General features: G+C 63.1%; 48 protein-coding genes and 2 pseudogenes (1 of these 50 running past the window's edge). 25 read left to right on the top strand and 25 right to left on the bottom strand.

Translation table 11 applies throughout. From position 1 onward, the window contains the following. On the bottom strand, window positions 1-2,383 hold the 5' portion of the coding sequence (locus tag AC3WLT_RS27560) for an FAD-dependent oxidoreductase (protein WP_492594829.1). It extends 545 nt beyond the left edge of the window; 2,383 of the gene's 2,928 nt are visible here — the first part of the coding sequence; it begins with the start codon at window positions 2,381-2,383; its stop codon lies off the left edge, out of view. Window positions 2,384-2,529: 146 nt separating this feature from the next. On the opposite strand from AC3WLT_RS27560, the gene AC3WLT_RS27555 reads away from it, so the two are divergent. The 6 genes from AC3WLT_RS27555 to AC3WLT_RS27530 all read left to right on the top strand — a co-directional run bounded on the left by AC3WLT_RS27555 (window position 2,530) and on the right by AC3WLT_RS27530 (window position 8,658). Continuing rightward, a complete protein-coding gene (locus AC3WLT_RS27555) occupies window positions 2,530-3,423 on the top strand; it encodes a dihydrodipicolinate synthase family protein (RefSeq protein WP_492594828.1) in 894 nt (297 codons plus the stop codon). Window positions 3,424-3,448: 25 nt separating this feature from the next. After that, entirely contained in the window at window positions 3,449-4,291 is an 843-nt protein-coding gene (locus AC3WLT_RS27550) for an ABC transporter substrate-binding protein (protein ID WP_492594827.1), read from the top strand. A gap of 42 nt (window positions 4,292-4,333) precedes the next feature. Further along, the gene (locus tag AC3WLT_RS27545; RefSeq protein WP_492594826.1) at window positions 4,334-5,083 is read left to right on the top strand and encodes an amino acid ABC transporter permease; all 750 of its coding nucleotides are present in this window, start codon (window positions 4,334-4,336) and stop codon (window positions 5,081-5,083) included. 26 nt (window positions 5,084-5,109) lie between these two features. Beyond that, on the top strand, window positions 5,110-6,552 hold the full coding sequence (gene hydA / locus AC3WLT_RS27540; protein WP_492594843.1) for a dihydropyrimidinase: 1,443 nt from the start codon (window positions 5,110-5,112) through the stop codon (window positions 6,550-6,552). Between the two features lie 36 nt (window positions 6,553-6,588). Further along, window positions 6,589-7,338 carry a GntR family transcriptional regulator gene (locus AC3WLT_RS27535; RefSeq protein ID WP_492594825.1) on the top strand — a complete coding sequence of 250 codons (750 nt, stop codon included), beginning with the start codon at window positions 6,589-6,591 and terminating at the stop codon, window positions 7,336-7,338. A gap of 189 nt (window positions 7,339-7,527) precedes the next feature. Continuing rightward, window positions 7,528-8,658: a porin gene (locus tag AC3WLT_RS27530; RefSeq protein WP_492594842.1), complete on the top strand. Its 1,131-nt coding sequence runs from the start codon at window positions 7,528-7,530 to the stop codon at window positions 8,656-8,658. Window positions 8,659-8,856: 198 nt separating this feature from the next. Here the strand turns inward: AC3WLT_RS27530 and AC3WLT_RS27525 are convergent, their stop codons facing one another. Beyond that, a complete protein-coding gene (locus AC3WLT_RS27525; RefSeq protein WP_492594824.1) occupies window positions 8,857-9,111 on the bottom strand; it encodes a hypothetical protein in 255 nt (84 codons plus the stop codon). 39 nt (window positions 9,112-9,150) lie between these two features. Then, a complete protein-coding gene (locus tag AC3WLT_RS27520) occupies window positions 9,151-9,654 on the bottom strand; it encodes a lecithin retinol acyltransferase family protein (RefSeq protein WP_492594823.1) in 504 nt (167 codons plus the stop codon). A 439-nt stretch (window positions 9,655-10,093) separates the two neighbouring features. Between AC3WLT_RS27520 and AC3WLT_RS27515 the strand changes: the two genes are divergently transcribed. Further along, window positions 10,094-10,381, top strand: coding sequence for a hypothetical protein (locus AC3WLT_RS27515; RefSeq protein ID WP_115100824.1), 288 nt, complete (start codon window positions 10,094-10,096; stop codon window positions 10,379-10,381). Window positions 10,382-10,386: 5 nt separating this feature from the next. Continuing rightward, window positions 10,387-11,157 (top strand): PP2C family protein-serine/threonine phosphatase, encoded by a 771-nt coding sequence (locus tag AC3WLT_RS27510; protein ID WP_492594822.1) that lies wholly within the window; start codon window positions 10,387-10,389, stop codon window positions 11,155-11,157. Between the two features lie 16 nt (window positions 11,158-11,173). On the opposite strand, the gene AC3WLT_RS27505 is transcribed toward AC3WLT_RS27510, so the two are convergent. The 9 genes from AC3WLT_RS27505 to AC3WLT_RS27465 form a co-directional block, all read right to left on the bottom strand. Next, window positions 11,174-12,520, bottom strand: a complete 1,347-nt coding sequence (locus tag AC3WLT_RS27505; RefSeq protein WP_492594821.1) for a sigma-54 interaction domain-containing protein — start codon at window positions 12,518-12,520, stop codon at window positions 11,174-11,176. Continuing rightward, window positions 12,517-15,573 (bottom strand): peptidase domain-containing ABC transporter, encoded by a 3,057-nt coding sequence (locus tag AC3WLT_RS27500; protein WP_492594820.1) that lies wholly within the window; start codon window positions 15,571-15,573, stop codon window positions 12,517-12,519. The genes AC3WLT_RS27505 and AC3WLT_RS27500 overlap by 4 nt, the downstream gene beginning before the upstream one ends. Before the next feature lie 162 nt (window positions 15,574-15,735). Beyond that, on the bottom strand, window positions 15,736-16,488 hold the full coding sequence (locus AC3WLT_RS27495) for a peptidylprolyl isomerase (protein WP_492594819.1): 753 nt from the start codon (window positions 16,486-16,488) through the stop codon (window positions 15,736-15,738). 37 nt (window positions 16,489-16,525) lie between these two features. Further along, entirely contained in the window at window positions 16,526-17,899 is a 1,374-nt protein-coding gene (locus AC3WLT_RS27490) for a beta-barrel domain-containing protein (RefSeq protein WP_492594818.1), read from the bottom strand. Then, on the bottom strand, window positions 17,877-20,456 hold the full coding sequence (locus tag AC3WLT_RS27485) for an FHA domain-containing protein (protein ID WP_492594817.1): 2,580 nt from the start codon (window positions 20,454-20,456) through the stop codon (window positions 17,877-17,879). The genes AC3WLT_RS27490 and AC3WLT_RS27485 overlap by 23 nt, the downstream gene beginning before the upstream one ends. A gap of 294 nt (window positions 20,457-20,750) precedes the next feature. Then, entirely contained in the window at window positions 20,751-22,163 is a 1,413-nt protein-coding gene (locus AC3WLT_RS27480; RefSeq protein WP_492594841.1) for an efflux transporter outer membrane subunit, read from the bottom strand. A 319-nt stretch (window positions 22,164-22,482) separates the two neighbouring features. Next, the gene (locus AC3WLT_RS27475; RefSeq protein WP_492594816.1) at window positions 22,483-22,767 is read right to left on the bottom strand and encodes a hypothetical protein; all 285 of its coding nucleotides are present in this window, start codon (window positions 22,765-22,767) and stop codon (window positions 22,483-22,485) included. 298 nt (window positions 22,768-23,065) lie between these two features. Next, on the bottom strand, window positions 23,066-23,500 hold the full coding sequence (locus AC3WLT_RS27470; protein WP_492594815.1) for a DUF4399 domain-containing protein: 435 nt from the start codon (window positions 23,498-23,500) through the stop codon (window positions 23,066-23,068). 53 nt (window positions 23,501-23,553) lie between these two features. Further along, entirely contained in the window at window positions 23,554-24,051 is a 498-nt protein-coding gene (locus AC3WLT_RS27465; RefSeq protein WP_492594814.1) for a DUF4399 domain-containing protein, read from the bottom strand. Between the two features lie 370 nt (window positions 24,052-24,421). Here AC3WLT_RS27465 and AC3WLT_RS27460 point away from each other — a divergent pair. Then, window positions 24,422-25,156 (top strand): annotated as a pseudogene (locus AC3WLT_RS27460) (caspase family protein); the annotation flags it as partial. Window positions 25,157-25,189: 33 nt separating this feature from the next. Further along, on the top strand, window positions 25,190-26,392 hold the full coding sequence (locus AC3WLT_RS27455; protein WP_492594840.1) for a formylglycine-generating enzyme family protein: 1,203 nt from the start codon (window positions 25,190-25,192) through the stop codon (window positions 26,390-26,392). Between the two features lie 31 nt (window positions 26,393-26,423). On the opposite strand, the gene AC3WLT_RS27450 is transcribed toward AC3WLT_RS27455, so the two are convergent. After that, the gene (locus AC3WLT_RS27450) at window positions 26,424-28,598 is read right to left on the bottom strand and encodes a serine/threonine protein kinase (protein WP_492594813.1); all 2,175 of its coding nucleotides are present in this window, start codon (window positions 28,596-28,598) and stop codon (window positions 26,424-26,426) included. A gap of 330 nt (window positions 28,599-28,928) precedes the next feature. Here AC3WLT_RS27450 and AC3WLT_RS27445 point away from each other — a divergent pair, with 330 nt between their 5' ends. From AC3WLT_RS27445 to AC3WLT_RS27410, 8 genes and pseudogenes are all read left to right on the top strand, one after another. Beyond that, complete coding sequence (locus tag AC3WLT_RS27445; RefSeq protein ID WP_492594812.1) at window positions 28,929-29,147, top strand: hypothetical protein; 219 nt, start codon at window positions 28,929-28,931, stop codon at window positions 29,145-29,147. A gap of 443 nt (window positions 29,148-29,590) precedes the next feature. Next, window positions 29,591-29,875 (top strand): DUF3303 domain-containing protein, encoded by a 285-nt coding sequence (locus AC3WLT_RS27440; RefSeq protein ID WP_492594811.1) that lies wholly within the window; start codon window positions 29,591-29,593, stop codon window positions 29,873-29,875. A 38-nt stretch (window positions 29,876-29,913) separates the two neighbouring features. Continuing rightward, window positions 29,914-31,518: an MFS transporter gene (locus AC3WLT_RS27435; protein WP_492594810.1), complete on the top strand. Its 1,605-nt coding sequence runs from the start codon at window positions 29,914-29,916 to the stop codon at window positions 31,516-31,518. A 192-nt stretch (window positions 31,519-31,710) separates the two neighbouring features. After that, window positions 31,711-31,926 carry a hypothetical protein gene (locus tag AC3WLT_RS27430; RefSeq protein WP_492594809.1) on the top strand — a complete coding sequence of 72 codons (216 nt, stop codon included), beginning with the start codon at window positions 31,711-31,713 and terminating at the stop codon, window positions 31,924-31,926. A gap of 312 nt (window positions 31,927-32,238) precedes the next feature. Further along, window positions 32,239-32,613, top strand: a complete 375-nt coding sequence (locus AC3WLT_RS27425; protein WP_492594808.1) for a hypothetical protein — start codon at window positions 32,239-32,241, stop codon at window positions 32,611-32,613. Between the two features lie 46 nt (window positions 32,614-32,659). Continuing rightward, window positions 32,660-32,818 (top strand): annotated as a pseudogene (locus tag AC3WLT_RS27420) (Lrp/AsnC ligand binding domain-containing protein); the annotation flags it as partial. An 89-nt stretch (window positions 32,819-32,907) separates the two neighbouring features. Then, complete coding sequence (locus AC3WLT_RS27415) at window positions 32,908-33,567, top strand: nitroreductase family protein (RefSeq protein WP_492594807.1); 660 nt, start codon at window positions 32,908-32,910, stop codon at window positions 33,565-33,567. 119 nt (window positions 33,568-33,686) lie between these two features. Then, on the top strand, window positions 33,687-34,166 hold the full coding sequence (locus AC3WLT_RS27410) for a hypothetical protein (RefSeq protein WP_492594806.1): 480 nt from the start codon (window positions 33,687-33,689) through the stop codon (window positions 34,164-34,166). Between the two features lie 181 nt (window positions 34,167-34,347). Here the strand turns inward: AC3WLT_RS27410 and AC3WLT_RS27405 are convergent, their stop codons facing one another. From AC3WLT_RS27405 to AC3WLT_RS27385, 5 genes are all read right to left on the bottom strand, one after another. Further along, the gene (locus tag AC3WLT_RS27405) at window positions 34,348-35,046 is read right to left on the bottom strand and encodes a 4'-phosphopantetheinyl transferase family protein (protein WP_492594839.1); all 699 of its coding nucleotides are present in this window, start codon (window positions 35,044-35,046) and stop codon (window positions 34,348-34,350) included. A gap of 80 nt (window positions 35,047-35,126) precedes the next feature. Continuing rightward, window positions 35,127-36,452 carry an MFS transporter gene (locus AC3WLT_RS27400; protein WP_492594805.1) on the bottom strand — a complete coding sequence of 442 codons (1,326 nt, stop codon included), beginning with the start codon at window positions 36,450-36,452 and terminating at the stop codon, window positions 35,127-35,129. Between the two features lie 187 nt (window positions 36,453-36,639). Then, the gene (locus tag AC3WLT_RS27395; protein WP_492594804.1) at window positions 36,640-36,876 is read right to left on the bottom strand and encodes a DUF2783 domain-containing protein; all 237 of its coding nucleotides are present in this window, start codon (window positions 36,874-36,876) and stop codon (window positions 36,640-36,642) included. An 85-nt stretch (window positions 36,877-36,961) separates the two neighbouring features. Next, window positions 36,962-38,698, bottom strand: coding sequence for an FAD-dependent oxidoreductase (locus tag AC3WLT_RS27390; protein WP_492594803.1), 1,737 nt, complete (start codon window positions 38,696-38,698; stop codon window positions 36,962-36,964). Window positions 38,699-38,741: 43 nt separating this feature from the next. After that, window positions 38,742-39,701 carry an MBL fold metallo-hydrolase gene (locus AC3WLT_RS27385; RefSeq protein ID WP_492594802.1) on the bottom strand — a complete coding sequence of 320 codons (960 nt, stop codon included), beginning with the start codon at window positions 39,699-39,701 and terminating at the stop codon, window positions 38,742-38,744. A 284-nt stretch (window positions 39,702-39,985) separates the two neighbouring features. Between AC3WLT_RS27385 and AC3WLT_RS27380 the strand changes: the two genes are divergently transcribed. Together AC3WLT_RS27380 and AC3WLT_RS27375 are read left to right on the top strand one after the other, a co-directional pair. Beyond that, window positions 39,986-40,855 carry an IclR family transcriptional regulator gene (locus AC3WLT_RS27380; RefSeq protein ID WP_492594801.1) on the top strand — a complete coding sequence of 290 codons (870 nt, stop codon included), beginning with the start codon at window positions 39,986-39,988 and terminating at the stop codon, window positions 40,853-40,855. After that, complete coding sequence (locus AC3WLT_RS27375; RefSeq protein WP_492594800.1) at window positions 40,852-41,742, top strand: IclR family transcriptional regulator; 891 nt, start codon at window positions 40,852-40,854, stop codon at window positions 41,740-41,742. The genes AC3WLT_RS27380 and AC3WLT_RS27375 overlap by 4 nt, the downstream gene beginning before the upstream one ends. 62 nt (window positions 41,743-41,804) lie before the next feature. Here the strand turns inward: AC3WLT_RS27375 and AC3WLT_RS27370 are convergent, their stop codons facing one another. The 3 genes from AC3WLT_RS27370 to AC3WLT_RS27360 all read right to left on the bottom strand — a co-directional run bounded on the left by AC3WLT_RS27370 (window position 41,805) and on the right by AC3WLT_RS27360 (window position 44,682). Then, window positions 41,805-42,668 (bottom strand): MurR/RpiR family transcriptional regulator, encoded by an 864-nt coding sequence (locus AC3WLT_RS27370; protein WP_492594799.1) that lies wholly within the window; start codon window positions 42,666-42,668, stop codon window positions 41,805-41,807. A 74-nt stretch (window positions 42,669-42,742) separates the two neighbouring features. Further along, on the bottom strand, window positions 42,743-43,825 hold the full coding sequence (locus AC3WLT_RS27365) for an ABC transporter ATP-binding protein (RefSeq protein ID WP_492594798.1): 1,083 nt from the start codon (window positions 43,823-43,825) through the stop codon (window positions 42,743-42,745). An 83-nt stretch (window positions 43,826-43,908) separates the two neighbouring features. Continuing rightward, the gene (locus AC3WLT_RS27360) at window positions 43,909-44,682 is read right to left on the bottom strand and encodes an SDR family oxidoreductase (protein WP_492594797.1); all 774 of its coding nucleotides are present in this window, start codon (window positions 44,680-44,682) and stop codon (window positions 43,909-43,911) included. 438 nt (window positions 44,683-45,120) lie between these two features. Between AC3WLT_RS27360 and AC3WLT_RS27355 the strand changes: the two genes are divergently transcribed. From AC3WLT_RS27355 to AC3WLT_RS27345, 3 genes are all read left to right on the top strand, one after another. Beyond that, on the top strand, window positions 45,121-46,353 hold the full coding sequence (locus AC3WLT_RS27355; protein WP_492594796.1) for an ABC transporter substrate-binding protein: 1,233 nt from the start codon (window positions 45,121-45,123) through the stop codon (window positions 46,351-46,353). Window positions 46,354-46,494: 141 nt separating this feature from the next. Beyond that, the gene (locus AC3WLT_RS27350) at window positions 46,495-47,403 is read left to right on the top strand and encodes a carbohydrate ABC transporter permease (RefSeq protein WP_492594795.1); all 909 of its coding nucleotides are present in this window, start codon (window positions 46,495-46,497) and stop codon (window positions 47,401-47,403) included. Then, the gene (locus AC3WLT_RS27345; RefSeq protein ID WP_492594794.1) at window positions 47,400-48,251 is read left to right on the top strand and encodes a carbohydrate ABC transporter permease; all 852 of its coding nucleotides are present in this window, start codon (window positions 47,400-47,402) and stop codon (window positions 48,249-48,251) included. The genes AC3WLT_RS27350 and AC3WLT_RS27345 overlap by 4 nt, the downstream gene beginning before the upstream one ends. A gap of 63 nt (window positions 48,252-48,314) precedes the next feature. Here the strand turns inward: AC3WLT_RS27345 and AC3WLT_RS27340 are convergent, their stop codons facing one another. Beyond that, window positions 48,315-49,853: a sialidase family protein gene (locus tag AC3WLT_RS27340; protein WP_492594793.1), complete on the bottom strand. Its 1,539-nt coding sequence runs from the start codon at window positions 49,851-49,853 to the stop codon at window positions 48,315-48,317. Between the two features lie 246 nt (window positions 49,854-50,099). Beyond that, the gene (locus tag AC3WLT_RS27335) at window positions 50,100-52,424 is read right to left on the bottom strand and encodes a sialidase family protein (RefSeq protein WP_492594792.1); all 2,325 of its coding nucleotides are present in this window, start codon (window positions 52,422-52,424) and stop codon (window positions 50,100-50,102) included. 349 nt (window positions 52,425-52,773) lie between these two features. On the opposite strand from AC3WLT_RS27335, the gene AC3WLT_RS27330 reads away from it, so the two are divergent. After that, complete coding sequence (locus AC3WLT_RS27330; RefSeq protein ID WP_492594791.1) at window positions 52,774-53,145, top strand: YciI family protein; 372 nt, start codon at window positions 52,774-52,776, stop codon at window positions 53,143-53,145. Beyond that, a complete protein-coding gene (locus AC3WLT_RS27325) occupies window positions 53,142-54,410 on the top strand; it encodes an RNA polymerase sigma factor (RefSeq protein ID WP_492594790.1) in 1,269 nt (422 codons plus the stop codon). Before AC3WLT_RS27330 ends, AC3WLT_RS27325 begins: the two co-directional genes overlap by 4 nt. An 845-nt stretch (window positions 54,411-55,255) precedes the next feature. Here the strand turns inward: AC3WLT_RS27325 and AC3WLT_RS27320 are convergent. Next, complete coding sequence (locus AC3WLT_RS27320) at window positions 55,256-57,049, bottom strand: AfsR/SARP family transcriptional regulator (protein WP_492594789.1); 1,794 nt, start codon at window positions 57,047-57,049, stop codon at window positions 55,256-55,258. A 43-nt stretch (window positions 57,050-57,092) separates the two neighbouring features. Next, window positions 57,093-57,368 (bottom strand): DUF4242 domain-containing protein, encoded by a 276-nt coding sequence (locus AC3WLT_RS27315; protein ID WP_492594788.1) that lies wholly within the window; start codon window positions 57,366-57,368, stop codon window positions 57,093-57,095. Window positions 57,369-57,671 lie beyond the last annotated feature (303 nt).

Raw genomic sequence — 57,671 nt, 5'->3', positions numbered from 1 at the left:
TCGTGTCGACAGAAAAGCCGCCGCGATCGCGCATGATCGCCGTGACGTTGGTCGCACGCTGGAAGCGCGCTCCCTGCGCGCTGGCAAGGCGCATGACGGCATACGTTGCGCGCAGCGGATTGATCTTGCCTTCCATCGGGCAGTATTCCGCGCCGAGCAGCGCGGGCGAAAGATGCGGCGACAACGCGAGCAGGCCGCGTGCATCGAGCAGTTCCGCTTCGATGCCGAACTGTTTTTCGAGCGCGATCTTCTGCTCGAGGAAGCGCATGCCAGCGTCGCTGTCGGCCACCATCAGACCGCCCGTCACGCGGATTTCGAGGTTGTCGCCGCTTTCGCGTTCGAGTTGCTGCCAGAGCCGCACCGACGCGGGGCCGAGCGCAAGCGTGTTGGCCGCGGGCGTGCCGCCCGCGCGGGCCTTCTTGCCGAAATCGAACGACAGCAGTTGCACGTGCAGGCTGCCCGCGTTCGCGCCGGACGCCTGCAGGTTCAGATCGTCGCGGTCTACCACCAGCACGTCGCAGCCGGTACGGCTCAGAAAATGACTCAGGCACGCACCCATCACGCCGCCGCCGATCACTAGAACGTCGGTAGTCTGATCGCCCAGTGCGGGTTCTTTTACAGGCCGCGCAACGTTCGGCGTGGACGCCTTGCGATGGCCGCCCCATTCGGGCTTCTCGAACGCGAGCGCGGCGAGCGGCGTGGGACGTACTGGCACACGCGGTGCGAGAAAATGCATGACCTCACGGGCACGGCCGGTCGATTCCTCGACGAGCTTCGCGCAACTCGCCGCGCAATTGCGGCCCTGGCAGCGGCCCATGCCGAGGCGGGTGTTGCGCTTGATCGACGCCAGCGTGTCGTGGCCGGCGGCGAGCTGGTCGACGATTACGCCCTGCGTCACGTCCTCGCATCGGCAGACGATCGTGTCGCGCGGCAGATCCGCGATGCGCGGCGCCGGTGCGGCGAAAATTTTCCACAGCGCAGTCTGGAACCGGTCCGCGCGCGCCAACGCACGGCGTGCCGCAGCACGCGATTGCCCGGCGTCCGCCTTTGACTGAAGACATAGCGCATCCGCCGCCGCGTGGCCCGCGAGCGTCCCGCGCGCGAGCGCGACCCGGGCGCCGCCGATGCGCGCGCCGTCGCCTGCCGCAAACACGCCTGCGATGCTCGTCTGCCCGTTCGCGTCGATGTCGGTGGCGAGATGACCGACGCCTCTGTCGACGAACGAATGCACGCAGCCGAGCGCCCGTGCGATATCGGTCGTCGGCGCGAAGCCGTAACCGACGCACAGGGTGTCGCAAGAGAGGGTGACGGTTTTGTCGTCGCAACTGTAGGCAATCTCTTCGAGCCGCTGCTTGCCATGCGCCTCGAGCCCGCGCGCGTTCCAGACGACCGGGACGTTCGCGGCGCGCAGCGTGGCGAGGTAAGCGGCGCCATCGCGAATCAGGCTGGGCGCTTCGCGGGTCGCGACAAGCAGTTCGCGCCACAGGCGCAAGCCGGGTCGCGTTGCACTTTCGAGAACCGCCACGACGTTCGCGCCGCCGGCCACCAACTCGGCGGCAAGTTGCAGGTTCAGCGGCCCGTTGCCCGCAATGACGATCCGCTCGCCCGGCGCCACGCGATACGCCCGCGCTAGCGTTTGTGCGCCGCCGGTGGTCATCACGCCGGGCAAGGTCCAACCCGGAAAGGGCGCGGTGTATTCGTACGCGCCAGGAGCGAGCACGATCTGCCGCGGGCGGAACACGACGCTTGCGCCATTCACGATCACGCCGATTTCGTGCGGGCCGAATGCGCCCCAGACGAACGCCTCCGACGTGAGCGTGACGCCCATCGCGCGAGCACGCCGGATCAGCGCTGCGCCTTCGCGGAACTGTCGATCCAGTTTGCTGGCCTGCTGGCTCGGCGCCATCTGCTTGAAGAACTGGCCGCCCGCCATGGGGCGCTCGTCGATCACCTCGACCGATGCACCACGCGAGCGGGCCGCGCACGCCGCCGTCAGTCCCGCGGGACCGGCGCCTACCACCAGCACGTCGACGGCGACCTCGCGCGGCTGTGCGCCTTCAGGCGTCGGCGCGAGCGGCACATGATCGCCGGCGTTTGCGCGCGCCGTGCCCTGAGCGGTGACCTGCATGCCGTCCGCCGCCTTCGTCATGCAGGCGCGTTGTCCCTGTTTGCCGTCCACGCACACGAGGCATTCGAAGCAGTTGCCCATGCCGCAATACAGCCCGCGCCGCTCCCCGTCGCGTGTCTCTCGATACACCCCACGGCCGGCGTCGGCAAGCGCCGCGGCGATGGACTCGCCCTCTAGCGCGCGGATGCGCTCGCCGTCGTATTCGAACGAGATGAGCTTGCCGGATGGAGCGACGTGCGATTCTTTTAGACGCATCGGAAACCTTGTTGCATTGGGCTTTGCAAGCTTCCAGACGGGTGCCGGGATTTGAAAAGACTTGACGTATGAAATTTGTATACAAATGCTATACAAACAATATGCAGATTCAAAGCTCTCAAAAAAAACCGGATTCCAGCTCTACGATGAAAACTTTTCACGGCACCTACACCGTCCTGATTACGCCCTTTACCGCCGACGGCAAGCACGTCGACGTCCCAGCCTTGCGCAAACTCGTGAACTGGCAGATCGAAGAGGGGATTCATGGGCTCATCCCGCTCGGAAGTACGGGTGAGTTCCTGTCTCTAAAGGACTCGGAGCGGATCGAAGTGGCGCAGACCGTGATCGAGGCGGCGGCGGGCCGTGTGCCCGTGCTGCTCGGCACGGGGATGGAATGGACCGACGACGCCATCGCCCGCTCGCGGGAAGCGCAGGAACTCGGCGCTGACGGCGTGATGGTGATTCCGCCGTTCTACAGCACGCCGACCGAAGACGAACTCTTCGAGCATTACCGCCGGATCGGCGAATCGATCGAACTGCCGATCATGATCTACAACAATCCGGCCACGGCGAACGTCGACCTGAAGCCGGAACTCGTCGCGCGCCTGTCGCACATCGACAACGTCAGCTACATCAAGGAGTCGACGCTTGAAGTCACGCGAGTGCGCGACATCGTCGAATTGTGCGGCGACCGCATGACCGTGTTCGCGGGGATCCTCGGTTATGAATCCATGTGTGTCGGCGCGCAGGGCTGGGTGGCGGTGTGCTCGAACCTGCTGCCCCGGCTGTCTGCACGGCTTTACGAATGCACCGCTGTCGAGCGAGATCTCGACGCGGGGCTTGCGATCTATCGCGAGATGCTGCCGATCGTGCGCTGGGTCGGCGGGCATCGCTATGTGTCGGCAAGCAAGGCCGGCCTCGCGATGATGGGCTTGCCAGCCGGCGAGCCGCGCGCGCCGCGTCTGCCGCTGCCGGCCGCCGATCGTGAACTGCTACGCGCCGATCTCGCGGCGCTCGGCGCGCTAAACACGCTGTCCTGATTCCCTTTTTTTCCTGGAGAATTTCATGTCCTACCGTTCGTTCGCCCGCCCGCTCCTGTTTTCAGGCGCACTCGCGATTGCAGTGGCAATGGCCGCGCAGCCGGCTGCTGCCGCGTGCACGTCATCGATTCCCGCCGGCGCGCTGATCAAGCAAGGCGCACTGATCATGTCGACCAACCCGACGTTGCCGCCGCTGCAATACACCGACGCCTCCGGACAACTGAAGGGCATGCGCATCGAACTGGGCGAGGAGATTGCGAAGCGTCTGTGCCTCACGCCCGAATACGTGAAGATCGATTTCGACGCGATGGTGCCGGGTCTGCAAGGCGGCCGCTGGGACGTCATCAATACCGGTATTTTCGTGACCGATGAGCGTACCCGCATCATGCAGATGATCCCGTACGAGAACCAGGCGATCAGCATTTCCGCCCTGGCTTCAAATCCGCTGAAGATCACGAAGACCGATGACCTCGCAGAGCACACGGTGGCCGTCGAGATCGGCGGTTTCGAGGAGGCACAGGCCCGCGCGATGATCAAGGACATGACGGCGCGTGGCATGAAGCCTTTCACGTTGCGCACCTTCGACACCTTCTCGATCGCCTATCAGGCGCTGGCTGCCGGGCAGGTGGACGCGGTCGTCTCGATCGACGCGGTGGCCGGCGAGTACCAGAAGCGCGGTGGTTTTGCACGCGTGATATCCGGCATCCACCCGACGCCGGTCGCGCTAGCGGCGAAGAGCCCGGCTCTCGCGAGCGCGATCGCCGGCGTGCTCGACCAGATGCAGAAGGACGGCAGCTACCAGAAGCTGTTCGCGAAGTACGGCATCAAGCCGCTCGACGCGCCGATCGCAGTCGCACAGCCGAAGTGACCGCGTCACCAGCACGTTGATTACATCATCAGGAGTCCAGCAATGAACAAAGGATGGAACTGGGACGGCTTCGCCTCGTATCTGATCAGTCCGTACTTGATCGGCGGCGCGTTCCAGACCATCTGGCTGACACTCGCGGCGATCGCGGGCGGCCTTGCTCTCGGCTCGCTCATCGCGTTTGCGCGGCTGTCCGGAAAGCGTTGGCTGTCAGCACCGGCTGCGTTTTACGTATGGATTTTTCGTGGGACGCCGCTGCTGGTACAACTGATCATCCTGTACACGGGGCTGCCGCAGGTCGGGCTGCGCTTCTCCGTGATCGAGGCCGCGCTCATCGGCCTGATCCTCAACGAGGCGGCATACCTTGCCGAGATCATCCGCGGGGGCATTGCCGCGGTGCCGCGCGGGCAGACCAACGCCGCGAAGGCGCTTGGCCTGAACGGCGTGCAGACCATGCGCCAGATCGTCTTCCCGCAAGCGATGCGGCTCATCGTGCCGTCCCTCGGCAATAGCGTGAACAGCCTGTTGAAGACGACCTCGATCACGTCGGTGATCTCGATGGAGGAACTGCTCAGACGCACGCAGGAACTCATCCAGGAACGCTTCATGGTGCTCGAGCTGTTTGTCGTGGCCGCGCTTTACTACTTGCTGATGACGACGGTCTGGAGCTTCTTCCAGCGCAGGATCGAAGCCTATTACGGACGAGGCTATGCCGCGCACGATGCAGGCCGCAGCGGTTGGCGCGCATGGCTCACGGCGCGCCGCACGCCGCGCGTAGCAGCCCGCTCGCATTGATTACGGAGAAAACACGCGTGACCGACATGTACCAGTCCAGCTTCGACACGGTGATTCGCAACACCCGCATCGCCACCGCGGCCGATCTCTACACCGCCGATATCGGCATCAGCGGCGGCGTGGTCGTCGCAATCGGCCGTGATCTGCCCGGCGGCCGCGAGACGATCGACGCGAAGGGCCGTTTCGTCACGCCGGGCGGCGTGGATGCGCACGTTCATCTCGACCAGCCCACGTCCGACGGCTCGAAAATGGCGGACGATTTCCTGACCGGCACGCGCTCCGCGGCGTGCGGCGGCACTACCACGGTCATTCCGTTCGCGTTGCAGTTCAAGGGGCACAGCGTGCGCGCGGCAGTGCAGGATTATCATGCTCGAGCGGCCGGCAAGGCGTCGATCGACTATGCGTTCCACCTGATCGTGTCGGACCCGACAGAGGCTGTGCTGAAGGACGAACTGCCGTCACTGATCGCGGACGGTTATACGTCGGTCAAGGTCTATATGACCTACGACGACATGAAGCTCGACGACCGCCAGATCATAGACGTGCTCGCCTGCGCGCGCGTTCATGGCGCCATGACGATGGTCCATGCGGAGAACAGCGACTGCATCGGCTGGTTGACCGAACGGCTGCTCGCGGCCGGGCTCACCGCGCCGAAGTATCACGGCGATTCGCGGCCGATGCTGGTCGAGCGGGAAGCTACTCATCGGGCGATCGCGTTGTCCGAGGTGACGGAGGTGCCGATTCTGATCGTCCATGTCTCCGGACGGGAGGCAATCGAGCAGATTCACTGGGCGCGCGGCCGGGGTCTGCCGATCTTCGCGGAAACCTGCCCGCAGTATCTTTTCCTCAGCGAAGAAGACCTCGCGCTCGAAGGCTTCGCTGGCGCGAAGTGCATCTGCAGCCCGCCGCCGCGCGACAAGGCGAACCAGCAGGCCGTGTGGACCGGATTGCAGAACGGCATGTTCACGATCGTGTCGTCGGACCACGCGCCCTTTAACTACGACGATCCGCACGGCAAGATGCTGCATGGCACCGCTAGCGGCTTCCACCTGGTGCCCAACGGCATTCCGGGCCTCGAAACCCGGCTGCCGCTGCTGTTCTCGGAAGGCGTGCTGGCCGGCCGGATCGGCATCAACCGTTTCGTGCAACTCACGTCGACGAACGCGGCGAAGCTGTACGGGCTGTACCCGCGCAAGGGCACAATCGCGGTCGGCAGTGACGCCGACCTGGTGATCTGGGATACGGGTATCGAACGTACGATCCGCAACGACGAGCTTCACCATGCGGCCGACTACACGCCCTATGAGGGGCGCGAAGTGCGTGCATGGCCCGCGACGACGCTGAGTCGAGGCGTGACCGTCTGGGCGGACGGGCAGTTCCGCGGGCAGGCCGGTCATGGACAGTTCCTGCGATGCGAGCGCCCCGAGGTTGTAACATCGCAGGTCAAAATCGGGACTGCCGCCATCTGAAAGCGGATCCGGCGGAAAAGAGAACTACGCGCAATCATGACAAAAGCAGACACCAAAGCAGCGGGAACCGGCGTGAAGAAGGCATCGCGGAAATCGACAGGCGAGGTGCCGCAGCCGGACGCATCGTCCGTGCAGACAGAAGAAGCGGTCTCCGAAACGCGCATTGCCAGCCTCGGCGAGCGCGCCTACCGGCGTTTGCGCGAGATGATTCTGGATCGTGAGCTCGAGGCGGGCGCGCTGCTTAATGAACTGCGTGTCGCCGACCAACTGGATATGTCGCGTACACCCGTTCGCGAGGCGCTGATCCGGCTCACCGGCGAAGGCCTGCTGGTGCGCGCCGACGCGCGCAGCTTCGCGGTGCGCACGGTGTCTGCCCGCGAGTTTTTCGAAAGCATGCGGGTTCGTGAAGTACTCGAGGCACAAGCGATCGACCTCGGCATCCAGCGGCTCACGCCCGTGGCGATCGAGGCGCTGGAAGAGAAGGTTCACGCGCTCGAGGTCGGCAAGCATACCGAAGTCGAGCATCGTGAACTGGATGATCTGCTGCACAGGACGATTGCGGAGGCGTCGGGCAATGCCGTTCTGGTCCAGATGATCGCGATGATGCGGCTGAACGCGCGGCTCTTTCGCGTGACGAGCCATCTTCACCGCCAGCAGGAGAATCACGTCGAACACCTGGCGATCCTCGCCGCGCTCAAGTCGCGTGACAAGGTGGAAGCGCGCAACGCGATGGTCAGCCACATTCGTGGACTTCAGGATGACGTTATCCAGGCGATAACGGGGTAACCACCGCTGGACCTTACCTTCGAAGGTCTGCAATCCAATATGGATAATTAGTATGTCTATGCAAAAAATAGGAAAGGGGACACTTTTGGCTAAAACCTCCGTCAATTCGAAGTCGTCAATTCACTGAAGAGATCACTAATGAAAAACCTTGCTATTACCCTTGCGGGCACCGTCAACTCAAGGACGCCGATGAAGAAGACCACTCCGGCAATTCTTTCGCTGGCCATGCTTGGCGCAACTGGCGTAGCTCACGCACAAAACAGCGTCACGCTTTACGGTATCGTCGATACGGGCCTGACGTACGTTTCCAACGACGGCGGCAGCAAGTCCTTCAGCATGTCGTCGGGTAACGAATCCGGCAGCCGTTGGGGCCTGAAAGGCTCGGAAGACCTCGGTGGTGGCCTGAAAACAATCTTCCAGTTGGAGAACGGTTTTAATTCGACCAACGGCAAGCTTGGTCAGGGTAGCCGCCTGTTCGGTCGTCAGGCGTTCGTTGGTCTGAGCAGTGACAAGTGGGGTACGCTCACGGCCGGGCGTCAATACGATCCGCTGGTTGACCTGGTTCAGCCGGTGCAGGGCGATGGCTTTCTCGGTGGCGTGTTCATCTCGCCGGGTGACATCGACAACGCCGACAACAGCGCGCGCGTCAATAACTCGATCAAATACGCGTCGCCTTCCTGGTCCGGCTTCCAGTTCGAAACCATGTACTCGCTGGGCGGGGTGGCTGGCGCGCTGGGCTCGGGTCAGAGCTATGCCGCTGCAGCTGCGTACAGCAACGGTCCGGTCAACCTGGCAGCGGGTTACTACCACCTGAGCAACGGCAACCACGCAACCCGCGGAACATCGACGTGGGACTCGCTGTTCAACACAGCGGTCAACGCCGCGTATTCCACTGCGGCGTCGATCAACAATGCCCGTATCGGGGGCAACTACGTATTCGGCTCGGTGACCTTGGGCGGCTACTACAGCTACGCCGAATACACTGCAGACGGCAGCTCGACGTTCAAGCACGCGGAAAAGTACAACACGGGTTCGGTGTACGCCGTGTGGCAGGTCTCGGCACCGCTGCAGACCCAGATTGGCTACGTGTATCTGAAGTCGAGCGGCAACTCGTCGGCAAAGTATAACCAGCTCGCAGTCGCAGCGGACTACTCGCTTAGCAAGCGTACGGATGCCTACGCGTGGGCAGGGTACACGACTGCATCAGGAACGCAAGACTCGTCGGGCACGGCTGCTGTAGCTGTCATCGGTTCAGCAACGGGCAATTCGGGGTCCAGCAAGCAGGCTACCGTGACCGTGGGTATCCGTCACAGGTTCTAATCGACGTTAGATAAAAAAGCCCGCATCTGCGGGCTTCAGATTGCTGACCAACCCCATGTTTTTCGGAGCGTGGGGTTTTGTTTTTCAGGCCTGGCGGGTCGCGGCGTGAAGTGCGAGTTTTGGGTCGATCAAGGCCTGGTGTGCGCAGATGAGCCGCTGCAGACAGCCGTAAGGGCGTCGCGGGAGACAAACGCGGGACTAGCAAACCGCCGCGCGGCGATGGCCGTTCATCGCGGGCCGCTCGGCTTGCGGCGGAAACACGTTCCATGAGCCGTCGTCGTGACGGAAGAAAAAGATCGACAGCAGTCCGCCTGGGCGGAGTGCTTCCACGCAGACATAGCACTGATGCTGCAGCTTGCTATGACAAAACTGCGTGACGCGCGCGGGCATCGACGGTGTGGGTGCGAGCCATTTGTCGACGGCCCAGTGCAAGGTCTTTTCTGCGGCAACCATGATGTTCTCCTCGAATCCCGTTCCACTCTTTCCACTCGCTCACGCGGCGTACGCAGCGACCTGACCACCCTTCGCACCACTTTCGACAAAAGCCTTCACCAGACACAGCAGCGCATGCATGCCGGTGCGCGGATGGGTCAGACAGCAATGCACCTGTTCGCTGCGGCTTTCGCCGAGCAGGCACCACGCGCAGAAGTGCTCGCAGTTATTGGTCAGGAGCCTGTAGCGGTTTTCGCCGAGCCGGGAGCGGGCGCGGCGCACGGCCTCGTCGCCCTGGTAGCGCGCGCAGGGTGTCGTGCGAACCGACAGCGGATGGCCGGCGGCAAAGCGCGCCAGTTCGACTTCTTCCACCGGACCGCGATGAGCCGAGTTCGCAAACCCGGCGTAATGCACCACCCGGCCGTTGCCGACATAAATGCCGTGGTGTTCGTAACCGTTGCGTTGCGTCACGAGATGCGCGCCGATCGGCAGGTCGATGGTCGGCGTATCGTTGCGGCCTTCGCTGCGCCGTTCGACGTTCGTCTGAAGAAGGTGGGTGTTCATGGCTGGCCTCGGTTCAATATCCAACACTGTTGCGAGGTCTTTTGCATCATCCGGGCCATGGGCCGGAAAGCCTTTGTTTACGGGGAAATCGGCATTTTCGAGGGTTCGGGAATCAAGCAGGTGTGCGCCGGCAGCCGACAGATTTCGCGTCGATGTGTTGGCGCTCGGCGATCATTTGCGGTCGTCGATAAACGTGCGGCAGGCCTTGCCAATGTGTTGGGTACAGCACCGGTCTGAGGCCGCGGCTGTTGGCTGCAACCCGACCTCTGCGCGTCGGCCTGAACGTACGGCGCGGGCCTGATCGAACGGAATCGCCACCCAATCAACGCGTTACGACAAACCGCGCGCGCCGGCCGCAAATTGGCATGCCACTTGCACCATCACGCTCAGCTTCTCTTTTAACCGCGCGCCGCTCTCGGGCGGCCAACCGGAGATCGACATGGCCTCAATCACCGTGAATGACCTGGCGCTGAACCTCGCACTCGACCGTAAAGCAATGGCGGCAATTCGCGGCGGCGGCGGTGCGCCGTGGGTGTACGGCTGGATTCAGCCCTATGTGCGGGAAACCCCTAGCATCGGGCCGGTCGTCAACCTGTACGAGGTCTCGAACAACTTCTATGCTAACCAGATGATCAACCAGTTCCAGTCGGTCGATGTCCGCAACACCGGCGCGAACTCGAACATCAGTGTCTCTCCCGACGCACGCAGCAGAAACGATACGGTGTAGACGTTGTGACCTGTGCGAGCCAATTTCGATGGACGTCGTCCGCGCGTTCCGACGCGGGGCGCGTGCGTGAAATCAACGAAGATGCCTGCCTCGACCAGCCCGAACTCGGGCGCTGGGCCGTCGCCGACGGCATGGGCGGGCACGCGGTCGGCGATCTGGCGAGCCGCCTGGTGATCGATACGTTGAGCCGGCTCGCGCGGCCCTCGGGCATGAAAGCCTCTATTGCCGACGCGCGCACCCGGCTGCAGACGGCCAACCGCCAGCTCAGGGACGAAGCGGCGCGCCGCCAGGTGCAGCGGATCGGCAGCACGGTGATCGTGCTGCTCGCGTGCGACCGCTTCTGCGGTTATCTGTGGGCTGGCGACAGCCGGCTCTATCTGTATCGCGAAGGTCGATTACGGCAACTGACGCGCGACCATAGCCAGGTCGAAGAGCTCAAATCACTGGGTGTGATCACCGGCGAACAGGCGCGCCATCATCCGGCGCAGCACACCATTACGCGCGCGGTCGGGGCCACGGACCAGCTCGAACTCGACGACGATGCAATCGAAGTCGCGGACGGCGACGTCTTCCTGCTATGCAGCGACGGCCTGAGCAACGAGATCACCGATCAGGAAATGCTCGCTGTGCTGACCACGGTGGAATGCGAGCGCGCGTCCGATGAACTGGTCGATCTGGCGCTCGCGCGCGGCGGGCGCGACAACATCACCGCCGTGGTGGTGCGGGCCGAAGATCTCTACGCATCCGACAAAACGCTGCTCAACCCGGCGCCCTGAGGGCGTGAACGCGGCGTCAACTGTCGCCGTCTTCTTCATCGTTTTCATCGGTGCCGTTGTTGCCGGGCGGCGGCAAGTTCCGGTTGCGAAAGTCCTTCGAATGCAGGCCGTGCTTCTTCAGGAGCATTTGCAGATGCGAACGGTTCATGTCGATGCGTCTGGCCAGTTCGGCAACCGTGCCGCTTACCTCGCGAAGGCCGCGCTCCAGGAACGCTTTTTCCGCATCGTCGCTGGCGGCTCGCTTGGCGTCGCTCAGCGACATCAGATTCGCCACGCTGATGGGTTCACCGCCTGACGACGCCGAGCCCGCCGCCGCGGCCGAACCGGGCGCAGCCGGCCGCATATCCACCGGCAGATGATCGACGTCCGCCATGTCGCCGGCGAGGCACGACACGCGATACATCACGTTGCGCAGTTCGCGGATATTGCCCGGATAGGCATAGTTCAGCAGAAAGTCGCGCAAGCGCGGCGTCAGTCTGACGGGCCGGCGCTTCAGCGTGCCGGCAGCCTCGTCGCCGAACCACGCAATCAGCAGCGGAATCTCGTCGCGCCGCTCGCGCAACGGCGGCAACGTGACATGAATCACGCTGAGCCGGTAGAACAGGTCTTCGCGAAACTTGCCCTCCTCGCTCAGTTGCCGCAAGTTGCGATTGGTCGCCGCGACGATCCGCGTATCGACGGCAATCGTTTCGTCAGAGCCCACGCGTTGAATCTCGTGCGCTTCCAGCACGCGCAGCAGCTTCACCTGGCCGGCCAGCGGCAACTCGCCGATTTCGTCGAGAAAGATCGTGCCGGTATGCGCGCTTTCGAATTTGCCTTTACGGTCGTTGGAAGCCCCCGTGAACGCGCCCTTCCGATGCCCGAACAATTCCGACTCCAGCAGATTTTCGGGAATCGCGCCGCAGTTCACGGAAATAAACGGCTTGTCCGCGCGCGAGCCGTTCGCGTGAATCACCTTCGCCATCAGTTCCTTGCCGGTGCCGCTTTCGCCGTCGATCAGCACGGGCAGATCGGTGGGCGCCGCTTTTTCGGCGATTTCGAGCGATTCGAGCAAGCGCGGATTGTCGCCGAACGTGCCCTCGAAAATGAAGCTGCGCTCGATCAATGCCTTTCTGCGCGCGCCGCGCGATTGATCCACGCGCGCGGGTTCGGCCACCGCCGCCTGCACGAAGCGCTCCTTGTGCGAGAGTTGCATCACCTCGTCGCGCAACGAGGTGGCTTGCCTGAGCAGCTTGTCGATGTCGGCGCGCTCGAGGCGCGAGGACCAGCGCAGCGTCGAGCGCAAAATCTCGATCCGCTCGATCAGGCCCGCATACGAGATCGCCGGGCTGGGCTCTTCAATCTGGTCGAGTATCTTCATCACGCGCTCAACTGTTTCTGGACCAGCTGGTAGTACATGCCGCCCCGCTGGATCAGTTCATCGTGCCGGCCCTGCTCGACAATCGCGCCTTCATACAGCACGAGAATCTTGTCCGCGCGCATGATGGTGCTGAGCCGGTGCGCGATGATCACCGCGGTGCGGCCCTTCAGAATGTCGTGCATGTTGCCGAGGATATTGCTTTCCGACTGCGAGTCCAGCGCCGAAGTCGCTTCGTCGAATACCAGCAGACGCGGATCGTGATACAACGCCCGCGCGATGCACAGCCGCTGAATCTGCCCGCCGGATAAGCCAATGCCGCGTTCGCCGACAATCTGCTCATAGCCGAGCGGCATCTTGCTGATGAACGCGTGTGCGTCGGCCATCTTCGCAACTTCCTCGATACGGCGCCGTTCGGGCGCGTCGTCGCCGCTCGCGATGTTCTCCGCGATCGTGCCGGAAAACAGCAGATTGCTCTGCATCACGTAGCCGATCTGCGCCCGGTAGTAGGCTTTATCGACTACGCCGAGATCGTAGCCGTCGATCGTCATCTTGCCTTCGGTCGGCGCATAGAAACCGACCAGCAATTTGGCGAGCGTGGTCTTGCCCGAGCCGCTGCGGCCCACAATCGCCACCAGTTCACCGGGCTTGATGTCGAAGCTGATATTTTCGAGCACGTATGCGGAGTCGTTGTCGCCATAGCGGAAATAGACGCCGTTGAGACTGATTTCGCCTTGCAGTTCGGGCAGCATCACGCGCGACGGCAAATCCTCCGGCTTCTGTTCCGGCTCGATGTCGAGCACGTCGCCGAGCCGCTCCATCGCGACGCCCGCGTCGTTCAACATGCTCCACAGGCCCACCAGTCCCATCAGCGGACCCAGCACGCTGCCCATGAACGCATTGAACGCAATCAGCTGACCAATCGTCATTTCGCGCGCCAGCACCAGATTCGCGCCGACCCAGAGAATCGCAATCGTCGTCGCGGCGTTCAGCAACTGGCTGCCGAGCCCGACGAGAATATTGAATGCGTGCGCGCGATACTGCACTTCGAGCGCCTTCGCGTACTTCTTCTCCCAACGCAGCCGCACTGGCCGTTCGATGCCCATGCCCTTGACGGTTTCCACACCAGCGAGCGCCTCCATCAGAAACGCTTTCGCATCGGTCGACGCGGTGAACACTTCGCGCGCGTAGTTCTTGATCTTCGGCGTGGCCAGCGCGGTCAGCGCCATGATCGGAATCACGAACGCGATCAGCACCAGCGTCATCTTCACGTTGTAGACGAACATGATCGTGAAGTAGATGAACACCATCAGCAGATTCAGCGCGGTGGTCACGGTCGATTCGGTGAGGAACGCGCGGATCGTCTGGTTCTCCTGGAAGCGCGCGAAGATGTCGCCGGTCTTGCGCTTGGCGAAGAACGAGAACGGCAGCGTCATGGTGTGCCTGAAGAACTGCGACATCATCGCGAAGTCCATGTTGCGCACCATGAAATTCGCCAGATACGCGCGAATCGACGACATCAACTGCGAAAACACGTTGGAGATAATCAGCCCGCCGATCAGCAGATTCAGCAGGCTCACATTCTGATGCACGATCACGCCGTCGAGAATGTTCTGGATGATCAGCGGCGGAATCACGCCGAGCGCCTGAATCACAAAAGTGGCGAGAAACAGGTGTCCGAGAATTTTCTTGTACGGCCTCAGATAGCCGACAAAGCGTATCCACGGCGAACGCGCAGCCGACATCTGCAACAGATTCGGGTCGCCGGTAAACAGCAGACAGGTGCCGCTCCAGCCGCGCTCGAAATCTTCAACGGTCATTTTCCTGAAGCCGAGCGCTGGATCGGCGACCCACACATAGTCCTTCGAGAGTCCGTACACCACCACGTAGTGGTAGCCCTCCCAGTGGACGATGAACGGCAGATCGAAGCCGCGCAACGAGTCGAACGTGCATTGCACGCCGCGCGCGGTGAAGCCGAGCGATTCGCCGGCGCGCGCGAGGCTGTCGAGGGTGGCGCCCTGAGTCGTGACGTTGGCCAGTTCGCGCAGTTTGCCGAGCGTCATCGGAATGCCGTAGTGACGGCACACCATCGCGAGACACGCGGCGCCGCAATCCATTTCCTCGGCCTGCTCGACCAGCGCGAAACGCTTGATGACTTTTTCGCCGAACTCGGGTTTGCTCTGCAAATCGAGCATCAGCGGCAATTTGCGCCGCTGTTCGAGCCGCTTTTGCCGCTGCAATTCGCGGTCGCCGTAGCGAATCCGTTCATCGAGCACTTCGCGCAACTTCGGATTGCGTTCGAGAATGAAGTGGACGGTGCGCTCGGGAATCACCAGCAGCCGCGTATCGGTTGTAGCCAGCACCGAGGCCATCTGTTCCTGCCGCATCAAACACGCTTTCTCACCGAAGATTTCGCCTTCGCCCAGGGTGGCGAGCGTGTAATCGTGCCCCTCCTCATGCCGCACGATGCGCACCTGCCCTTGCCGCACCACATAGAGCCGCCGGTCGTCGCGTCCGTCCTGCTTGAGAATCGCCTTGCCGGCGGCCACCCGTTTTACGCCGACGCTGCGCACGTATTCTTCGAGTTCCGCCTTGTTCAGCTTGCCGCGCAGATCGAACAGCTGCGCGACGAAACCGCCCGCCGAATTGATCGCCACATAGCTCGCGATAAACGCCAGCGCCGCCTGATTGCCGGCGATCACCGGCTCGATCGCGGCGCGCGGAATGAACAGCAACTCGGTCTTCGCCGACGCCCGCACCGACGCTTCGTGCACATACGCGCGCAACATCGCGATGTCGGCGAAAATCTCGCCGGCCTTGCGCACGCCCATGCTGGTTTCCTTGCCGTGCTCCTCGATGAAAATGCGCACCGAGCCGGAACGGACCACGTACAGACCGTCGGCCGTCTCGCCCGCGGAGCACACCGTTTCGCCGAACGAATAGAAGCGCGCTTGCGCATATTCGGCAAGACGTTCAATCTCGTCGCGCGAAAACGGCGAAAGAATCTCCACCGAAGTCAGAAACTCGGCGGCGGACGGCGCGGTCTGGGGTGCATCCATAGACTTGCGGACCTCGATTCAGCTTTGTTACGACGGTGCGCGATGCGGCGCGGTACGTGCATCGGGTGCATCAGGTGCATCGGGTGCATCAGGTGCATCAGGTGCATCGGGTGCAACAGGTGCATCAGGTGCATCAGGTGCATCGGGTGCAACGCGGGCCGGCTAGTGCGCTTCGATCACATGCTCCTGGGCACGCGCGATCAGCCAGCCCTCGCGCAGCAGACGCTTCACTTCAGAAGCGACGTCCGCATCCAGCGTTGCCGGATACTTGGCTGTCACGGCAAAAATCTCGAAGCACGAACGATCCGCCGACGGAAACGGCCCGAGCAGATCGCCCACCGCCGCGTTGAAAATCTTCGCTTCGATGTCCGGCTTCAGCGAGCCGCGCAATACCTTGCCGATCACGCCGCCGGCTTCGCGCGTATCCGCAATCGAATGCTCGCGCGCCATGTCGGCGAAGCTGTCCGGATCGTCATGCAGATAGGAAATCATTTCCTTCGCCTTGCCCTCGCTGTCGAGCACGATATGGCTCACCTCGATCGCATCGAATTTCGGCGAATTCAGCGCGAAGTAGTCCTTGATCGCCGCCTCGTTGCCGACAATGTCGAGCATCTTTTCCTGATACAGCCCGTCGGTGATGAACGCCTCGAATTCGTCGAGACTCACGTTGAGCACATCGAGGTACTGATTCATATCCGTCGCGCGGTGCAGACCGCGCACGCGGCGGAACTGATCGGCGCGCTGCTGGATTTCGTCGGCCGTCACGACGACACCCTGCTTCTTCGCCGCATGCACGGTGAGCTTGTCGCGCACGATCTGCTCGATCAGGCTTTCGAACTGGCCGGTCAATTTCAGAAGACGAATGAACTCGGCAACGTCCACGACTTCGTCATCGATTCGCACTATCGCGGTCATGTCATCCGCTCCTTTAATTGACGTGTGATCTGCGCTATCAGCCCGCAACCTGTCTGAACGGATCCAGACCGAGGTCGATCAGGCGCCGCTCGCGCACCACGATCTCCGCGCTCGCCGTCATGCCATAGCGCAGCGGGTAGCGAGTGTCGGCGATCTGGTAGTAGTTCTTGTCGAGCGTGACGCGGCCTTCGTACACGGGTTGTTTGTCCTGCAAAGACGGCTTGGTGGCCGGCGAGATGTAGGCGAGCGTGCCGCTGATCAGCCCGTAACGCTGATACGGGAACGCGCTGAATTTCAGCTTCACCGGCAAACCCTCGTGCAGAAACGCGCGGTCGTGTTCGGCGATTTCGATCTTCAGCACGGGCCGTGCATCTTTCGGCGCAATGCCGCCGAGCGGCGCGTTCGCCTGAATCTTGTCGCCCGGTTGCGTCGAGGTCACGTCGGTGATCACGCCGGAGACCGGCGCGAGGATCAGCAGGAAATTGTCTTTGTCGATGTTCTCGAAGCGGATCCGCGCCGCGGCGTCGGCTACCAGCCGCGCGCTTTGCAGTTGCAGGCGCGCCTTGTCTTCCGCGTCGGTGATATCGCGCACCGCCGAGTCGTACTGGAGTTGCAGGTCGGTGGCCTGCTGGCCGCTGGTTTCGAGTTGCGCGTGGGCCTGCGCATACTCGTGGCTCAGGCGGAAATCGAGTTCCGCGAGTTTCGATTGCGCGACACGGTAGGCGTTGTCCGCTTCCATCGCGGCGGTGCGCTTCTGCTCGACCTGAAGTTCGGCGATGCCGCCGCCGCCCGGCTGCGCGAACAGACGCGAGTACCGGTCCAGTTCCTGGCGCGCCGCTTCGCGCGTGCGGCGGGCGTTGTCGAGCACGCTGCGCGCTTCGTCGAGTTCGGCTTTCTGCCCTTCGGCGAGCTTGGTGGTGCCTTCGGAGAGGCGGTTTTCGTGCAGGCGCGCTTCCACTTCCATCTGTGCCTTGAGCGCGGCGGCCTTGCGCTCCATCAGCGCTTTCTTTTCAGGGAACTGCTTCCAGTCGCGCTCGGCGTCTTCGAGTTTGAGCTGCGCTTGCAGCGCGTTGCTGGCCGCTTCGATCGCGCCGCGTGCGTTGAGCCGCGCCAGCACGTCGCCCTTCTGCACCGGCTGCCCTTCGGCGATATACAGATCGGCAAGCTCGCCGTCGATCGGCGCATAAATGCGGCGCACTTCCGATTCCGGCGACAAGGTCCCTTGCGCGCTGACGATCACATCCGCGCGGCCGACGAACGACCACAGCAGGCCGACCGCCACCAGCGCGACCATCGCCCAGATCAGCGCACGGGCGAGCCGCACCGGTTCGGCGGTCAGGATCGCGATGCCTTCGACGCTGTGATCCTCCAGCGCCTCCGACAACGGTCTAGGGTGACTGTCGCGCTTCACTCTGCTCGCCTCCGATCAACGCCAGTTTCGCCTTCAGCAGCCCGGGGTCCAGCACCATGCGCAGCTCCGTCAGTGAGCGGCGCTGCAAATTCGCTTCGGCTTCGATATCCGCGAGCAGCTGGTCGAAGTCGGCGGGATGATCCGCCTTCAACTGCGTATAGATACGCATGCCCTGTTGCGCGGCGGCCTGCGCATCCGACAGCAAACGCGCCTCGCTGCGAAAGCCGGCCGAGATGCCGGCCTCGAGCCGTTGCGTGCCGCCGATCGACCCATTCGCGCGGTATTGCTTCCAGAGGCTCTGCGCGCGCTGCAGCAAATCCTGCGCACGGGCCAGCGCCTTGTCGTGCAGCGCCGCTACGTCCTTCTGGATCGACGCCACGAACCACGCGTCCGCGGCCGGATCGAGGCTCGCGTAGAACGACAGCAGGCGTTCGTCGTAGCCCTTGCCGCCACGGGTTTTCTGCAAGTCGGCGAACTGGTCGAGCAGCGCTTTCTTATGCGTCTGCTCCGCGGCGAGCACGTCGGACCACGGACCGGCGGGCATCGCCTGCAAACCGGCCAGCGCCTGCTGGCCGTCGCCGCGCAGCCACGCCGCGGTCACGGCGTCATGCCGCTGGATCACATCCGCCGAAGGCAAACGGCTCGCGGCCAGTTGCTGAAACTGCGCCTGGAACGGCGGCGTGCTGAAATGCACCGTCTTCAGTAAAGCCAGCAGCGGCGTCAGCTGGCGGCCGAGTGCGGCGTTCAGCACATTCGCGTATTGGCGCAAATCTTCGCGCAGCCGGTCGAGGCCGGCGAGACGCGGATAGCGCTGCGCGTAGTCGTCGAACGCCGACGGCAGCGCGTCGGGTTTGTCGCGCGCCAGCTCGGTGCGAATCGTCGCGTTGAGGCGGTCGATTGCGGCGAGGTACACCGAATCGTCGCTCTCCAGTTTGCGCAGATGGCTCAGCGCCTGCGCGTACGGCTCCGCGAACATGGGCACGTATGACGCAATGCGGTCGAGCGCGCGCTGGTGATTTTTTGCGTCGTCGTCCCAGCGTTGCAGCAAGCTGCGGATGACGGACTCGTCCGCGTACATCCTGATCGGCGCATCCACGCCGCCCCGCCCGACCACGAAACGCTCCAGATCGCCGACCCATTGCAATTCGCCGACCAGCGAAGCGGCGTCCGCATTGTTCGCGCTCAACGATTTCATCTCCGCGAGCCGCATGTCCGCCTGGCCGAACTGCGCCTTTTGCAACGCATTCAGCCAGCCGGGGACCTTCGCCTTCAGCAGCGCTTCGCTCGCCAGCGCCTTGATCTGCGAATCGGCGGGATGATGCGTCAGATAGTCGTTCGCCACCACGATCGCACTGGAGTAGTCGCCGCTCGTCAACAGGTTTTTCAATTCGCGCTCCGATGAGCCGCGCATGTAGAGCGTCAGCGCCAGGGCCATCAGTACGGCGACACCCGCGCCGCCCCACCACGCCGCGCGCCGCACCATCGTGCGGTCGCCGCCCGCGAAAGCCTCGCTGAGTTCAGCCGCCACCAGACGCCAACGCTGCGGCCTGCCCTTGGCGGCGCCGCTCGTACCGCTCGTACCGCCTGCGCCGTGGGTGCCGTGGGTGCCGTTCGCCCCGCCGCCAGCCGCGTCGCGTTTCTTCGCATGCGCCGACGCCGCCTGGGCCGCCTCGTTGACTTCATCTTCGCGTTGTAGCCCCGGGTCGACGCAAAAGATATCGAGGAATGAATGTGCGGCGGCAACGAACGTGGTCTTGTCGGTATCGGCAGCTTCGTCGATAGCGGGAGTCAGAGATAGCTGGGTCACGGTCGGCTCGACTTCAGGGGGCTGTTGCAGCGTTACCCTGTAGACGAAGTGGTCGCCGCCAAATGCAACGACGTCGCCGTCGGCAAGCGGTTGCGCCGATTCGTCGAGCCGCTTTCCGCCGACGAATGTGCCGTTGGTGCTGCCGAGGTCCTCGACGTACAGCTCGCCGCCCTTCAGAAAGATGTGCGCGTGACGCCGCGAGATGTAGTTGACCTGATGCGGGTAGCGGTTTTTGTAGCGCGAGAAGATGTCGTCCGCTTTGCTGACGAGGAACGGAAACGCCTTCACGTCGATCGGCTGAAGGCCGAGGTCGTCACGCTGCGGCACCAGCAGCAGGCCAGGCGCCGGCGCGGCACTGGCGGCGGCCACGATACGCGCACGCGGTTCGATGCCGACGCGATAGCAAAGCTCGCCGCCGAAGCACAATTCGTCGCCGGCACGCACGCGGGCAGGTGTCGTTCGCACCGCGACGCCGTTCACCGTCGTGCCGTTCTTGCTGCCCAGGTCGGCAACATAGACAGCGCCGTGCTCCGTGAAAATCCGCGCATGCCGGCGCGACAGGCGTGTGATCCGCTCGGCCGGATAGTCCGTAAACGGCGCCTCGCTGCGCCCGATTGCGAACAGGTTGTCGACGATCCGGATCGCGTCGAGCGCGGGACGCTGCGCGGATGCAACCGGCGACAGCACCACGTCGAACAGAGCGTCCAGTGTCGTGCGCACCTCAGCAATCGGAACTTCGCCGGCGTTCATTTTGTCTGGATCACTAATCGTTTACCCGCTGCGGATAAAACGCGATGAAAACGGGAAAAAAGGACGACGGCGGAGAGATCTTGTGCGAATGAGCCGCGCAGAGGCCAGCCCTCTAACGATTTTAAGTCACGCATGGCGAGTGTCAATTTTCAGATCCTCGGTTGTAGAAGCAATGAACGCACGACGCACAGCCTGAATTCCACACGCTGCACGCAACGCGCGTTGATCCGCCGATTAGCTCAGCGTTCCTTTACTTGAGCCCTTAGCTGCCCTTAGCTGCCCTTTATTTATCCTTCACTTATCCTTCACTTGCGCTTGCACGTCGACGCTCGGCCAACCGCCGCCCAGCGCTTTATAGAGCAGCACCGTGTCGGACAGAATCAACTGATGGTTGGCAAGCAGTTGCTGCTGCGCTTCCAGCAGTGTCCGTTCGGTTTCGAAAACTTCCAGCTGCGACACGACGCCAAGACGCAATTGCGCCTGGATCTGATCGGCGACGATTTGCAGGCGCGACACCTGCTGCTGCAATTCCACGCGCTGCGCCTTGTGCGAATTCAGATTGACCAGCGCGTTTTCCACTTCCTCGAACGCGCCCATCACGGCGACGCGATACTGCTGCTCGGCCACCGTCGATTGCGCTTGCGTGACCTTCACATGCGCTCGCACGCCGGGATCGAGCAGCGGAATGTTGATGCTCGGCATGAAGCCGAACGTGAACGATTTCAGCAGGTCGGTCAGCGCGAAGCTGGCGGTGCCGCCGTGACCGGTCAGGCTGATGGTGGGCAGTTGCGCGAGCTTGGCCTGACCGACGAGGTCGTAGGCTTCCAGCACTCTTAATTCGGCGGCTACCACGTCGGGACGCCGCGCGAGCAATTGCGCCGGCAAACCGTCCGGCACGGACGGCAGTTGCACGCGTTGCTGCAAATGCCCTTTGGGCAGCTGGAATTCGCCGGCCGGTACGCCGACCAGCGTGCAGAGCGCGTTGTTCGCGAGATCGCGTGAGCGGCGCAGTTCGAGCAACTGGTTCGTCAGGCGGTTGATCTCGGCTTGCTGACGCAATACCTGGGTGTGAGGCACGAGACCGCTGCGGCTCTGCCCGTCGTAAATCGTGAGAATCTGCTTGTTCGTGACGAGCGTTTTCTCCTGCTGCTCGATCTGGTCGTCGAATTGCAGGATCTGGAAATAGGTGCTCGATACGTTCGAGACCAACTCCAGATAGCCGGCGCGCCAGTCCGCCTCGGTGGCATGGAACTCGGCTTTTTGCGCCAGCACACCCTTCTCCACCTTGCCCCAGATGTCGATGTCCCAGTTCACCTGGGTCGCGACGTTGTACTGTTTGGAGAAAGTCTGGCGGGTGGTTTTCTCGAAATCGGCGCCCGCGCCGAGATCCATGGTCGGCAACGCACCGGCTTTTGCCTCGCCGATCTGCGTGCCGGCGACGTCGATACGCGCGGCCAGCACCTTGATGTCGAAATTGCCCGCAATCGCTTTCGCGATCAGCGTGTCCAGATACGGATCGTGGAAGCCTTTCCACCAGTCGGGTTCGATGGTCGCGGCAGCCGACACCGGCGCGCCCTTCTGATCCGACCACGATGCCTTGGCCGGCGTGTCGGGCCTTTTGTAATCGGGCATGCTCACATCGACACACGCGCACAGCAGCAGCGCGGATACGATCGCGGCGCCGGCTGCGCGCGCCGCCGTGGCCAGGCGGCCCGTATTAGCCCGTTGAAGTGCCGGGCAGCGCTGCGCCGATGCATTGAAGAAGCGCTGACGGACCGATGAATCAAGCAACGCTGACACGATTTTCTCCGATGACGCCGGCTGCGCTGCACGAGCAGAACGCGCTCTTCAAGTAAAGCAGGTCCTGCCCGGCTTCACCATCGAAGCGGTGCAAGAAAGTCGGCGCGGGGATCGTACGGTGACGCGGGGGTCGCGTGAAAAGAACGATTGATTGCGAATTCTTTTTGACGAGCCGCCGTTGCGCGGCCCGCGGCGGCCGGTAAGCCTCCGCGGCGGCCAGCGCCGTTCAGCCGACGTAGATGTTGTTGCTGGTGCTCAGATGCGGGTTGATCGTGGTGGTGATGCCGGCATCGAACGCTGCGTTGTTGCCATTCGCATTCTGAATGTTCAGCGTCGTGCTGATCAGTTGCGTGGCCTCGACCTGCTTGCTGTTGTTCGGCGCATACACCGGCGCGAAGCTGAAGTACGACGACAACGGGTAGTCGTAGCCGAAGCCGCCGCGCACGGCGCTCATGGCCTTGCCGTCGAGTTGTTCGGTGATGGACAGGTCTTTGATCATCAGCGTGTTCATGGTAATTCTCCTGGAAGGAAAACAGCCCAGTCTTGCGGCTGGGTTCAAGCAATTTGTCTGCTCGAGTGTCACTAACGCATGGGCTGTGCCAGGTTTGTTTTCCGATCCTAAGAAAATCGCAGAAAGGCTGTCGATAAAGGCCAGGCGGGATGCGGTCCCGCTAACCGCATCGAGATGGTGGCAAAGCGGCAAGCGGGAGATGGTGGATCGCAACCAACAACGCACGCTGCGGTGTTGGCCGAACCGAGACACTGTGGATGGCACGGCGCGCGGTGAGGTGGCGCGCCGCGTCACAATCTCACCGTGCAATGACCGTGATCTTCTTCGAGTAAACCGGGGGGTTGTGCGGAATGTGCATGTCGTCGCCCAACAGCAGCTGCAACGTGTGCTTGCCGGGCGGCAGTTGAATCATCGTTTCCGTCTCGCCCGCGCCGAAATGCAGATGGTTGCGGTCTGAGGGAATTTCCTGGTCCATCGGCGGCAGATCGGTATCGATCAGCAGGTGATGGTGGCCGGTGTTCGGATACTTGACGCCCTTGGGCGCCACGCCCATGAAGCGCAAGCCGAACCACACGCGAAAAGGCCTGTTGGCGGGCACCACCTGGCCGTCGTTCGGATACCCGATATATGCATGCGCGCCGGCCGGCGCGGGCGTCGTGCCGCCTAAGGCGAGGCCCGGCGAGGCCAGTACCGCCAGTGTCACAAGCGCCGCGATCGCGATGTTCCTGTACATGAAAGGCTCTCCGTCCAGACGGACCCACTTTGAACGACCGGGTCGCGCGAGTCTTATTGCACGTTGATGGTGATCTTCTTCGAATACACGGGCGGCACGTGTGGCACGTGGTTGTGGTCGCCGAGAATGAGTTGCAACGTGTGCTTACCCGGCGGCAACTCGATGCGCGCGTCCGTCTCGCCGGCGCCGAAGTGCAGGTGATTTCGATCCGATGGAATTTCCTGGTCGAGCGGCGGCAGATCGGTGTCGATCAGCAAATGGTGATGGCCAGTATTGGGAAAAACGATGCCCTTCGGACACACGCCCATGTTGCGCAGCCCCATGCGTACCCACAGCTTGCCGCCGTGAATCACGGCGCCGTCCGGCGGCCAGATGATGTATTCCTCGGCGCCCGGCGGGGAAGCTGTTTGCGCGGCGAGCGCGGATTCGGACAGCGGCGCGATGCCGAGCAGGGCGACAAACGCGGCGCAAAGAACTGTACCGAGAGCGGTGGATCGCGCGCACACCCGATGCCGCGTGTTGAGCACGCCCAGCGTGGCTGTTATTCGCATTGCGCACTCTCCCGAAGAGTGGCCCAGCGCCTTCGTTACTCGAGGCGAGGACCGCGCGCTCCGGCTGTTTTTTTGCGGGCGCACGCGTGGTCGGACGGCCGCGGCATGCAAAGGCCGCGCTGCGTTGTTACTTTGTGATTCAGCTTAGGACGTAACTTGCCAAAAAGAAACGCCACATTCGTTAACCGTATAACACGTTGACGGCAAGCGGACGGTTGTAGCGCGCGAACTGCGTGCTATCGTTGTTCATAGATTGTCTACGGATGGTCGATAGCGGCGTCGACGTGCCGCCCTATGCACTCCAACGGCCGCTGCGGGCGTCGCGGGCGTCGAATACCTATGTTCTGTCCGGAACAAACAGGATTTGAATATGTGGCGAATATTCCTGCTGGTGTGCATGGCCGGGGCAATTCAGGCGCATTGGGGTCATGCCTATGCCGCAGCGCAGCGCGGCGGCGGCGTAGACGCCGGCGTTGCAGCTGTGACCGCCGAACCGACAGACAACGTCAATCCCCGGCGCGTCGCGCTCGTGATCGGCAACGGCGCGTATGACCACGACACCGATCAGGTTCGTGAGAACGCGCCGCGCGATGCGCTGGCAATGCGTGACCAGCTGCGCGCCCACGGCTTCGACGTCATCGTGCGTATCGACGCGACTCCGCAGCAGATGCAGCAGGCCATCGCCGAATTCCGCCAACGTCTGCATGCGGGTGGCGTTGGGCTCTTCTATTTCGCTGGACATGGCATGCAAGTCGGCGAGCAGACGCTGCTGATTCCCGCCCGCACCGACACACGCTCACCGGCGCGGCTGATTGGCGAAGGCGTCGACTTGAGCAGCGTGTTGCAAGCGATGCGTGCGCCGCGTGCCGATCCGCTCAATCTCGTGATCCTCGATACGTGCCTGAACAATCCGTTCTCGGCTCCCGCAAAAATCGGTACACATGCGCTTCCCGGCAATACGCTAATCGCTTACGCAACAGCGCCGGGTGGCTTCGCGGCGGATGGCGTGCGTCATGGCGTCTATACGAGCACACTGTTGCGTGCCCTTGCCGACGCTCCGTCGCAAGATCTTCATGACCTGTTTCAACGGGTCGCCATACAGGTTCGCGAGAACACCGGCGGTAAGCAAACACCATGGATGACCTCGTCGCTTTCCAGGGCTTTTCACTTAAATATGCGTTCTTCCGATGTCGCGGCCGCGCAGCTCGCCGCCGCTACGCTCGTTGAACCGGTTGTCGTGCTGCACAGCCGCGGCATCCTGCCGAAGGACAGCAGCGAGCAATACGAAATCACCTTCTGGAATTCGATCAAGGACAGCAACTACCCGAGCGACTACGAGGCCTATCTGAAGGCCTATCCGAACGGCCGCTTTGCCACGCTCGCCCATGCGCGTATCGACCGGCTGCGCGCCGCCGCACCGTCGAGCGCGCCAGCGCCTGCACCACAAGCCGCGCGGCCGGCCGCGCCCGCCAGTGCAGCGCCGCAGGAACACCCGCGCGCGGCGGTCACGCCAACACCGGCAGCACCTGCTGCTACACCTTCAACCGCACCTTCAACCGCACCTTCAACCGCGCCTTCAACCGCGCCTTCAACCGCGCAAAAACCCTCAGCACGCCCGGCGAACGCCAACGAGACCCGGGATTGCACTACCTGCCCCGTCATGATCGCGGTACCGGCGGGCTCGTTCTCGATGGGCAGCAGCACCGACGACCCTTCCGAGAAACCCGTCCACCGCGTAACCATCGGCGCGCCATTCGCGATCGGCAAATACGACGTGACGGTCGAGCAATGGAACGCGTGCGCCGACGCCAACGCCTGTCAAAAGCTGACGCCCGAAACCAATTCCAACAGAAGCGCGCCGGCCCGCGACCTCAGCTGGGACGACGCGCAGCAGTACGTGAGATGGCTCAGCAAGGTGACCGGCAAAACATATCGTTTGCCCACCGAGGCGGAATGGGAATACGCGGACCGCGGCGGCACCACCACGCAATACTGGTGGGGCGACCCGATGCGCAAGGGCAACGCCAATTGCAAGGATTGCGGCGAGCCGTGGCACAAGGAAGGTCCTGAGAGCGTGGGTTCGTTCGCGCCGAATCCGCTCGGCCTGTACGACATGAACGGCAGCGTCTGGGAGTGGGTCGGCGATTGCTGGCACAACTCGTACCAGGGCGCGCCCACCGACGGCCGCGCGTGGGATACGCCAGGTTGCGAGATGCGCGTGATTCGCGGCGGCTCGTGGCGCGAAGGCGCGAACTACATGCTCAGCGCGACGCGCTTCAAATACAGTGCGGGCGTGCGCCAGTCGCAGGACGGCTTCAGGGTGGTCAAGGAACTCAAGTGATCCGGCTGCCGCAGATGATTTTGCGCATGCGTCAGGGCGCACGCGGCTTGGTCGTGATCTGCGCGAAATCGGCGACGATGTGATCTTGACCGTACTTGCCGGCGATTTGCGCGAGACGCGTATCGAGCGCACGCAGATAGTCGGCGTGTGCTTCGCTCTCCGGCCGCGGCTTGTCGAATAGCGGCACCGGCGTAATCAGCAACACCACCATTTCCGATCCGAACGGCTTCGAAATGATCCAGTCGCCCGCGCTGCCGATCGTGGCGGCGTAGCGCGGCGGCGCCTGATTGTCCTTCGCGCGCGGGCTCGGCACCATATGCACGACACTGCCGTCGAGCTGGTAGTAGTCGAGGTTGACGTACGAGTCGTAAGCGGGTGTCGTCACGTCGACCACGAGCGGATCGCCTTCGCTCAACTGGCCGCCAGGCGGGCGCACATGCAGCGCCGCGACGTGGCCGGCCTGCCAGTCGCGAACCCAGTACGGTGCTAGCGCTTTGATCGTGTCGCATTTGTCGTCGGCGAGCGGCTCGACTTCGAGCGCGAGCGTCTCCACGCCCGGCAGCGCGGTCAGCGTGTCCTTCAGACGCGCCGCACCGTAGCGTTGCGAGACGTAGCCGCGAACCGTCAATGAATGGTCGTGCGCCGAACCGGCCAGCGCGGAACACGGAACCTGCGCCAGCATCGGCATCACGACGGCCATCGTCAGCGCCGGCTTGGGCACGGGTAGCGGAGCTTGCGCGATGGGCGGCGCCGCGGGCGGCCCGGCAGTTGGCGGCGGTAGAGGCGTGCTCGCCACCGTCGCCGCGGACGCAGACGGCGGCGACGAACCTTCTGAACCTGCCGAACCCGCCGCCTGCTCCGCTACCGCCTGCGAAGCCGTCGTCACCGGCTGTGTTCCGCTCTGGCGATCCGGCGCCGACCGGAACGCAAACACGCCGACCACTGCCGCGCACAACACAGCCAAACCCGCGAGCGCCGCCTTCACCAACGTCCCCGACTTCTCGGCGCGCGCTTCGTTGTCGAACTCCGCGATGAAGCGCACCACGCTCGGCATGCGCGTCTTGCGATCGAACGAAAGCGCCGCGCGCAACGCGCGCCACTGTTTTACGTCGAGGTTGGCGGGCCGCTGCGGCTTGAAATCCGCGCTGCGCGCCTGGGTCGCCGACAGTCGATCGAAGGGGTGACGGCCGGTCAACAACTCGTAGGTGATGCAGCCAAGCGCATAGATGTCGTCGCGCGGGTCCGGTTCAAGATGTTCCAGCATTTCCGCACTTGCATACGCGGGCGTCAACGCGCCGAGGCTGCCGGGATCGAACACCGTTGCGTCGCTCTCCTCCTCCGGCCGCTGGAATACGCGCGCAATGCCGAAGTCGATCACCTTCACTTCGGCGCTGGTCGTCAGGAATACGTTGGCGGGTTTGAAGTCGCAATGCACGAAGCCGCGTTCGTGCGCGTAGGCGAGCGCGCTGCACATGCCGCGCACGATCGGCAGCGCGGCGCGCACCGGCATGCCTTTGTAGCCGGGCGTGCGCAACAACTGACTCAACGGCTTGCCGGTCAGATACTCCATCGTCAGGTAGACGATCGGCCCATCGCGGTCGAAGTCGTACACCGTGATGATGTTGCGATGCGCCAGCACCTGCGCCTTGCGCGCCTCGCGTTGCAATGCGACGAGCGAATTCGGGTTGCCGCGGAACTGAAGGTTGAGCACCTTGATCGCGAGATACGGTTTGCGATCCGAGGCTTCGAGCTTGCGCAGATCGAGCGCCTTGTACACCGTGCCCATTCCGCCGACGCCCAGACATTCCTCGAGAACGAAGCGGTTGTTCAGCGTGTCGCCGGTGCCTTTGACCTGATCGTGCCCCGGTGGGTTTATCCCACCTGCGGAGCTTGAGGCGCTCGACGAGTTCGAGGCGCTTGCGGAACTCGCGGACGGCACCGATGGAATCTCGATCGTCGTCTGCACGCCGGTTTCCTCGCCGCCGGCCGCCACGTTCGAGACGCGCAACTGTTCGATCCGCCGCCGCACTTCCGCGTACAGATCGTCGGGCAGCGGGGTCTGGCGTTGGGCCGCGCCGAGCATCTCCAGCAGCTGCGCCGGACCGAGCCCTTCGGTCGTCAACGTGCTGTCGAGCTGAGCGACGAACTCGTCGCGTGACAGCTCGCCGCTCTGAAAGTCGCGAATCACATGCGCAAGGCTAGCCATTTTTGCGAAGCGCCGCCGCTGCCGTTGGACCGGATCGCATACGAGCGAAACCAGTCGGGCTGATAAAAAACCTGTCGTAACCAGTTACATGTGCCGCTTCGATACTAGCCCCGGACCCATGCTTTCGCAAACCAGGATTGCCCCGCTGCGGGAGCGCCGTGCCGATCCGCCGTACCGATCACTTGTACTCGATAGGCGGGCCGCAAGCAGATTTCCTATACTGATAGGACGAGGAGACCTCAGCACACTTTAACGACTCAAACCGGGCGGCAGCCGAACCGTCGCACCAACGAAGCGGACTGCCGACTCGCCTATTTATCTGGAGCCCTCATGGCAAAAGTCGTCATCAAAGACCTCACTGACAGTGTCGAACTTGACCGCCAGGCCATGGCCGCGATTATCGGCGGAGCGCGGATCGGTGCACGCTGGAGTTTTGCCGCGCAGCCGGCGCCGGGTTCGCCGCGCGTCGTCGAGTATCCACCGGGTTTTCCCGCAGCGTACCAGGCAATCGCCGACACGGCCGCGCCGCGCAAGTTGTCGCGCGGGTAGACTCCGGTTCGGACTTTCGCAGTAACGGCACGCGCTCGATGCGCGTGCCGTTTTGCGTATGTGCCCCTCGCGTTTTTTCTTCCGGTTGCAGGTTACACACCGACGGGGTCGCGAGTACCGCCATGAAATCCGTCGTCCTTCCCCTGTAGGACGCGCGAGATGCCCGTAATTGGAAACCATGCGCCCTCCACGCTTTGGCCGCGTAGGGCGCATTGTTCAATAGGCCTATTGAATGTCCGTATGCGGCGACGATAGCCCTCGCATCGTCAACTATGATGGTTAAGACGCCACGTGGTCTTATGCCGCTCGCGAACAGCGCATGTTCGAGCGGCATGCTGGCGTGGAAGTGTCGCGACACACGTCATACATGAGCGCCACGCGACGCTCGCGACGATGGCAGCCCGCCACGAGCCGGCATCGCCAATTCAAATTGGAGATCCGCAATGAAATTCATCGTGCAGTGGGTTGGGCAGCCGTCTGCCGAACAATCCGTGATCGAGCGCTTCATGAAAACCGGCGGCAAGGCACCGGAGGGCGTCGAATTGCTCGGACGCTGGCACGCGGTCGGCGGCTTGCATGGCGTCGCAATTGTCGAAGCGGACGATACGCGTGGGCTTTCGGCGCTGGCGCTCGAATGGGGCGACCTGTTGTCGTTGTCCGTCTCGCCGGCCATGACGGATGAAGATCTGGGTGCCGCATTGGCCGCGCACCAGGCGGCACACAAGTAAACCCACCGCGCCCGCTGTTACTTTCCGTGGAGCACACCATGACTCCCGGTCAAGCCGCGCCACGTCCCAACGGACAACTACTGCCGTTTCGCGAATCGGTGCTGGCGATGCTCGGCATTGCGTTCGTCGCGATGCTGGTGGCGCTGGACCAGACCATCGTCGGCACCGCGTTACCGCGCATCGTCGCCGATCTGAAGGGCTTCGATCTGTACGCGTGGGTCGCGACGTCGTACATGCTCGCATCGGTGATCACCATTCCGATCTTCGGGCGGCTCGGCGACCTGTTCGGCCGCAAGCCGTTTCTGGTCGCCGCCATCGTGTTGTTCACCTGTGCGTCGGTATTGTGCGGCGTCGCCTCGAGCATGTTGCTCCTTGTGATCGCGCGTGGCGTGCAAGGCATCGGCGGCGGCATTCTGATCGGCACCGTGTTCGCCACCGTCGCCGATCTGTTCCCCAATCCGAAGCTGCGGCTGCGCTGGCTCGTGTTCGTCACGTCGGCGTTCGGCATCGCCAATATGGTCGGCCCGACGCTCGGCGGATTGCTGACGCAATATGGCGGCTGGCGGCTGGTGTTCTTCGTCAACGTGCCGGTCGGACTGGTCTCGCTGCTGTTCGTGCTGCGCTTTCTGCCGCCGCTGCGTCATTTGCGGCATAGCGGCCGTGTGCGGCTCGACTGGCTCGGCGCGTTCGTCGTCGCTGTCACGTTCGGTTCGCTGCAATTGCTGATCGAGTTGTTTCCGAGGCAAGGCTTCAGCACGATGACGGTCGTGCTGGGCACTGTGACGGCGAGCTGCGCGCTGATACTCTGGTTGTGGGAGCGACGCATTGGCTACCCGATCATTCCGGTGGACATGCTGATGGATCGCAAGCTCTCCCCGCTCTTCGCGATGTCTGTGCTCGGTGGTTTTGCGCTGTTTTCGCTGGTGTTTTATGTGCCGTTGCTGTTTCAGGGCGGCTACGCGATGTCCGCGCACGACTCGGGCATGCTGATCACGCCGCTGCTGCTCGGCACCACTGTGGGAAGCGTGGTGAACAATCGTATCGTCACACGAATTCGCCGCGCGAACGCGATCATGTATGCGGGTTTTGCGCTGTCCGCGCTTGCGTGTCTGAGCGTGGTCGCACTGCGGGGCACGGAGCCGCATCTGGTATGGATGTCGTGCATGGGCCTGAGCGGACTCGGGCTCGGACTGGTGGCGACCAGTTTGACGATCTGTTCGCAACAAATCGTCGCGCGGGACCATCTCGGCGCCGCCACCGCACTGCTGCAATCGCTGCGCACGTTCGGCGGCATGCTCGGCACCGTGATGACGGGCGCATTGCTCTACACGCGCGGCGTGCACCGGTCGCTGGATTCGTATCAGGCTACGCAGTGGTTCAAGTCGTTCGCGAGTCCGGAGCTGCTGGTGGACCGCGCGGAACAGGCGGCCTTGATCAATCGGCTGGTGAGCGCCGGCCATGCCGGCGACGCGATGATGAATTCCGCGCGCGATGCGCTGGTGCAGTCGATCCATATCGGCATTCTGGTGGCGGGCGCGGCTGCGCTAATCGGTTTGTGCCTCGCGTGGTTCGTGCCGCCTGTGCGGATCACTTATCTGGAAGTTGAGCTGATGACGGGCGGGCAGGCGGAAGCGGATGCTTAAGAGGCAAGGTGAAGGTTTGACGCTCTGAACCGCGAATAATAGTCAGAGACCTTGACCGGTGGATTTTGAGTTTCTACTATGTCGGGTCGCGGCTTGCGGGCGCTACTCGAGCGCATACGTTTTCAGCCTAAGCGAGCCATATGACAAGGGCCAAAACTAAACAACGAGGTCTTCGGGGTTGTGGGCATGACAATGGATGAAGACATCGCGCACGTAGCGCGTGTGATGGTGCCGTCGCTGAGCGCGTTTCGCGGTGAGCCTGTGCTGCCGCCGGCCTATTGGCGTAGACGGCTTGAACAGATTCTGGATGTTTTCCACCTGTCCGATTCGCAGATTTCCACGATTGGGAGACTGCTCAGGGAGTTGGATCGGTTTGAGGCGGAGAGGAGCCTGCAGAGCGACGGCTAAGGTGCGGCTTCGTGGGATGCCTCCCGTCAGCGAGCGCCATTTGCTACCGGAAATCGAGCTCACGTTACGTAACGCTGCGCGTAACGACGACGACGACGTTGCCTGCTGCGTCACACCGTGCGCCATCGGCTAAGGCACATACACGTCGGACGAGTCCTGCCAGGCAAATTTCGCCCTCCCATAACGGGTATTAGCCTGGACCGGACCTGACAGGTAGTCGAGGAATCGAAGCCAAAGACTAGACTGACGGTTCCGCGCGAATGCCAGATACGTACGCGCTCGCGCATGCCGCGTCCGAGCAAGGAGGGACCGATGGCAAGCAACGAATACACGCTGTCGCATCAGGACGTGGTGAAGGCGGTGATCATTCATCAGGGCATTCACGAAGGTTTCTGGACGCTGAACATCAATTTCAACGTCGCCGCCGCGCACGGTCCGCAGGTTCCGGATCCTTGTCTCGCGGTCACGATCAAAGGCATCGGCATCATGCGCGCATCAGCCACCGATCCGTTCGCAATCGATGCCGCTGTGATCAATCCAGCAACACCCCCGTCCGACAAAGGCGCAGTGAAAATAACGGCTGCCGTCACCGGCACACACGACAACACCAGCATGCAATTCTGCCGCGACGTCTATCGCAATGTCGCCGTACAAAGCGCGGTCAAAACGTCCACCAAAACATCCTGAGCAACCTAAAGGCCGTCTGCACGCAGGCAGTCGGGCCACGCAGGCAGCTAACGACTACGACTATCTGGTCAAGGTGGCGGTAGACGGCACCGCCGGCTACGAGCGGTTTCTGCGCGAGAAACTCTACAAGATCGCCGGCATCCGCCACAGCCGCTCGATGTTCGCACTGCGCTGCATGAAGAGCATTCCTTCCGTGCAGGTGTAACGCATCGCGCCATCGTCTAAATGAGAATCATTTGCATTTAACGATGATTTCGATCATGATGGAGTCCGTGCTACCCGCCGAATGAAATCATGATCACGCCAGACGCCTGCTGTCCCGAAACCGAAGCTGAAATCGACACGCTGCCGGACGCCGCCACCACGCCGAACGCGAAGGCGGTGCTCGAAGTGCTGCTGTCGCGCCAGTCTCACTGGCCGCTCATCGAGCCGGGTCCTGCCGACGCCGAGCTCAATCTGATCTTCGACACGGCATTGCGCGCGCCGGACCACGGAAATCTGCGGCCGTGGCGCTTCGTCACGATCCGCGGCGACGCGCGCGGCCGGCTCGGCGACGTGCTGGTCGACCTGGCGTGCGCCCGCTCGCCCGGCGAGCCGCGTTCGGCGCATGCGCATCGGCGGCAAAAGGCCTATGCGGCGCCGCTGATCATCGCGCTCGGCGCCGCGCTCTCGGCTCATCCGAAGGTGCCCGAGAGCGAACAATTGCTGGCGGTCGGCGCGGCCACGATGAACATGCTGAACGCGATTCATGCGCTCGGTTACGGCGGTTTCTGGTCCACCGGCGCGGACAGTGACGAAGCGCAACTGCATGACGCTCTGGGCTTCGCGCCGAACGAGCGGCTGCTCGGCTTCCTCTTTGTCGGCACGCCGAAAACGCCCGGGCAGACAACGGCGCGTCCGCCGCGCAGCGAACACGTGCGCGAATGGCGTCCGCTTCAGCCGGCACGAACCTGACGCAAGCAAGCATTGCGTCATCGCCCATCCGTCGCCTGCGAACAGCGCTGGCCTGCGACGCGGCATTCCTCCGATCAGGCCGGCGCGACTCATTGGACCGTGTCCATTCAGGAGCATCGATGAACTTCCGCTCTCAATACAGCAGCCGTCCCGAACTGATCGACGATCATTCCATCGACACCACCGACGCGCCCGACCGCACGGTCCTGAGCGCCGTGCGCACGTGGCTGCGCCCGGCTTGCGAAACGGTGCGCAGCGGCATGAACTGGCGCGACATCCTGACCGGTGTGGGCTTGCGGCAAGACGGCATTGAACACTTCGATCTGCTGATGCGTTCGCTGATGCACGTGTCCTACCGTCCGCTCGACATGCGGTGCCGCTGCGCCAGCGATCTCGGCAAAGACGAAGCCGTGATTCTGCAAACCATCGCGCTGCTGCAACGAACCCATAGCGGCGCCGCGTTACGCATGCTGACCGAATGGCTGCCCGCGCCGGCCGTCAGCGGCGTGCTGAAGCTGATCCGCTGGTTCGCCATCGATCTGCTCGACGCCGGTCTCGAACTCGACGTGCAAGCTCGCCGCGTCACGTATATGCATTGAGGGGCCAGGCCCATGCCGTTGGAACTGGAATTGGCTTCGCCCGCCTCGCCGCGTCTGCGCGACAACCTCGACTCGCGCGGCGGTTGCGCTCGCGCAGCCGGTCACGCAGGTGCCAGCGTTTGGCTGGCCGAAGGCGCTGACTTTTGGCGCAGTCGCGTAGGTACGTGCGCGTCGGCCCGTTCTATTCCGCGAACGTTGAAACCGACCACGCCACACATGCGGCATAAGCATCGGGCGCCTCGATCCAGCGCGCCGAGATATCGCGCATGTCGTCCGGAACGTGATTGCGCAAAGTCACCCATGCGCTGTCGCGCGGCAACACAGTCAGATGCTGCAAACCGCGCGTGATGCCCACGCCGGTTGTTTTGACGAGTGCCTCTTTAGCGACCCATGCATCGTAAAACGCGGCGATCTGCTGCGCGGCGTCGAGGTGCTCGATCCACGCCGCTTCGCTTTCATCGAGCGTCAACGATTCGATCGAACGCCAATCGAATTTATCGCTGTGCTGTTCGATATCGACTCCGACACGCCGGCAAGGCGACATCGCGATGAGCCCATGCGCGCCCGCATGCGATACGTTGAAATCGATCGCATCGGAATCGGCGGCATGGGGACGGCGATTGGCATCGAGCGTGAAACGGATGGCGTGCGCCGCAATGCCGAGATGCCCTGCCAGTTGCGCACGTAGCGCCACGCGCACCGTCGCGAATCGAAGCGCGTCCTCATGGCGGCGAAAGGCGCGGGCTCGCGCGCGCTCGTCATCGCTGAGCGGCGCGAAGGCGGCGTCATCCAGTGACGCATCGAAAACGAAATCAACCCGCCACAACGAAACGTCGGGCGGGCCTTCATGCGTTAAGGGAACGGGTTCGACGGAATACATCGCAGGGTTGGGGCTCAAAAGCGAGGTCGCAAGACAATACCGCGACTGTACCCGATCCGACCTCCGGGCCCGTTCGATCTTCAGACGCGCCGGGTTTCCCTGGGCACGCCGAGCAGCAACGCCGCACCGCTGACGAACAACAGCGCGGTCAGCAGATACAGCGCGTTGTCCATGCTGCCGGTATGCGTCTTGATCTGGCCGATCACCCAGGGGCTGACGATTCCGCTCGTGATCCCGATGCTGCTGATCAGCGCAATCCCGGCCGCCGCGGCAGCACCCGACAGATAGCCCGACGGCACGGTCCAGAAGATCGGCAACGCGGCGAAGATCAGCACGGCGGCCAGCGAAAGGATCGCGAGCATCGCCGGGAAACTGCTCAGATGCAGTGTCAATAGCGACAGCGCGATACCGCCACCGATCGTGCAAACCGCAAAATGCCGGCGGCGCTCGCCGCATCGATCCGAGTGGCGCGCAATCAGAATCAGGCCCACCGCGCCGACGGCATTCGGAATCACCGTATAAAGACTGATCGCCAGCACGTCGTGAATGCCGAAGTCGCGAATCATCAGCGGCATCCAGAAGTTCAACGTCAGCGATGCGCAGGTCAGCGAGAAATAGATGAACGCGAACAGATAGACCCGCGGATTGCGCAGCGCCTGCATGAAAGAGCGCGACGCATGCGCATCCCCCGACGGCCGGTCCTCATCGCGTTGCGCGATCAGATGCGCTTGCTCGGCAGCATTGAGCCACTTTGCATGCTGGGGCCCGTCGACCAGATAGAACGCGGCGAGCAAGCCGAGCACGATGGCCGGTGCGCCTTCGATCACGAACATCCACTGCCAGCCGAACATGCCCATCACGCCGCCCATGTCGCGCATGATCCAGCCGGACACGAGACCGCCGAGCACACCTGCCACCGCAACGCCGGCAAAGAAAATCGACAGCACGGCTGCACGCCGCCGCGCCGGATACCAGTAAGTCAGATACAGCACGATGCCGGGAAAGAAACCTGCTTCGAACACGCCGAGCATGAAGCGCAGCGCATAGAAGTGCGTCGGCTTCGACACCAGCATCATGCCGACCGATGCCATGCCCCACAGCAGCATGATCCGCGTGAAGGTGCGGCGCGCGCCGAAGCGCGCGAGCAACATATTGCTCGGCACTTCGCACAGCACGTAGCCGATGTAGAAGACCGCCGCGCCGAGACCGTACATCGCGTCGCTGAAACCGAGGTCGTGCTTCATCTGCAACTGCGCGAAGCCGATATTGATGCGGTCGAGAAACGACACGACATAACACAGGAATAGAAACGGAATGATCCGCAGCGAGACCTTGCGATACAGCAGGTCGTCGTGCGCGGCAGCGGATGCGCCCGGCTCGAGCGCGCGGACAAAAGATTGGCTCATCGGTCTTCTCCAAACGTGAGGGTCCAACGGACCCGATGGGTCCGGCGTCTTGATGCGCCGCGTTTTTGTTTGCTGCTGGAACGGTACGCGGCGGCGTTGATACGCCGCGTACCGTAGTCTTGATGGATTGCAGGTGACTCGAACCATCACCTGCGTACCGGGATTTCGTGTCGCTTGCGCCGCCGGCTCAGGCGGCCAGCGGATGCGTCTCGCCGCCTCGAAGCGGGGCATCGGCCGCGCCTTCGCGCGCGTATTGCATGGCTTCGAGCAGCGTCGCGTGATCGCCGATATGGTTGGCGAGCAGCAGAATCAGTTGCGCATTGGCCGACTGGCTCTGCGCATTGCTCAGATCGCGATGCATGTCGATCAGCGCCTCGTAGAAATCGTCGGGGCGGGCGAGATTGGGTTGCGTGTTCAACGTCATGACTGTCTCCTGCTATTTTTAGCTGATGCGCTGCGTGTGCTCTGCATGTGCTTTGCGTCTGCGCTGCGCCTGCCCTACTGTGCGTTCAGGCCGTACCTTCGACGCACAACGCGCGCTTCAACGCACTTTCCACAGCGCTCACGTCGAATTGCCGCCACCGCGCACAGACATGCTGGTCCGGACGAATCAGATAGAACGTGCCGGGCGTCGCGTCGTAGCGTGCGGTTGCAAGACCTTCGACGTCGCGCACGACGTTCGCGCCCGCGGCCACGACATCCTGAGCATCGCCGCTCGTCACCACGACAAGATTCAGCGGAATCGAACCGGCACGCAATGTTGCCAACCCAGCCTGCGTCGCGGAATCCACACCTTGCGAGCCGCAGAACAACACGCCGGTAAAGCGCTGGCCGAGTTGCCGCAACAGCCATGCCGGCTGCCCGGCCACCTGCACCGGCGCATCGACACATGACGCACCAGGCACCATCAGGCCTTCGAAGCTGTCGCTGTCCGCTGTATTCAGCGGGGAATCGCGCAGTACCGCCGGTACCGAGAGCCGGCCGCTATTGGTCAACTGCCGTGCAAACGCGTGCTTGCGTGAGAGCTTCAGCACGGCGTCGCGAAACACGCGGCTCACGGGGCTCTTCGGCGTGATGAAGTCGGTCGAGCGCGTGGAGTTGCGAATGTTTTCGTCGGCGGCGAATTCGCGCTCGCTGGCGTAGGTGTCGAGCAATGCGTCGGACGCTTTGCCTTCGAGCACCATCGCCAGTTTCCATGCGAGGTTTTCGGCGTCCTGCACGCCGCTGTTCGCGCCGCGCGCGCCGAACGGCGACACGCCATGCGCCGAATCGCCCGCGAACAGCACATTGCCGTGCCGGAAGCGTTCCATCCGCAAACACGAAAACGTATAGACGCTGACCCATTCCAGTTCGAATTTCGCGTCAGGTCCAAGCAAAGCGCGCACGCGCGGAATCACGCGCTCCGGTGTTTTTTCCAGCACAGGGTCGGCGTCCCAGCCGAGCTGGAAATCGATCCGCCACACGTTATCCGGCTGCCGATGCAACAGCACCGATTGATTCGGGTGGAACGGCGGATCGAACCAGAACCAGCGCTCGGTCGGGAAGTCCGCTTCCATTTTCACGTCGGCGATCAGGAAGCGGTCTTTGAACGTGACGCCCTTGCTGTCGAGTCCCATCAGATTGCGAATCGGACTGCGCGAGCCGTCGGCGGCCACCACGTAACGGCCGCGCAACGCGTACTGACCATTGGGCGTATCGACGCTCAGCGTCACACTGGCATCGCACGTGCCCGGCGTGCCGTACTGCTGCACGCCGACCACTTTGCTCTTCCAGCGGATCTCGAGATTGGGCATCTCCTGCGCGCGTTCGAGCAGGAAACCTTCGACGTAGTACTGCTGAAGGTTGATGAACGCGGGCCGGTGATGGCCCGCTTCCGGCTGCAGATTGAACGTGTACACCAGTTCATCTTTCAGGAACACCTTGCCGACATTCCAGCTGATGCCCTTGTCCACCATCCGCTGCCCACAGCCGAGCCGGTCGAAGATATCGAGCGAGCGCTTCGAAAAGCAGATCGCCCGCGAACCGGTCGACAACGAACAGTCGTCGTCGACCAGCACGACCGGCACGCCCTGCTGCGCGATATCGATCGCCGTGGCGAGGCCCACCGGGCCCGCGCCGACCACGATCACGGGATAGGCCGCCCGCTCCGCGCCGCCTTGTGCCCCTTGTGCCTCTTGTGCGCCAGGTTCGCTCTGTTCACGGCACGGCTTATATTCGAACGACAGCGTCTGGTAGTTGATGCTCATCTTGTGTCTCCGTCCATCTCTGCTCTGCGGTGCGCTTTCTTTATCAGGCTTGCAGCGCGTCCCACATTTCCTTGTCGCGCTGCGCGGTCCAGATGCGCGGGTGCGTGATGCCGCTCGCTTCGTCGTAGGCACGCGAAACGTCGAACGGCAGGCAGTGCTCATAGATGAACACGTTGCCGAACTTCGGGTCCATCGCCTTGCGCGTGTGCGCCATCGCGGCCTTCAGGTCGAGCTTCTGTTCGACGGCTTCGCGGCCCTGTTGCAATAGCGTGGTGACGAAGTCCTTCGTGTAGTCGAGACCCTTGTCGACCCCTTCCGGCGTGGTCAATGCAGGACCGCGCCCCGGCACGAGCTTCCCGGCGTTCAGCGCGCGCAGCGCTTCGAGCGTGGCCGGCCATTGTTCGAGCTGCGCATCGCCGCAATAACAGGCCGCGTCGTATTCGACCAGGTCGCCGGAGAACAGCACCTTCTGCGACGGCAGCCACACCACCGTGTCGCCCTTCGTGTGGCCCGCGCCCAGATGAGCGATGCGCACTTCGAGCTTGCCGAGGAACAGCGTCATTTCCTTTTCGAACACGAGCGTCGGCCACGTCAGGCCCGGCACCGTTTCGACGCCGGCAAAGAGCCGCGGGAAGCGTTCGATTTCCGACTTCATGTCCGCTTCACCGCGCTCGACGATCATCTCGTACGTGCCGCGGCTCGCGATCACTTCTTGCGCGCCTTCTTCGAAATACGCCGAGGCGCCGAGCACACGCACCGCGTGGTAATGCGACAGCACGACGTATTTGATCGGCTTGTCGGTCACGCTGCGAATCTTCGCGATGAGGTCTTGCGCCATGGCCGGCGTGGCGGTGGTGTCGACGATCAGCACGCCGTCGTCGCCGATGATCACGCCCGAGTTCGGATCGCCTTCAGCGGTGTACGCGTAGGCGTTCTCGGACAACTGCGTCCACGTGACTTTCTTGACTTCCAGGTCGGCCTGGGATGCGAATGCCTTTGCCATGCTTGTCTCCCTCAAAAGTTGGACGTGAGGCGAGACGGCCGGCTGCGTGGCGTGCCGTTTGCCGCGCAGGCTGACTGTATTGGAGGATTGTCTCGCCCCGTTTTGACTCTGTGACTGCACCGGTATGTCGGGGTGAATGCATGTTATGGCCGCCTCAGATTATTTGTCAATAGCGAAATGTATCGTTATACGCAAATTTCAAAGCGCCTAAGATAAGAACAAGAAGGTGCGGGCCTTCGGGAGTCTTCCTTTAACATGGACCCTTTTTACGGACGAGCGCGGGTGTGAGCAAAGCAGCGAAATCGGGCGCGGGCAAAGGCGGACGCCAGCATCAAGGCGGCGGCGAACCAGCCGACAGCGGCAAGACCCAGCGCGGTATCCAGAGCGTCGAAGTGGGCGGCCGCGTGCTGCTGGCGCTCGCACAGGCACGCAGTCCGCTCGCGCTGTCCGATCTCGCCGCCAGCGCGCAGCTTGCGCCTGGGCAAGCGCACGCTTATCTGGTGAGCCTGGGCCGCCTGGGGCTGATCAAACGCGACGAGCTTTCGGGCCGTTACGAACCCGGCCCGCTGGCGCTGCGGCTCGGCTTGCTGCATCTGGAAAACCAGCCGGCGTTCCGCGCCGCTGTACCGCGCGTGGCGGCGTTGGCCGAAGCGATCGGCTTTAGCGTCGCGATTTGCATTGCTGGTCCGCAAGGGCCGACCATCGTGAGATACGAGCATGCGGGCTTTCCGTTGCACGTGAATCTGCACGTGGGTACGGTGATGTCGTTGCCGGCGACTTCCACCGGACGTGTGTTTCGCGCTTATCTGCCGCGCGCCACGCTCGACGGCATGTGGGCGAACCAGTCCGGCGCCGCCGATAACCCGATGACGCCGGCCGGCGAGCACGCAGCGTTCGAAGCGGCGCTCGCCGAGATTCGCGCACGCGGGCTTGCGTGCAGCGTCGATGTGCCGAGCCCGGGAATCAGCAGCCTGAGCGCGCCGGTGATCGATGGCGACGGCCGCTTATGCCTCGCGCTGACGGTAATCGGCTCGACCGGCGCGATGGACGTGGCCGCCGACGGCCCGACCGCTCAAGCGCTCCTCGCCACGGCTCGGGACATCGGCGCCGAACTTGCGGCGACGCCTTCCCTGCTTGCTTCTTCCACATCGTGACCGACTCTCCCGACACTTCGCCTAATAGCGCCGCCGATGCGAAACCGCAGCGCGGTATCCAGTCGCTCGACAGCACCGGCGAATTGCTTGCCGCGCTGGTCGCGGCGGCGCGGCCGCTGACTTTGCGCGACCTTGCCGCCGCCGCGGGCATGCCGCCGGCCAAGGCGTTTCCGCATCTCGTGAGCCTGCTGAAGATCGGTTTGCTCAATCGTGACGCCGCGGGTTGTTTCGAAGCCGGTCCGCTTGCGCTGGAGCTCGGCTTGATCGGCTTGCAACGTCTTTCGCCGACCCGCGAAGCCGAACCGGAAGTAGTCGAACTGGCTGCATCGACGGGAATGAGCGTCGCGATGGCGGTGCTCGGGCCGCTCGGGCCGACCGTCGTGCGACTGGAGGAATCCGCGCGGCCGCTGCATGTGAGCTTGCGGGTCGGCACGGTGATGTCGCTGGTGAACACGGCAATTGGCCGCGTGTTCGCCGCTTACGTCGCGGACGAGGTGCGCAATGGCTTGCTCGCGCAGGATCATCTGCGGCTGGCGGGTGCGGACAGAGCGGATATCTTCGCGACGGCGGCGACGGCGGCAACGACGACCACGGCGAGCGCTAAAAAAGCGGCGCCGGCGCAAGTGGCCAAACACTACGCGCAACGGCTCGCACAGATTCGCGCGGACGGCATCGATACCGCGCTGAGCCGCCCCGTGCCGGGCATCAACACGCTGGCCGCGCCCGTGCTGGACCACACCGGCAGCATCTGTCTGGTGCTCGCGCTGATGGGGCCGACCGGCAGCTTCGACAGCGAACCGGCGGGCGATCCGGCGCGCACGTTAAAGGCCGCGACGCTGCGGTTGTCGCGGCGGTTTGGGTGGATCGAGGCGGCGGCCGAGGGCTGAAGAGGGAGCCAACACCCGCGACAACGAGCAGCGCAAAATCACTGTGCGATTCACGCCGAGGGTTAGTCCCCCGCCGCCTCCGGCTCATGCGACGACAACCGCGCCTTCGCATGCCGCATCTTTTCGAGCGTCTTCGGACCGAGCTTAAGCGCAACGCCGATTGCCAGCGCATCCATGATGCACAGATGCACGAGCCGCGACACGCCTGGCGTATTCGGATCGATCGGGCTCGGCACGCGCAGCAGCAGCGGAATATCCACCAGCCACGCAAGCCGCGAGCCGACGTTAGTCAGCGCAATCGTGGTCGCGCCGCGCTCCTTGGCGATCTGGATGCTTTCGTTCACTTCAACGCTGCGCCCCGCATGCGAAATCGCGAAAGCGACGTCGCCCGGCTCCATCAGCCCGGCATAGAGACGTTGCAGATGACCGTCGGTGAACGCGCTCGCGGCGATATCGAGGCGCAAGAACCGCAGCGCCGCATCTTGCGCGACGAGCCCCGACCCCGAACCGACGCCGAAGAAGAACACCCGCCGCGCGCTCGCCAACGCCGCAATCGCGCTTTCGACCACTGCGGGATCGAGGGCGCCGCGCGCATGCGTGATGCCGTCGACGGCCGCTTCGCCGACCTTGTCCATCAGCGTCTGCACATCGTCGCCGCGCGCCACCGCAGTCGACGCGTACGGCAAGCCGCCCGCCACGCTCTGCGCCAGTTGCATCTTGAAGTCGCGCAGACCATGCGCGCCGATCGCGCGGCAAAAGCGCGTGACGGAAGGCTCGGAGACATCCGCGCGCTGCGCAAGCTCGGTGATGCTCGCACGCATGGCGAAGTCGACGTCGCTCAGCACCATGTCGGCGACCTTGCGCTCGGCGGGCCGCAAATTGGCCAGTGCGCTGCGGATGTGGGGAATCAAGTTCGGTGCGGACACCCAGTGTTCCTTAAGGGTTAAATGAATCCGCGTCGCGTCGCAGCTTCAATCGGCTTCAGCCAGCATCGCGCGGTTCAGACCAACCTGCGCCCACTCTCCGTATCGAACAGATGAATATGTTCGGCCGGCAAGCGCAGCGTCACGCGCTGACCGGGCTCGACTTTCGAGCGCTGGCGAGTCGTCACGCACCACGTGCTGCCGCCTATTTTCCCGTACAAATGGGTCTCGGCGCCAGTCGGCTCGACCACTTCGACTTCCATTGAAGCATCCGGCGTTTCCGCCATCGTCTCGATGTGCTCAGGGCGCACGCCGAGCGTGACCTTCGCGCCGGCAGTCGCCGAGGCCGGCGCGCCCTCCAGAACGATTTCGCCGCCGTCGTCCAGTTTCAACGCGAGACCGGCGCCTTGCGCGCGATTGACCAGCACGCCTTCGGCGAAATTCATCGACGGCGAGCCGAGGAAACTCGCGACGAACAGATTCGCCGGATGGTCGTACAGTTCCAGCGGCCGGCCGATCTGTTCGATACGTCCCGCGTTCATCACGACGATGCGGTCGGCCATCGTCATCGCTTCGATCTGATCGTGCGTGACGTAGATCACCGTATTCTTCAGACGCTGATGCAGCGCCTTGATTTCCGTGCGCATCTGCACGCGCAGCTTGGCGTCGAGATTCGACAGCGGTTCGTCGAACAGGAACAGTGAAGGCTCGCGCACCACCGCGCGGCCCATCGCCACGCGCTGCCGCTGACCGCCGGACAGCGCACGCGGCAAGCGGTCCAGATAGCCGCTGAGATTCAGCATCTTCGCGGCGGCTTCGATGCGCGGCTTGAAACTCGCCGACGATTCCTTGCGAATGCGCGGCCCGAACGCAATGTTTTCGTAGACCGACAAATGTGGATAGAGCGCGTAGCTCTGGAACACCATCGAGATATTGCGCTGCTGCGGCGCGAGACCATTCGCGCGCGTGCCGCCGATCATCAGATCGCCGCCGCTGATTTCTTCGAGGCCCGCCACCATCCGCATCAGCGTGCTCTTGCCGCAACCCGACGGGCCGACCAGCACGACGAACTCGCCGTCGTCGATGTGCAGATCGATGCCGTGCACCACCTGCGTGTCGCCGTAGCGTTTGAAGATACCGCTCAGTTGCACTGCTGCCATGCTGTCCTCATTGTCATTCCGTCGTGCTGTCGTGCCTCATTGAACGCAGTGCGCGCCACGCTCGCTTACCAGTTCAACGCAGTTCAAAGCGATTCGAGCGTCAGTTCCTCGGCCATCAGACGGTTGCCGGCCATCAAGCCGCCGTCCACCGGCAACGCGACGCCGGTAATCACACGCGCCATCGGCGACGCGAGAAACAGCACCGAGTCGGCGATATCGTCGGGCGTCGCGAAGTCGCGCAACGGGTACCACTTCTTCAGATCCTCGAAGACCTGCGGATTCTTGTCGACCCGCGCCTGCCACGCCTGCGTCTTCACCGTGCCCGGACAAACGATGTTCGCGCGAATGCCGTAACGGCCCAACTCGATCGCCAGCGCTTTGGTGTAGCTGATGAGACCCGCCTTCGCCGCGCTATACGCCGGATGACCGAGCGCAGCCATGCCGTTCACCGAACCGATCAGCACCAGCACGCCCTTTTGCCGCTCGATCATCGACGTGCGCACCGCTTCCACCGTGTGGTACGTGCCGTTCAGATTCAGATGGATGTCGCGCTGCCAACTGGCGGCGTCCGTCGTGGCAAGCGTCAGGCCGTTGGCTGCGCCCGCGTTCGCGACCAGCACGTCCACTGGACCGCGCGTCTTGACCGCTGCGGCCACCGTTTGCTTGACCGCTTCGGCGTCGCCGAGATCGACCGCGATCGGCATGACATGTGCGTCACCGAGCTGCGAAGTCAAAGCGCCGAGCGCGTTCGCGTCGATGTCGAGCGCCAGCACCGAATCGCCTTGCTCCACGAACCGCTTGCACAACACGCTGCCGATTCCGCCGCAAGCGCCGGTTACCAACACCACACGATTCATGTTCGCCTCACTCCTCAACCCCTCGTTGCCCTTCGTTGCCGCCGCCGGTTTCGCGTGTAAATTTCCTACAAAACTGACGACCCGCAGTTGCCTGGCCATCCCGAAGATTGGGTATCCGTTTCTTCGCGCCGCACAAAACACCCCTGCTTTACAGCATCTTATGCACAAAACCGGCCGAGAAAAAATATCGCAGACCCTACGTGACAAGCTATTTTTCGTCATGTAGGATTTTTTCAAACAATTCAACCCCAAGCGGCCGGCGACGGCAGCAGACCACCCCCCACCATCGTTGGATGGGACCGGAGTAAGCGCTATGGGACCAGAGTAAGCGCTAAAGCGCTAACTCTGGTCGACACGCTAACTCCGATCGACACCCTTCGTTGGATGGGACCGGAGTAAGCGCTGAAGCGCTAACTCCGATCGACACAGGAGAGAGAAATGTCGTTGCATGCCCGTGCTTCCCTCGCGCTCGGCAAAGTTGCCGTGGCGCTCGCGTTTGCAGGTATCGCCGTCGCGGCTCACGCCGACACGGTCCGCGTCACCGTCGCGGATTACAGCGATGCCACCGCGCCGTACTTCGAAAAGATGGCCCGCAACTTCGAGAAGGCCAATCCCGGCACGACCATCAAGATCGAACACGTGAACTGGGACACGCTGCAACAGAAACTGCAAACGGACATTTCCGGCGGCGCCAACGCCGACCTCTCGATCGTCGGCACGCGGTGGCTGCTCGATTTCGTGAAAGACGACGTCGCCGAACCGCTCGACAGCTACATTGACGCAAGCTTCAAGGGCCGCTTTATCGGCCCGTTCCTCGCACCGGGCGAGATCAACGGCAAGGTGTACGGCCTGCCGATCGCCGCTTCCGCGCGCGCTCTCTACTACAACAAGGACCTGCTCGCGAAGGTCGGTTATCCCGACGGCCCGAAAACCTGGAATGACGTGATCGATGCGTCCAAGAAGCTGAAGGCGCAAGGCGTGGCCGGCTTCGGCCTGCAAGGCAAGGAAATCGAAACCGACGTCTACTTTTACTACGCCCTGTGGACCCACGGCGGCGACGTGGTCGGCAAGGACGGCAAGGCGGCGGTCAATTCGCCGGCCGGCATCAAGGCGGCCACGCTGTACAAGACGATGATCGATCAGGGGCTGACGCAACCGGGCGTGACCGGCTACAGCCGCGAAGACGTGCAGAACCTGTTCAAGCAAGGCCGCGTCGCGATGATGATCTCCGCGCCATTCCTCGCCAAGCAGATCAAGAAGGAAGCGCCGAACCTGAAGTACGGCATCGATCCGATCCCGATGGGTACGACGCACGCCACCTACGCGGTGACGGACTCGATCGTGATGTTCAAGAACTCGAAGGTGAAGAAGTCGGCCTGGAAGTTCCTCGACTATCTATTCACGAAGGAACCGCGCGTCGAGTTCACGACCACCGAGGGTTTCCTGCCGACCACCAAGGCTGAGGCGACCGATCCGGCGTTCAACGATCCGGACACGAAGGCCTTCGTCGCGCTGCTGCCGACGGCCCACTTCGCGCCAACCGTGACCGGTTGGGAAGACACCGCGAAGGCCGTGACCGATGCCATGCAGTCGGTCTATCTGGGCAAGGCGAAACCGGCCGACGCGCTGAATGCCGCGGCGGCGCAAGCGAACAAGTCGCTCGGTCATTGATCGCGTAGTCTCGCAGTGATCTGCTGAAGACGGAACGCGCGCCGCCGTTGCGAAGGCGGCGCGCGTTCCGGTCGTACTGCACTGTCCGGCCATCCCGTCGCGCCCGCTTTTGATGCGGGCGCGTCTTACGATCGAGCACGCATGAGCCGTTCCATTTCTTCCGTTTCTTCCGTTTCTTCGCGCCTGCAAGCGCCCTGGTTGCTGATTGCGCCGAGCCTCGCGCTGGCGCTGTTCATCATCAGCTATCCGATTTTCAATATCGTGTGGCAATCGCTGCACGAGGTCTCGCGCTTCGGTGCGATTCGCGATTTCACCGGCCTGCAGAATTTCTATACGATTTTTAGCGACCCCGCCTTCCTCGCCGCCGCCAGACGGACGGTAATCTGGACCGTCTGCGTGGTGGGCGGCACGGTGCTGATTTCGGTGCCGGTCGCGCTGGTGCTGAATCAGGACTTCTATGGACGCGGCGTAGCGCGCACGATCGTGATGCTGCCGTGGTCCGTCTCGCTGACGATGACCGCCGTGGTCTGGCGCTGGGCCTTCAACGACGACTACGGCATGGTCAACGTCACGTTGCAGCGGCTCGGATTCATCAGCGGTCCGATTCATTGGCTTGCCACGCCGGAACTCGCGTTTCCGGTGGAAATCGCGGTGGGCATTCTGGTGTCGATTCCTTTTACGGTGACGATTCTGCTTGGTGGTTTGTCATCGGTGCCGGGCGATATCTACGAAGCGGCGCGCATGGACGGCGCCAGCGCCTGGCAGCAGTTTCGCAAACTGACGCTGCCGTTGTTACGGCCGTTCGTCAACATGACGATTCTGCTGAACGTGATCTACGTGTTCAACTCGTTCCCGATCATCTGGGTGATGACGCAAGGCGGCCCCGACAACGGCACGCATATTCTCGTCACGTATCTCTACGAGCTCGGCTTCCGTCTGGGACGACCCGGCGAAGCCGCGGCGGTGTCGCTGATCATGCTCGTCATGCTGCTCGTTTTCTCGATCGCCTATCTGCGCCTGCAGCCCGCAAAAGAAGGAGAGCCGACATGAGTCTGAGCGTCAAAATGAAGCGCACGCTGTGGTGCTGGCTCGCGCTGTCGCCGCTGGTTGTGGTCGTGCTGTTTCCGTTTGCCGTCATGCTGTTTACCGCCTTGAAACCAGCTTCGGAGATCTTTGTGTATCCGGCAAGGTGGTTGCCGGTGCATTGGCAGTGGAGCAATTTTTCGGACATGTGGGTCGCGGCTAATTTTGGCGTGGCGCTGAGGAATAGCTGCGTGATCAGCTTTCTTTCGACTGCGCTGGCTTTGGCGGTGAGCTTGCCGGCGGCTTATGCGCTGGCGAGGTTTCCGTTTCGCGGGAAGGGGTTGTATTCGCAGTTTCTGCTGGTGACGCAGATGTTATCGCCGATTCTGCTGGTTGTTGGCTTGTTCCGGCTCGCGGCGATGATTCCTTATGGGGATGGGAATCTGGTTGACTCCAGGATCGGAGTCATCGTTTCTTATGCGGCTTTTAATATCGCGTTTGCGGTTTGGATGTTGTCTTCTTACTTTCAGACTGTGCCAAGGGATCTTGAAGAGTCGGCATGGCTTGAGGGGTGTGGGAGGACGAGGGCTGTTTTTAAGGTGTTCTTGCCGTTGGCCGTGCCTGCGATTGTTGTGACGGCGATCTTTACTTTTATTAATGCGTGGAATGAGTTTGCGGTGGTCTATACGTTGATTCGGTCGCCGGAGAATAAGACTTTGACCGTTCAAGTTACGGATATGGTCGCTGGGAAGTACGTCGTCGAGTGGCATCTTGTGATGGCGGCGACACTCGGTGCGACGTTGCCCGTTTCGATTGTGTTTGCGTGGTTGCAGCGGTTCTTGGTGAAGGGGTTGGCGCTGGGGGCGGTGAAGTAGCGGTGGGCAGGCGCGACCGGAGTTGGCCTGGCACCGCGAGTCACCTGGATGCGCGCTGGTCGCCTATCCTTTGCCTTCAAGACGCTTTACTTCCTGTTGAGCTACGTGCGCCACCATGGCCATGGCTGCTCTCTGAATGCCGATGCCCCCGGGGCTGGCGACAAGCGTGGCGATCCGCTGGATCGCGACACCCAGCAGAATATCCAGTTCGGGTCCCCAGGGCGGAATATGTACGATATGTCCGCCCACGATCTCATCGCCACCGCCGTCCTGAATGATGCCGTCCAGAATCTGAGCTACCTGCCCATAGACACCAAGTGGAATCCCAGCCGCCTTTGCACGGGCCCGCACGATGTCAGTCCAGAGTTCCTGAATACCGGTGCGTGTGTCCGTCCAGAGTGGATAGAATCCCCGCGTGCTGGCGTCCAGCCCGAAGTAGTCACCGATGAAGGTGACGTTGGAATCTCCATGGGACCACGGCGCGTCGATGGCCGGATCCCACGGCTGGTCCGTCACGATGGCACGATCGAACGAGATCCCGCCATCAACCGACTGGGCGATGATCACATCGATGAGCGGTGTCGACGGCTTGGGTCCGAACTCGTAGAAGGCGCACCCGATCACGCCGTTGGGATCAATGACGATCTGCGGGTGAAAGTGCTGCAAACCCGAGGGTAGCGGTCCTGCCAGCAGCGGCTTTCCTGAGAGACCGGTGGGCCAGCTGGCGCCGCCGTCAGGTGACACTGCGCAGTAGATACGGGACACGGCTTCGCGGAAGTCGGCCCATGCCACGGCGACGGTGCTCCCGAAGACGCTCGCCGATGGGATCGTCAGCACGCGAAAGTTTCCGCCCGGAAACACCGGCCACCCATGAGGGGCCGGCAATCCGGCATTGAGCGTCGTCACGCCCACGGCCGGCGACACGGCGGGCGCAAAACTGTCGCCCCCGTCGGTCGACACGATCATCTTGATCTCGCTTCCCGCGATCCAGACGATATAGATGTCACCGTTGGCCGCGACTCTTATGTCCGGTGAAAACGAATCATTGACGAGCACCGTGCCGGCGGGTGTCACGCCAGGTCCCGCACCGATCCAGGTTACGCCATAGTCCGTGGTGCGTGCGAACCGCATGTCGGATCCGTCGTCCCAGACTGCATAGACGCGGCCGTGAAACGGACTCGACGGATTCGTGTCTCCTGCCGCCCACTGCTTGTCATCGCCAGCGCTGTTGTGGATCGGCAGCGGAGCGCTCCAGGTCTGTCCGCCATCCGACGACTGGTAGATCACGATCCCGACGGTGTCGAAGGTCGGCGGATTGTTGCCCGACAGACCGACCAGATAGACGTTTCCCACATCATCCCAGGCAAGCGCAGGGTCGGTGAGCAGCGTAAAACCGGATAGCGTCAAGGCGGCCGAATCATGCCATGAGAGGCCACCGTCCGCGGAGTATTCGGTGGCCAGAATGAAGTCGTAATTGTGAATGTCCCCGAACTTCTTGGACCCCGCTACGATCTGCTTCGGGTGATTGGGGTTGACTGCGATATTGCTTTCGCTTCTCGCGTTATTCACGCTCGTATCGTGCGTGACCTGGATATTCGACATGATCCCCCCTTATCGATTATTCGAAAGGTCGAGTGATCGCCCGGCGCGAAACCTTCATTCATGGGCTAGTCGCGAAGACACGACCAGCAGAATGAAAAGGCCCCGGGCGGTAACAGCTGGCCGATGGAACCCGACAGCCCAGCTCGGAAAAGGTGCCTCGCAAAATCACGTGTAAGCAAAACGGCGCAGGCAGGCCGATTTTGTAAAGTGCGTGCAGTAAAAGCTGGAGTCCGATGCTGCGCGGCGTCATCGCCCCGATTTGCGCGTCGAAGAAGCACGTTGTTTCCGTTCGTGGTTCGCGTGCTCGACGTGGCCGCGAACGAGCTCGAGGGTGGCGCTGCCGGTGGTGACATGACCGTCATTGCGCTGGAAGATGGTCAGCTTCGTCGGCGCGTCGAGATCGAATTCTTTGGGAAGCTTGACCGACAGCTTCAGGCGAAGCGTCTGCCCTGGTTCAACCGCAAAGCCGACTCCAGCCACTCGATGCGTCAGGTTCCAATGCTTGCCAGTAAGCTTGGCGCCGTGCATGTGATTCCCGTCAGGTACAGGCGGCTTCTCCCCCTTCCTGGGCGGAAGCACTTCGAGAATCATCGGAACGTCGTCGAGCCGGTAGTCCTTGCGGACGATGACCTCGACGAGCTTTGCGTGACTGTACGGGCTGCCGATGATGAAGGGCAACTCGATCAGGCTCTCGGCGTCGGCGAAGACATGTGCGTACGACAGGTTGCGCTGGCAGACGTTGTTGTCGCCCCAGAAGTAGCTGCCGTAATCGCACGTACCGGGCGCGACCAGCAGTGGCGCACCATCAAGGCCGCCTGCGGAGTCGTTGTTGTCCCCGCGCGCCTCGGCCAGCAGGCATGGATGCCAGGTGCCCTCCTGAGGAATCTGAGCGGCGGACCAGCGAATGGGGCCGAAGATGCGGGTGGCGCCCACCGCCAGATTGATCGGCGCGCTTTCACCGAGATACAGGTGTCTCTGCTGGACCGCAGCCGTCTGCCAGTCGCCCGGATACCAATCCTGCGGATAACGAAACTCCAGCCCAGGCAGCGCATCGAGCGCGGGATAGTTGCCAACGGTGACAGCGAGCGTGACATTCTCCGCGGGATTGGGCCCGAGGTTGGTGATCTTGCCGTAGATGAAATGGTCCGTCACACCGTCGCGCAGCAGATCCTGATCGACCCAGACAGCGTTACCGTCCTGCTGCCGGCGCACGATCAGATCCGGAGCCTCCCAATGATTGCCGGGTGACGGTACCGTTCCTGTGTCGCTCGAGGAGTCCCTGATGTAGACGTTCGCGGGCCGGACCGCGACGCGCGCGGTGAACATTTCCTGGGTTCCGGTGCGAGTGTCCATCCAGAACGGGAAGAACCCGAGCGGACTCGCCGCCAGACCGAAGTAATCGCCAATGAAGGTGACGTTAGGATCTCCGTGCGCCCAGACGGCATCCACTGTGGGGTCCCACGGCATCTCGGTCACGGTGGCCCGATCCACGAAGATCGCCGCGTTGTCGGCCGACGCTGTCAGGACAACGTCGATCAGCGGTGTCGTGCCGCCCCCCTTCGGTCCGAAGAGATAGAAATCGCAGCCGACGTCCCCCTGTGGCGTGCAGGCAAGCTGCGGCTGGAACTCGTGTTGATCAGGGGCAGAGACAGCGCCGCCGCTCATCAGCGGCATGCCGGAGCCGCTGCCCGCCTGCCAGACGGCGCCGCCATTGTTGGAGCGCGCATAGTAGATGCGGGCGACTCCCTGTCGATAGTCGGCCCAGGCAACAACCAGGTCGGTCGCATTGACGCCGACACACGCCGTCGCGACCGTGGGCGTCCGGAAGGTCCCACCGGGTAGCTGGCCGGGCAAGCCCGTGATTCCGCTCGCAACGATGGCCGGGTTCGAGAACGAATCCCCGCCATCGGTGGATTTGACGAACTGAATGTCGGTGCCGGCGATGAAGAAGATGTAGACGCTACTGTCCGCGGCCACGACGACCTGCGGTCCGAACGAGGCCGGAGCAAGCGACGTTCCGACCGGGTTCGCTCCGGTCCCGCGCCAGCTGGCCCCGTAGTCGATCGTGCGCCCGAAGAGCATGCCACCCGGACCGTCCCAGGCGGCGTAAACACGGCCATGATAGGGGCTGCCGGGATTGGTATCGCCTGCGGCCGACTGCTTGTCATCGCCAGGCGCCGAGTGAATGAGGTTCGGAGCGGACCAGGTCAACCCGCCGTCCGTAGACTTGTACACCGCTATGGCCATCGGCTCGGCTCCCTGAAACGGCAGAGCGACGAGATATACGCCGCCGATGTCGTCGAAGGCGACCGTCGGATCCGAAACGCCGTCCCAACCCGCGAGGAGCCCGAGGGGCGCAGCCTCCTGCCACGATCGGCCCGCGTCGAATGTCGAATACGCGGCGAGCGAGAACGCATAGGTGTGCGGGTCGGTGAACCGTTTGGACGACCCGACCATGTTGTACGGATTGGTCGGATTGACTTCTATCGTCGATTCACTTCGGTCATTGCTGGGGCTGGCATCACAGGTGACGCGGATGTTGTATCGTGGTCCAAGAATGAGCGGGAGCATCGTTCCTCCTAGGTAACGCCATTGGCAGCAGCCTCTCTATTTTCTTATCCACCTCGGGAAATAGTTTTGCATCCGTGGTCGACACTCGGAGAGGGATTGGACTACGAATCCCGTTGTTGTTAGCTCCAAGACGAACTGACCCGGCTAGATTCGCAGCCGACCCCCTCAAATTTTTCGATGACCCGGGCGACCCTGATAGGGGAGCGGTGGTCGGTAGGCATCACGCACGGTGCGAGCGTACCGTCCGCGATTTTTTCGACGCCGCCTGTCCGTCAGCATGCGGCCCGAGCGTCATTGTGATGGCGGCCCGATGTAATTCACCCGCCTTAACCCCATGACGGAGGCTCATATGCAATACCTATTGATGATCTATTCGGACGAAAACCGCTGGAACCAGATGACCGACAGCGAGCGGCAGCAAGGGGTTGCCGCATATCAGGCGTACACCGAATCGTTGAAAAAAGCGGAGGCGCTGGTGGGCGCCAACCGGCTGCAGCACACGAACACGGCCACCACGGTGCGGCTCGTCGACGGCAAGCCGCAGGTGCTTGACGGACCGTATTCCGATTCGAAGGAGCAGCTCGCCGGCTACTACCTGATCGACGTGCCCAACCTGGACGCGGCGATCGCGTGGGCGTCGCGTTGTCCCGGCGCGGCGCACGGCCTCATGGAAGTGCGCCCGGTCTGGACTGCCCCCAGCGATGCGCCATCTGCTGCATGAGTCCATCCGGCGGCGGCCGTGACGCTGACGGCGCCGCGCATTCGATTGCCGAGGCAGTCGCTCGCCGCAGTTACGGCAAGCTCGTCGCGCTGCTGGCGATGCGCACGCGCGACGTCGCCGCGGCCGAGGACGCGCTGGCCGACGCGTTTGCGGCCGCGCTCGCGGACTGGCCGGAGCGCGGCTGCCCCGCGAATCCCGAAGCGTGGCTGATGACGGTTGCGCGCCGCCGGGCGGTCGATGGCGCGCGTCATCGCCGTGTCGGCGACGAAGTGGCGAACCAGCTCGCGATCCTCGCCGACGAGATCGACGAGCGTGAAGCAGGCATGTTGCCCGACCGGCGGCTTGCGCTGCTGTTCGCGTGCACGCACCCGGCGCTCGAGGCCGCGATTCGCACGCCGCTGATGCTGCAGGTGGTGCTGGGGCTCGAAGCAAAGACGATTGCGTCCGCGTTCCTGATGTCGCCCGCCGCGATGAGCAAGCGCCTCGTGCGGGCGAAGCACAAGATCCGCGAAGCGGGCATTCCGTTCAGCGTACCGGAGCGCGAGGAGCTGCCCGGCCGGCTCGCTGCGGTGCTGGAAGCGGTCTATGCGGCGTATGCGGAAGGGTGGACCGATCCGGTCGGCGGCGATACCGAACGGCGCGATCTCGTCGGCGAGGCGCTGTTTCTTGCACAACTGCTCGTCGAACTGCTGCCCGAGGAGCCGGAGACGCTTGGTCTGCTCGCGCTGATGCTGTATGCGCAGGCGCGGCGCGATGCGCGACGCGATGCGGCCGGCGACTACGTGCCGCTGTCGGCTCAGGATCCGGCGACATGGGACGCGCCGATGATCGCCGCAGCCAACGCATTGCTGCGGCGCGCAAGCGCATTCAACGCAATCGGACGCTTTCAGCTCGAGGCCGCGCTGCAGTCGGCGCACGTCCACCGCTGCCGGACGCATCGCCCGAACTGGGACGAGATCGTGCAGCTCTACGATGCGCTGCTCGCGATTGCAGCGTCGCCGGTGGTCGCGGTGAACCGCGCGCTCGCGCTGGCGGAACGGGACGGCCCGCAGGCGGCGCTCGACGCGCTCGAGCCGTATGCGGACGATCCGCGGCTGGCCGACTACCAGCCGTACTGGGCCGCGCGTGCCGATCTGCTCGCGCGTGCCGGCGCGACGGCCGAAGCGCTCGGCGCGTACGATCTCGCGATCGGACTCGAGCGCGATCCGGCCGTGCGCCGGTTCCTGCAGCGCAAGCGCATCGAGCTGTCATCGGCGAGAAGTTAGATTGGCGCTTTGCGTTTGCCACGCGAGGTTGCAAGCCTCGCGCTAACGCGGCTCAGACCCCGCGCTGCGCTGCGCGGTCCGGACCGTTCCGTTCCCACTGGAATTGGGTTGAGTCCGTACGATTCCAACGTCCGTTTTGTAGAACGTTCATCGAACTGGTGCTATCGGCCACAAACCTCCGTTCACATGCGTCGCCGGTCGGACGTTCAGGCGTCGGGTCCGCACCCGTAACCGACCATCCAATCGTAAAGGACGAACGCTCGGTCATCGGCCTTTGCCGACATTCGGGCATCGGTGTTCGTGAGGCAGTTACAGTTCACTTTCCCGACATTCGCACCTCGGCTGCTGCGAATGTCAGGTCTCACCGCAAGCGGATGCGTACTTTCGACCCACTGCCGCCGGTCGCGCTGTCAGGGGTTCAACGGCAGGTAACGGAGTGGTCCGGTCATCCAAGCAGGCTCCTCGGGGACAGCAGTTCGGCCGTTGCTGCCGTTGGCTCATCAACACGTCAGCGGCCGGTATAGGACGCTAAGCTGACGAAAGTCGAGCGATCGTGGTGAACGGCCGCTTTGACCGCCGCAGAACGGCGGTACACGACCCCAAGCAGCCGGTCAGGCTTTCGGATGATGTCCGTCCGCTTCCAAGTGCGGAGCAGACGGTCGTGTAAGACACGCCGGGGGCAGCACCTCGGCCTTTCCAGGCAGTCGCGGATCGCTGGCAAAGGCTGGCCAACGGCGCAAAGCGAATGCCCGAGAACGCTAAGGGATCACTCCAGACTCGAACGAGCCGGGCGAGCGGTTTCGCGTCGTGTCAGCAATGCAGCCCCGAATCTTCGTTACCGCGTTTCAAAGCTCGATGACGGCGCGTAGTGCAGGATTGTCGATTTCGTAGGCGAGCAGCCGTGCCGCGGCAGCACTCGCTCTGTCGCCGAGCGCTGCACGGTGAAGATGCGAACGCACGCTGAGTTCGCGCATGCCGCTGCGCGCGGCGAGGTTCTGCATGTCGTCGATCCAGGCCGACGCCTGGGGCATGGCCTGCGCGACCGCCAGACCGCACAGCACGTCGAGCGCGTAGCCCTTGCCCCAGAGGTAGGCATCGGGCAGGCGAAAGCTGCGCGCAGTGGCATCGACAAGGATCTCGACGGCGCGTTGCGATTGACCCCGCGCGATGGCGATGCGTCCGAGGCCGCGTCCGGCGATGCCTTCCCAACACGGGTCGCCAAGCTGACATCCGAGCGCGAAAGCATGCTCGAAGCGCTCCGCAGCGACGTCCACATCGCCGCGCATCAGATCGACTTCGGCGAGCAGGGATTGGGGCCAAGGCACAAATGCCGTCCAGACCTGTTGCGCCAGCGTGACTGATCGATCGAGCGCGTCGCTTGCTGCCTGGACGTCTCCGCACAGCAGCAACGCGCGCCCCAGCATCGACAGCGCATAAGCGAGCTGCTTGAGGTCGCCCATGCTGTCGGCGAGCGCCTCGGCGTCACGAAGCATCGCAATCGCGGCGGCATAGTGCGCGGTGTCGCTAAGCGTCGATCCATGCACGATGGCAATGCGTGCCTGCTCTGCGCGGTCGTCGCCGGCCAGCGGCGCCGCCCGCCGCAGCCACGCCAGCGCTCGCTCGTGACGGCCGCGCAGAAACTCGATGTAGCCGAGCTCGCGGCAAGCCGCCGCTGCGTATGACGGCGAGGCATCCTGACCGATCGCGAGTGCCTCGTGCAGCGCCGTGGCGCCTTCCTCGTCGCGCCCGCGCGCGGCGTGCACGAGCGCGCCGCCGAGAGCAACGCGCGCACGCGTACGCAATACCGCGTCGCCGATGGTATCGGCCTCGACGATCGCACGCCGCAGGCACTGTAGTCCGGCATCGAGCGCTCCGCCGCCGATCGCAGCCTCTCCAGCCTCGATCTGCGCAACGGCCGCAGCGCGACCGATCGCGGGCCGCGCGATCGGCGTGGCGGTGGCCGTGCGTATTGCGGCTTCGAGCGTCGCGCCTAGTTGCACGCCAAGCTCGCGCTTGAACAGCTCGCGGCACGCAGCGGCCTGGCGCGCAGCACCTACGCCGTCGCCCGCAGCGGCGAGACAGCGCACGAGCAGCGCCTGGAAGTTCTCGTCCAAGGGGTTCTGGCGCACGAGCCGACCGGCCAGATCGGCCGCCTCGGTCACGGCACCGGCGGCCAGGCGGGTCAACGCGGCCTCGCGCAGGACGGCCTCGGCGGTCGCCTGGAGGTGCCGGCGTTCACAAGCGAGCCAGACTTCGAATGACGGACTGCCCGAAAAGCTCATCCCTTCGAGCAATTCGCGGTCGAGGCCAGGCACGCACAACGCTTCCGCCCAGGTTCCTTTGGCCACAACCTCGATATCGACGTACGCGGCCGGTTCCAGCGAAAGCGCCAGCATGTCGCCACGCAAGGCCTCGGTGCCGAGCAGGCGTCGGAGTTCACTCAGATTCCAGCGTAAAGCCGCCAGCGGGTCATCGGCGTCCTCGAACAGCAGCCCCGCCAGGTGCTTGCGGCTCGCGCAGGCATCGCTGCGGATTAGGTACGCGAGTACGCCCCAAACCTTGTGGCCGTGCGGCGCCGGCAATGGGTGGCCGTCCCGCTCGATTCGCGGCGCGCCGAGAAGGTGGATCGCAAGGCCCATGAGTCGATCGTGGCTCAGGGCCTGCGGGCGTGCAAGGGCGGCATCAGGCTTCGGCGGTCGTAGGGTCGATGATTGTCATGACCCGTGCGACGCTGTCCGCCGGAAAACCGCCTCGTCGCGCATGTTCCCTGACGAGTTCCTCGCTCGCCGCGTTGTAGACGCAGTAGACCTTGTCACTCGTCACGTAGCTTTGCACCCACTGGACGTCCGGGCCGAGCTCCTGCAGGACGCTGCACGACTTCTGAGCGATGGCCTGCAGCTCGGCTGCCTTCGAGGCTCCGATTCCGGGAATGGCACGTTCGATCACAAATTTTGGCATGACGGTCTCCGTTGAGGTGAAGGGGAACCCCTAAGGTACGCAATGTGCGTGTGAGCAAGCGTGTGAGGACGACAATCACTGCAAACTGGGATCGATTCCGGACCATCACCAGAAATGGGCACAAAGTCCGAGCAAACGACGGCGAGAAATCCTTCTAGTACGTCCGCTATGCCACACTGACCGGACGCTCAACGGTGCAGTTTTTCCGTTCCGACAATGACTCTTCTTGGCCGAACTCGGAAGCCCAATCAAGCGGTCAGCCCTCCTTTCGCCTCTGTCAAGCTGGGTGTAGCGGTTTGCCCG

The sequence above is a fragment of the Paraburkholderia sp. FW306-2-2C-D06C genome (genome assembly GCF_058781505.1).
This window is presented reverse-complemented; position numbering and strand designations above follow the sequence as displayed.

Coding starts and splice junctions, on each gene's coding strand:
- AC3WLT_RS27555 (WP_492594828.1), top strand. CDS start 2,530: ATGAAAACTTTTCACGGCACCTACACCGTCCTGATTACGCCCTTTACC.
- AC3WLT_RS27550 (WP_492594827.1), top strand. CDS start 3,449: ATGTCCTACCGTTCGTTCGCCCGCCCGCTCCTGTTTTCAGGCGCACTC.
- AC3WLT_RS27545 (WP_492594826.1), top strand. CDS start 4,334: ATGAACAAAGGATGGAACTGGGACGGCTTCGCCTCGTATCTGATCAGT.
- hydA (WP_492594843.1), top strand. CDS start 5,110: ATGTACCAGTCCAGCTTCGACACGGTGATTCGCAACACCCGCATCGCC.
- AC3WLT_RS27535 (WP_492594825.1), top strand. CDS start 6,589: ATGACAAAAGCAGACACCAAAGCAGCGGGAACCGGCGTGAAGAAGGCA.
- AC3WLT_RS27530 (WP_492594842.1), top strand. CDS start 7,528: ATGAAGAAGACCACTCCGGCAATTCTTTCGCTGGCCATGCTTGGCGCA.
- AC3WLT_RS27525 (WP_492594824.1), bottom strand. CDS start 9,111: ATGGTTGCCGCAGAAAAGACCTTGCACTGGGCCGTCGACAAATGGCTC.
- AC3WLT_RS27520 (WP_492594823.1), bottom strand. CDS start 9,654: ATGAACACCCACCTTCTTCAGACGAACGTCGAACGGCGCAGCGAAGGC.
- AC3WLT_RS27515 (WP_115100824.1), top strand. CDS start 10,094: ATGGCCTCAATCACCGTGAATGACCTGGCGCTGAACCTCGCACTCGAC.
- AC3WLT_RS27500 (WP_492594820.1), bottom strand. CDS start 15,573: ATGGATGCACCCCAGACCGCGCCGTCCGCCGCCGAGTTTCTGACTTCG.
- AC3WLT_RS27495 (WP_492594819.1), bottom strand. CDS start 16,488: ATGACCGCGATAGTGCGAATCGATGACGAAGTCGTGGACGTTGCCGAG.
- AC3WLT_RS27485 (WP_492594817.1), bottom strand. CDS start 20,456: ATGAACGCCGGCGAAGTTCCGATTGCTGAGGTGCGCACGACACTGGAC.
- AC3WLT_RS27475 (WP_492594816.1), bottom strand. CDS start 22,767: ATGAACACGCTGATGATCAAAGACCTGTCCATCACCGAACAACTCGAC.
- AC3WLT_RS27470 (WP_492594815.1), bottom strand. CDS start 23,500: ATGTACAGGAACATCGCGATCGCGGCGCTTGTGACACTGGCGGTACTG.
- AC3WLT_RS27465 (WP_492594814.1), bottom strand. CDS start 24,051: ATGCGAATAACAGCCACGCTGGGCGTGCTCAACACGCGGCATCGGGTG.
- AC3WLT_RS27455 (WP_492594840.1), top strand. CDS start 25,190: ATGACCTCGTCGCTTTCCAGGGCTTTTCACTTAAATATGCGTTCTTCC.
- AC3WLT_RS27450 (WP_492594813.1), bottom strand. CDS start 28,598: ATGGCTAGCCTTGCGCATGTGATTCGCGACTTTCAGAGCGGCGAGCTG.
- AC3WLT_RS27445 (WP_492594812.1), top strand. CDS start 28,929: ATGGCAAAAGTCGTCATCAAAGACCTCACTGACAGTGTCGAACTTGAC.
- AC3WLT_RS27440 (WP_492594811.1), top strand. CDS start 29,591: ATGAAATTCATCGTGCAGTGGGTTGGGCAGCCGTCTGCCGAACAATCC.
- AC3WLT_RS27435 (WP_492594810.1), top strand. CDS start 29,914: ATGACTCCCGGTCAAGCCGCGCCACGTCCCAACGGACAACTACTGCCG.
- AC3WLT_RS27430 (WP_492594809.1), top strand. CDS start 31,711: ATGGATGAAGACATCGCGCACGTAGCGCGTGTGATGGTGCCGTCGCTG.
- AC3WLT_RS27425 (WP_492594808.1), top strand. CDS start 32,239: ATGGCAAGCAACGAATACACGCTGTCGCATCAGGACGTGGTGAAGGCG.
- AC3WLT_RS27415 (WP_492594807.1), top strand. CDS start 32,908: ATGATCACGCCAGACGCCTGCTGTCCCGAAACCGAAGCTGAAATCGAC.
- AC3WLT_RS27410 (WP_492594806.1), top strand. CDS start 33,687: ATGAACTTCCGCTCTCAATACAGCAGCCGTCCCGAACTGATCGACGAT.
- AC3WLT_RS27405 (WP_492594839.1), bottom strand. CDS start 35,046: ATGTATTCCGTCGAACCCGTTCCCTTAACGCATGAAGGCCCGCCCGAC.
- AC3WLT_RS27400 (WP_492594805.1), bottom strand. CDS start 36,452: ATGAGCCAATCTTTTGTCCGCGCGCTCGAGCCGGGCGCATCCGCTGCC.
- AC3WLT_RS27395 (WP_492594804.1), bottom strand. CDS start 36,876: ATGACGTTGAACACGCAACCCAATCTCGCCCGCCCCGACGATTTCTAC.
- AC3WLT_RS27390 (WP_492594803.1), bottom strand. CDS start 38,698: ATGAGCATCAACTACCAGACGCTGTCGTTCGAATATAAGCCGTGCCGT.
- AC3WLT_RS27385 (WP_492594802.1), bottom strand. CDS start 39,701: ATGGCAAAGGCATTCGCATCCCAGGCCGACCTGGAAGTCAAGAAAGTC.
- AC3WLT_RS27365 (WP_492594798.1), bottom strand. CDS start 43,825: ATGGCAGCAGTGCAACTGAGCGGTATCTTCAAACGCTACGGCGACACG.
- AC3WLT_RS27360 (WP_492594797.1), bottom strand. CDS start 44,682: ATGAATCGTGTGGTGTTGGTAACCGGCGCTTGCGGCGGAATCGGCAGC.
- AC3WLT_RS27355 (WP_492594796.1), top strand. CDS start 45,121: ATGTCGTTGCATGCCCGTGCTTCCCTCGCGCTCGGCAAAGTTGCCGTG.
- AC3WLT_RS27350 (WP_492594795.1), top strand. CDS start 46,495: ATGAGCCGTTCCATTTCTTCCGTTTCTTCCGTTTCTTCGCGCCTGCAA.
- AC3WLT_RS27345 (WP_492594794.1), top strand. CDS start 47,400: ATGAGTCTGAGCGTCAAAATGAAGCGCACGCTGTGGTGCTGGCTCGCG.
- AC3WLT_RS27340 (WP_492594793.1), bottom strand. CDS start 49,853: ATGTCGAATATCCAGGTCACGCACGATACGAGCGTGAATAACGCGAGA.
- AC3WLT_RS27335 (WP_492594792.1), bottom strand. CDS start 52,424: ATGCTCCCGCTCATTCTTGGACCACGATACAACATCCGCGTCACCTGT.
- AC3WLT_RS27330 (WP_492594791.1), top strand. CDS start 52,774: ATGCAATACCTATTGATGATCTATTCGGACGAAAACCGCTGGAACCAG.
- AC3WLT_RS27325 (WP_492594790.1), top strand. CDS start 53,142: ATGAGTCCATCCGGCGGCGGCCGTGACGCTGACGGCGCCGCGCATTCG.
- AC3WLT_RS27320 (WP_492594789.1), bottom strand. CDS start 57,049: ATGGGCCTTGCGATCCACCTTCTCGGCGCGCCGCGAATCGAGCGGGAC.
- AC3WLT_RS27315 (WP_492594788.1), bottom strand. CDS start 57,368: ATGCCAAAATTTGTGATCGAACGTGCCATTCCCGGAATCGGAGCCTCG.